The organism is Photobacterium sp. NCIMB 13483 (assembly GCF_003025475.1).
Classification (GTDB): Bacteria; Pseudomonadota; Gammaproteobacteria; order Enterobacterales; family Vibrionaceae; genus Photobacterium; species Photobacterium piscicola.
In genome coordinates this window covers 1-57671 of record NZ_PYLV01000025.1, presented here as the reverse complement: position 1 = coordinate 57671, position 57671 = coordinate 1, and the positions used below count along the sequence as shown (strand labels likewise).

Annotated in this window: 50 protein-coding genes and 1 riboswitch (1 of these 51 running past the window's edge); of the genes, 19 read left to right on the top strand and 31 right to left on the bottom strand. The window is 37.8% G+C overall.

Annotated elements, in window-relative coordinates; all coding sequences use genetic code 11:
* The 6 genes from C9I86_RS16545 to ald form a co-directional block, all read left to right on the top strand.
* Window positions 1–643, top strand: partial view of an ArsJ-associated glyceraldehyde-3-phosphate dehydrogenase gene (locus C9I86_RS16545; RefSeq protein WP_107276960.1) — the 3' portion only. 356 nt of this gene lie to the left of the window's left edge; only the last 643 of its 999 coding nucleotides appear in the window; its start codon lies off the left edge, out of view; it ends in the stop codon at window positions 641–643.
* Window positions 644–683: 40 nt separating this feature from the next.
* Window positions 684–1916 (top strand): organoarsenical effux MFS transporter ArsJ, encoded by a 1233-nt coding sequence (gene arsJ, locus C9I86_RS16540; RefSeq protein ID WP_080157719.1) that lies wholly within the window; start codon window positions 684–686, stop codon window positions 1914–1916.
* Window positions 1917–2100: 184 nt separating this feature from the next.
* A complete protein-coding gene (locus C9I86_RS16535; RefSeq protein ID WP_107276959.1) occupies window positions 2101–5031 on the top strand; it encodes an EAL domain-containing protein in 2931 nt (976 codons plus the stop codon).
* A gap of 97 nt (window positions 5032–5128) precedes the next feature.
* Window positions 5129–5797: an HAD family phosphatase gene (locus C9I86_RS16530; protein ID WP_080157717.1), complete on the top strand. Its 669-nt coding sequence runs from the start codon at window positions 5129–5131 to the stop codon at window positions 5795–5797.
* 75 nt (window positions 5798–5872) lie between these two features.
* Window positions 5873–6139, top strand: coding sequence for a hypothetical protein (locus C9I86_RS16525; RefSeq protein ID WP_080157716.1), 267 nt, complete (start codon window positions 5873–5875; stop codon window positions 6137–6139).
* 196 nt (window positions 6140–6335) lie between these two features.
* Window positions 6336–7445, top strand: coding sequence for an alanine dehydrogenase (gene ald / locus C9I86_RS16520; RefSeq protein ID WP_107276958.1), 1110 nt, complete (start codon window positions 6336–6338; stop codon window positions 7443–7445).
* Here ald and C9I86_RS16515 read toward each other — a convergent pair.
* From C9I86_RS16515 to C9I86_RS16495, 5 genes are all read right to left on the bottom strand, one after another.
* On the bottom strand, window positions 7421–7990 hold the full coding sequence (locus C9I86_RS16515) for a cysteine hydrolase family protein (protein ID WP_080157714.1): 570 nt from the start codon (window positions 7988–7990) through the stop codon (window positions 7421–7423). The genes ald and C9I86_RS16515 overlap by 25 nt on opposite strands.
* A 145-nt stretch (window positions 7991–8135) precedes the next feature.
* Window positions 8136–8774 carry a murein L,D-transpeptidase catalytic domain family protein gene (locus C9I86_RS16510; RefSeq protein WP_080157713.1) on the bottom strand — a complete coding sequence of 213 codons (639 nt, stop codon included), beginning with the start codon at window positions 8772–8774 and terminating at the stop codon, window positions 8136–8138.
* 501 nt (window positions 8775–9275) lie between these two features.
* Window positions 9276–12431: a glycosyl hydrolase family 18 protein gene (locus tag C9I86_RS16505; RefSeq protein WP_107276957.1), complete on the bottom strand. Its 3156-nt coding sequence runs from the start codon at window positions 12429–12431 to the stop codon at window positions 9276–9278.
* A 414-nt stretch (window positions 12432–12845) separates the two neighbouring features.
* Window positions 12846–13475: a DUF2057 domain-containing protein gene (locus tag C9I86_RS16500; protein ID WP_080157711.1), complete on the bottom strand. Its 630-nt coding sequence runs from the start codon at window positions 13473–13475 to the stop codon at window positions 12846–12848.
* Window positions 13476–13654: 179 nt separating this feature from the next.
* Entirely contained in the window at window positions 13655–14845 is a 1191-nt protein-coding gene (locus tag C9I86_RS16495; protein ID WP_080157710.1) for a class I SAM-dependent methyltransferase, read from the bottom strand.
* Window positions 14846–15056: 211 nt separating this feature from the next.
* Between C9I86_RS16495 and yccX the strand changes: the two genes are divergently transcribed.
* Window positions 15057–15329 (top strand): acylphosphatase, encoded by a 273-nt coding sequence (yccX, locus tag C9I86_RS16490; RefSeq protein ID WP_080157709.1) that lies wholly within the window; start codon window positions 15057–15059, stop codon window positions 15327–15329.
* Between the two features lie 85 nt (window positions 15330–15414).
* On the opposite strand, the gene tusE is transcribed toward yccX, so the two are convergent.
* From tusE to ebgR, 14 genes are all read right to left on the bottom strand, one after another.
* Entirely contained in the window at window positions 15415–15744 is a 330-nt protein-coding gene (gene tusE, locus C9I86_RS16485) for a sulfurtransferase TusE (protein WP_080157708.1), read from the bottom strand.
* Between the two features lie 147 nt (window positions 15745–15891).
* A complete protein-coding gene (locus tag C9I86_RS16480; protein ID WP_080157707.1) occupies window positions 15892–16560 on the bottom strand; it encodes a Bax inhibitor-1/YccA family protein in 669 nt (222 codons plus the stop codon).
* Between the two features lie 227 nt (window positions 16561–16787).
* The gene (locus C9I86_RS16475; RefSeq protein WP_107276956.1) at window positions 16788–17561 is read right to left on the bottom strand and encodes an amino acid ABC transporter ATP-binding protein; all 774 of its coding nucleotides are present in this window, start codon (window positions 17559–17561) and stop codon (window positions 16788–16790) included.
* A 13-nt stretch (window positions 17562–17574) separates the two neighbouring features.
* Window positions 17575–18672: an amino acid ABC transporter permease gene (locus tag C9I86_RS16470; protein ID WP_107276955.1), complete on the bottom strand. Its 1098-nt coding sequence runs from the start codon at window positions 18670–18672 to the stop codon at window positions 17575–17577.
* Window positions 18673–18674: 2 nt separating this feature from the next.
* Window positions 18675–19874 carry an amino acid ABC transporter permease gene (locus tag C9I86_RS16465; protein WP_080157704.1) on the bottom strand — a complete coding sequence of 400 codons (1200 nt, stop codon included), beginning with the start codon at window positions 19872–19874 and terminating at the stop codon, window positions 18675–18677.
* 83 nt (window positions 19875–19957) lie between these two features.
* Window positions 19958–20989, bottom strand: a complete 1032-nt coding sequence (locus C9I86_RS16460) for an amino acid ABC transporter substrate-binding protein (protein ID WP_080157703.1) — start codon at window positions 20987–20989, stop codon at window positions 19958–19960.
* Window positions 20990–21192: 203 nt separating this feature from the next.
* A complete protein-coding gene (locus tag C9I86_RS16455) occupies window positions 21193–22416 on the bottom strand; it encodes an OFA family MFS transporter (RefSeq protein WP_107276954.1) in 1224 nt (407 codons plus the stop codon).
* A gap of 275 nt (window positions 22417–22691) precedes the next feature.
* Window positions 22692–23918, bottom strand: a complete 1227-nt coding sequence (gene gltS, locus C9I86_RS16450) for a sodium/glutamate symporter (RefSeq protein ID WP_080157701.1) — start codon at window positions 23916–23918, stop codon at window positions 22692–22694.
* Window positions 23919–24762: 844 nt separating this feature from the next.
* A complete protein-coding gene (locus tag C9I86_RS16445) occupies window positions 24763–25104 on the bottom strand; it encodes a hypothetical protein (protein WP_080157700.1) in 342 nt (113 codons plus the stop codon).
* A gap of 102 nt (window positions 25105–25206) precedes the next feature.
* Window positions 25207–28290, bottom strand: a complete 3084-nt coding sequence (locus C9I86_RS16440; RefSeq protein WP_158258960.1) for an EAL domain-containing protein — start codon at window positions 28288–28290, stop codon at window positions 25207–25209.
* A 195-nt stretch (window positions 28291–28485) separates the two neighbouring features.
* On the bottom strand, window positions 28486–29916 hold the full coding sequence (locus C9I86_RS16435; RefSeq protein WP_080157698.1) for an amino acid permease: 1431 nt from the start codon (window positions 29914–29916) through the stop codon (window positions 28486–28488).
* 149 nt (window positions 29917–30065) lie between these two features.
* Complete coding sequence (locus C9I86_RS16430) at window positions 30066–30518, bottom strand: beta-galactosidase subunit beta (protein ID WP_107276952.1); 453 nt, start codon at window positions 30516–30518, stop codon at window positions 30066–30068.
* Window positions 30518–33595 (bottom strand): beta-galactosidase subunit alpha, encoded by a 3078-nt coding sequence (gene ebgA, locus C9I86_RS16425; protein WP_107276951.1) that lies wholly within the window; start codon window positions 33593–33595, stop codon window positions 30518–30520. Before ebgA ends, C9I86_RS16430 begins: the two co-directional genes overlap by 1 nt.
* A 250-nt stretch (window positions 33596–33845) precedes the next feature.
* A complete protein-coding gene (ebgR, locus tag C9I86_RS16420) occupies window positions 33846–34823 on the bottom strand; it encodes a transcriptional regulator EbgR (RefSeq protein WP_080157695.1) in 978 nt (325 codons plus the stop codon).
* A 345-nt stretch (window positions 34824–35168) separates the two neighbouring features.
* Between ebgR and C9I86_RS16415 the strand changes: the two genes are divergently transcribed.
* The 3 genes from C9I86_RS16415 (at window position 35169) to galM (ending at window position 38589) form a co-directional block, all read left to right on the top strand.
* A complete protein-coding gene (locus C9I86_RS16415) occupies window positions 35169–36230 on the top strand; it encodes a UDP-glucose--hexose-1-phosphate uridylyltransferase (protein WP_107276950.1) in 1062 nt (353 codons plus the stop codon).
* Window positions 36231–36293: 63 nt separating this feature from the next.
* On the top strand, window positions 36294–37484 hold the full coding sequence (gene galK, locus C9I86_RS16410; RefSeq protein WP_107276949.1) for a galactokinase: 1191 nt from the start codon (window positions 36294–36296) through the stop codon (window positions 37482–37484).
* Between the two features lie 16 nt (window positions 37485–37500).
* The gene (gene galM, locus C9I86_RS16405) at window positions 37501–38589 is read left to right on the top strand and encodes a galactose-1-epimerase (RefSeq protein WP_107276948.1); all 1089 of its coding nucleotides are present in this window, start codon (window positions 37501–37503) and stop codon (window positions 38587–38589) included.
* Between the two features lie 76 nt (window positions 38590–38665).
* On the opposite strand, the gene C9I86_RS16400 is transcribed toward galM, so the two are convergent.
* Window positions 38666–39184, bottom strand: a complete 519-nt coding sequence (locus C9I86_RS16400; RefSeq protein WP_080157691.1) for a shikimate kinase — start codon at window positions 39182–39184, stop codon at window positions 38666–38668.
* A 234-nt stretch (window positions 39185–39418) separates the two neighbouring features.
* Here C9I86_RS16400 and C9I86_RS16395 point away from each other — a divergent pair, with 234 nt between their 5' ends.
* Window positions 39419–39775 carry a DsrE/DsrF/TusD sulfur relay family protein gene (locus tag C9I86_RS16395; RefSeq protein WP_107276947.1) on the top strand — a complete coding sequence of 119 codons (357 nt, stop codon included), beginning with the start codon at window positions 39419–39421 and terminating at the stop codon, window positions 39773–39775.
* 88 nt (window positions 39776–39863) lie between these two features.
* Here the strand turns inward: C9I86_RS16395 and C9I86_RS16390 are convergent, their stop codons facing one another.
* Window positions 39864–40892, bottom strand: a complete 1029-nt coding sequence (locus tag C9I86_RS16390) for a substrate-binding domain-containing protein (protein ID WP_107276946.1) — start codon at window positions 40890–40892, stop codon at window positions 39864–39866.
* A 198-nt stretch (window positions 40893–41090) separates the two neighbouring features.
* Between C9I86_RS16390 and C9I86_RS16385 the strand changes: the two genes are divergently transcribed.
* The 7 genes from C9I86_RS16385 to C9I86_RS16355 all read left to right on the top strand — a co-directional run bounded on the left by C9I86_RS16385 (window position 41091) and on the right by C9I86_RS16355 (window position 46188).
* Window positions 41091–41423 (top strand): tRNA-binding protein, encoded by a 333-nt coding sequence (locus tag C9I86_RS16385; RefSeq protein ID WP_080174853.1) that lies wholly within the window; start codon window positions 41091–41093, stop codon window positions 41421–41423.
* A gap of 234 nt (window positions 41424–41657) precedes the next feature.
* Window positions 41658–42227 (top strand): sugar O-acetyltransferase, encoded by a 570-nt coding sequence (locus tag C9I86_RS16380; RefSeq protein WP_107276945.1) that lies wholly within the window; start codon window positions 41658–41660, stop codon window positions 42225–42227.
* Between the two features lie 110 nt (window positions 42228–42337).
* Window positions 42338–43351 (top strand): transposase, encoded by a 1014-nt coding sequence (locus tag C9I86_RS16375; protein WP_107276944.1) that lies wholly within the window; start codon window positions 42338–42340, stop codon window positions 43349–43351.
* 342 nt (window positions 43352–43693) lie between these two features.
* Window positions 43694–44164, top strand: a complete 471-nt coding sequence (locus tag C9I86_RS16370; protein ID WP_080157685.1) for an Sbal_3080 family lipoprotein — start codon at window positions 43694–43696, stop codon at window positions 44162–44164.
* A 228-nt stretch (window positions 44165–44392) separates the two neighbouring features.
* Window positions 44393–44734 carry a 5-carboxymethyl-2-hydroxymuconate Delta-isomerase gene (locus tag C9I86_RS16365; protein ID WP_107276943.1) on the top strand — a complete coding sequence of 114 codons (342 nt, stop codon included), beginning with the start codon at window positions 44393–44395 and terminating at the stop codon, window positions 44732–44734.
* Window positions 44735–44825: 91 nt separating this feature from the next.
* The gene (locus C9I86_RS16360) at window positions 44826–45224 is read left to right on the top strand and encodes a cystatin domain-containing protein (RefSeq protein WP_080157683.1); all 399 of its coding nucleotides are present in this window, start codon (window positions 44826–44828) and stop codon (window positions 45222–45224) included.
* Window positions 45225–45537: 313 nt separating this feature from the next.
* A complete protein-coding gene (locus C9I86_RS16355; RefSeq protein WP_080157682.1) occupies window positions 45538–46188 on the top strand; it encodes a Qnr family pentapeptide repeat protein in 651 nt (216 codons plus the stop codon).
* 66 nt (window positions 46189–46254) lie between these two features.
* Here C9I86_RS16355 and C9I86_RS16350 read toward each other — a convergent pair whose 3' ends face one another.
* From C9I86_RS16350 to C9I86_RS16325, 6 genes are all read right to left on the bottom strand, one after another.
* Complete coding sequence (locus C9I86_RS16350; protein ID WP_107276942.1) at window positions 46255–46695, bottom strand: VOC family protein; 441 nt, start codon at window positions 46693–46695, stop codon at window positions 46255–46257.
* A 98-nt stretch (window positions 46696–46793) separates the two neighbouring features.
* Window positions 46794–48383 carry a Na+/H+ antiporter NhaC family protein gene (locus C9I86_RS16345; protein WP_107276941.1) on the bottom strand — a complete coding sequence of 530 codons (1590 nt, stop codon included), beginning with the start codon at window positions 48381–48383 and terminating at the stop codon, window positions 46794–46796.
* Window positions 48384–48466: 83 nt separating this feature from the next.
* Window positions 48467–48641, bottom strand: a riboswitch (Lysine riboswitch).
* A gap of 151 nt (window positions 48642–48792) precedes the next feature.
* Complete coding sequence (gene ccoP, locus C9I86_RS16340; RefSeq protein ID WP_107276940.1) at window positions 48793–50979, bottom strand: cytochrome-c oxidase, cbb3-type subunit III; 2187 nt, start codon at window positions 50977–50979, stop codon at window positions 48793–48795.
* Window positions 50976–51584 (bottom strand): cytochrome-c oxidase, cbb3-type subunit II, encoded by a 609-nt coding sequence (ccoO, locus tag C9I86_RS16335; protein WP_107276968.1) that lies wholly within the window; start codon window positions 51582–51584, stop codon window positions 50976–50978. The genes ccoP and ccoO overlap by 4 nt, the downstream gene beginning before the upstream one ends.
* Window positions 51577–52995, bottom strand: coding sequence for a cytochrome-c oxidase, cbb3-type subunit I (ccoN, locus tag C9I86_RS16330; protein WP_080157678.1), 1419 nt, complete (start codon window positions 52993–52995; stop codon window positions 51577–51579). The genes ccoO and ccoN overlap by 8 nt, the downstream gene beginning before the upstream one ends.
* Before the next feature lie 81 nt (window positions 52996–53076).
* Complete coding sequence (locus C9I86_RS16325; RefSeq protein WP_369926053.1) at window positions 53077–53340, bottom strand: cytochrome c; 264 nt, start codon at window positions 53338–53340, stop codon at window positions 53077–53079.
* Between the two features lie 558 nt (window positions 53341–53898).
* Between C9I86_RS16325 and C9I86_RS16320 the strand changes: the two genes are divergently transcribed.
* On the top strand, window positions 53899–54138 hold the full coding sequence (locus C9I86_RS16320) for a hypothetical protein (protein WP_080157676.1): 240 nt from the start codon (window positions 53899–53901) through the stop codon (window positions 54136–54138).
* Between the two features lie 102 nt (window positions 54139–54240).
* Here C9I86_RS16320 and artM read toward each other — a convergent pair whose 3' ends face one another.
* The 4 genes from artM to artP all read right to left on the bottom strand — a co-directional run bounded on the left by artM (window position 54241) and on the right by artP (window position 57144).
* Window positions 54241–54912, bottom strand: coding sequence for an arginine ABC transporter permease ArtM (artM, locus tag C9I86_RS16315; RefSeq protein WP_107276939.1), 672 nt, complete (start codon window positions 54910–54912; stop codon window positions 54241–54243).
* A complete protein-coding gene (artQ, locus tag C9I86_RS16310) occupies window positions 54909–55613 on the bottom strand; it encodes an arginine ABC transporter permease ArtQ (protein WP_080157674.1) in 705 nt (234 codons plus the stop codon). The genes artM and artQ overlap by 4 nt, the downstream gene beginning before the upstream one ends.
* 3 nt (window positions 55614–55616) lie before the next feature.
* Window positions 55617–56351 (bottom strand): lysine/arginine/ornithine ABC transporter substrate-binding protein, encoded by a 735-nt coding sequence (locus tag C9I86_RS16305; protein WP_107276938.1) that lies wholly within the window; start codon window positions 56349–56351, stop codon window positions 55617–55619.
* A gap of 64 nt (window positions 56352–56415) precedes the next feature.
* Window positions 56416–57144, bottom strand: a complete 729-nt coding sequence (artP, locus tag C9I86_RS16300) for an arginine ABC transporter ATP-binding protein ArtP (RefSeq protein WP_080157672.1) — start codon at window positions 57142–57144, stop codon at window positions 56416–56418.
* Window positions 57145–57671: the final 527 nt, after the last annotated feature.

Here is a 57671-nt window from a genome sequence, read left to right as displayed (position 1 = left end):
TGCGCCCGTAAAAGAAGAGGGTGTATTAAATATCGTGGTTGGTGTTAACGATCATTTATTTGATCCAGAAAAACATCGTATAGTGACCGCTGCATCTTGCACTACCAACTGTATCGCCCCTGTTGTAAAAGTGATCCACGAACACCTTGGTATAAAGCAAGCATCATTTACCACTATTCACAATTTAACCAATACACAAACTATTTTAGATGCTCCACATAAAGATCTACGTCGAGCTCGAGCATGTGGCATGAGCTTAATTCCAACGACAACGGGTTCAGCTAAAGCGATTGTGGAAATATTTCCAGAGTTAGCCGGAAAAATTGATGGTCATGCAGTGCGTGTACCACTCGCAAATGCATCACTGACTGATATTATTTTTGATGTTGAGCGTGATACCTCTATTGATGAGGTTAATCAATTATTAAAAACAGCATCAGAAACAGATCTAAACGGTATTTTAGGCTTTGAAGCGCGGCCTTTAGTATCGATTGATTATCGCGGCGATCAACGTTCAACCATTATTGATGCATTATCTACAATGGTTGTTAATCAACGAATGGTTAAAATATATGCTTGGTATGACAACGAAATGGGTTATGCAACACGGACTGCAGAATTAATACGTAAAGTCGGATGTTAGTTATTAAGTATTAATTGTATTGAAATGTAGTGAGTATTTTATGTTAGCAAAGCTGAGCCAGTTACCCAATGATGTACGCCAATATATGTTGGTGACATTTAATTATTGGAATTTTACTCTCACTGATGGTGCATTACGAATGTTGGTGGTTTTACACTTCCATCAGCTTGGTTATAGCCCGTTAGAGATAGCCTCATTATTTCTATTTTATGAGTTTTTTGGCGTGGTCACGAATTTAGTTGGTGGCTGGCTTGGCGCGCGATTAGGTTTAAATCGAACCATGAATATTGGTTTGTTTATGCAGGTTGTTGCGTTGTTAATGCTTGCTGTACCTTCAGTAAACCTTACTGTTATATGGGTAATGTTCGCTCAAGCACTGTCAGGTATTGCTAAAGATCTGAATAAAATGAGCGCAAAAAGTGCGATTAAAACGTTGGTGCCTAATGAAAAACAAGGTGCGCTGTATAAATGGATTGCACTACTAACTGGATCAAAAAATGCACTAAAAGGTGTTGGCTTTTTCCTAGGGGGAGCATTACTGGCATTGATTGGTTTTCAAGGCGCGGTCGTTGCTATGGCTGGTGTACTTGCGGTTGTCTTTATATGTAGCCTGTTGTGGCTTGATAAAGATCTTGGTAAAGCAAAGAGCAAGGTGAAATTTAGTCAGATTTTCTCAAAAAGTAGAAGTATAAATATACTCTCAGCTGCGAGAATGTTCCTTTTTGGCGCACGTGATGTTTGGTTTGTTATTGCGTTACCACTATATTTGGGACAAGTTTTTGGTTGGGACCATTTACTGGTAGGTGGCTTTTTGGCTCTGTGGGTCATTGGTTATGGTTTTGTTCAAAGTATCGCGCCAAGAATTACAGGAAAAACAGAGGGTATCGTACCTGATGGGCGAGTTGCATTTGGATGGGCAATGGTACTGGCGGTGGTTACAGGAGTGATAGCCATTGCATTACAATTTAATTGGTACCCACAGTTAATTATTATTATTGGTCTAATGATCTTTGGTGCAGTTTTTGCTGTTAACTCCTCATTACATTCTTATTTAATAGTAAGTTATGCCAAAGGTGATGGTGTAAGTTTGGATGTTGGTTTTTATTATATGGCTAACGCAATGGGACGTTTAATCGGAACATTACTTTCAGGTATGGTATATCAATTATATGGCTTGGCTATGTGTTTATGGATAGCGTTTATTTTTATAATGATAACAACAATTATATCATTATGGTTACCACGTCGTAGTACAACTGCGGTGTCTATTTAGCCTAATTGCGTTATTGTTTTTAGCTATAAAGTGATATTTATCGGAAAGATTTTAAATAAAGTTTATTATCAATACTGACCTTCTTTAATTATGCTATGACATACGGTATATTAGGAGGTCATTATTTATATAGTATTAAAGATAGTTATTTTTCCAGATATATTGCTTAGGCTACTGATTACTTATGGTTACAACATTAAAAGCATTAAAACGAAACAGTTATGGTGGTGAGTTCATACAAGAGGCATTGCATACTGTTTATGAAACGTTAAAGCCTACACATTGTTATATTGCTTATTTTGATAAAAATCATCATAAAGCGACATCCTTAGCTTATTCTATTGACGATCACTTTTCGAATACCGTATTCACTTATTTAATTAATCATTCTCTTTGTGAGCGGATGATATCCTCTGGAAAACCTTACTATTTTTCTAATAATATTCCACAGATATACCCATTCAATCAGATAATCTCTTCTCATTCATTACAACATTATCTTGGTATACCAATATTTTCTAGGCATAGTGAAATTGTGGGTGTTATTGGATGTTTGTTTGAACATCCTTATTTTTTCTCTGAAGAACAGCATGGTGAGTGGTGTCAAGTTCTTGGCGACATACTTGGATCTGATGTCCAATATTTAGCGTTGTTGTCAGAACAGAAAAAACTCCTTTGTGAAATGGAAGAATGCCAGCAAGAAGCTCAACTTGGCAATTTTCATGTAGATATAGCAACAGGTAGCGTTTATTGGAGTAAGGAAATTTACCGAATATTCCAATGCGATACTGAGAGTTTTACGCCTAACGAAACAACGACGAATCAATATATTCACCCGGATGACCGTGAACGTGTTATTGAACTAAGGCGTGATATGCTTGATAGCAATAGCGTGAGTTATAACGTTATCTATCGCATTGTTTTAGCAGAAGGTAAAAATAAATACTTACGTGAGCATTGTCATATACTGCGTGATATTAATGGTATTGCTACATTAATTAAAGGTATTGTACAAGACATTACCGAATTTTATTACCTTTCAAATAAATTAGATCAAGCATCAGATAAATTAAGCGTAACCTATAATGCCGTTACTGAAGGTATATGGGAATATAGTTTAGAAACGCAAGTATTATTAACATCACCTAAGTTTTGGGATATTTTAGATATCAATGAAACTCATGTTAACAATATATATGATTGGGTCATGATGATTCATAAAGATGATCGTTTAGCTGTTGTTAAATGTTTTTCAAGTTTACGTAATGGTGATACAACCTCAATTGATGTTGATTTTAGATTACAATCAGGAAACAATGAAAAAAACTGTCGCTGGTTTAATTGTAAAGGTAATATTATTGAATCAAATAGTATTAACTATTTTAATCGTATTGTCGGTATATTAATTGATATAACAGATGCTGTTGTAGCAGAACAACAAGTAACGCTAGCTAAAACAGTTTTCGATAATACGTCTGAGTGTATTGTTATAACCGATAAAGATAATAATATAATTTCAGTAAATAAAGCCTTTGAAAAAGTAACGGGCTATAGCCATGCTGAAATTATTGGTGAGAACCCACGTGTATTAGCATCGGGTTATCATAATGCCGCTTTTTATAAACAAATGTGGCATAGTCTTGAGACAACAGGAACATGGCAGGGGCAATTAAATAATCGCCGCAGTGATGGTGTTGTTTATCCTGAAGAAATGACGATTAATAAAATTGAAGATGATCATAATGTTATTAATTATGTCGGTGTTTTTCATGATATTAGTTCTCGAAAGCAAACAGAAAAGAAATTAAAGCTATTAGCAAATAATGACACGCTTACGGGGTTAATGAATCGTCGCCGTTTTATTGAAAAAGTAGAAAAACACATCGGTCAAATTAATGACGTAGCAATGGATAATTCACCGTCGTCAGTGTGCTCACTTTTATTTATTGATCTTGATGACTTTAAGATTTTCAACGATCTTTATGGGCATGATTTCGGTGATAAAGTGTTACAAAAAGTAGCTAATATTCTTAGAACGACGGTATGTGAGCATAGTGTGATTTGTCGTTATGGCGGTGATGAATATGCAGTTTTAATTAAAGAGCAAGACGTTAATTATGCTCAACGTATTGCTAATCAATTAGTGAAAATTATTTCACAACCGCTTAAATGTGATGATATTGATATAAATTTAACTGTCAGTATCGGTATATCATCGTATCCTGAAAGTGGTACCACGCACCAAGCTTTACTTAAGAATGCTGATTATGCTATGTATGAGCAGAAGTGGTTAGGGCGTAATGGTGTCTGTGTTTATGATCAACAATTACAACATGAATATATCCGCAAATTAAAATTACGCGATAAATTAAAGCATGCCATCAGTGCTCAAAAAATAATTGTCCATTATCAGCCTATTGTTGATAATAAAACAGGTCACGTATGTAAATTTGAAGCATTAGCGCGTTGGTATGATGATCAAGAGGGCTTCATCTCTCCTGGGGTCTTTATTCCTATTGCTGAACGTTACGGATTAATTGGCATGTTAGGTCAATTAGTTTTTGAAAAAGCGTGTGCTGATTTAGATCGTATTCACCGTAGTGGTTTTACCGATGTTGTTTTTTCAATTAACCACTCAGTAAAAGAATTTTCACAGCATAATCAAGAGTATATTTTTGAAACAATCAATAACTATAACTTACCTTATAGCGCAATAATGATTGAAATTACTGAATCAACAGCCCTTGATGACGGTAAGAACATTATTGATATTCTTGCGGCATTTAGAGCTCGTGGTATTGCGATTTCATTGGATGATTTTGGTACGGGTTATTCGTCGTTAGCTGCCATTATTGATATAAAACCCGATATTATTAAGATTGATCGAAGCTTTATTGTTGATATTGAACACAGTAAAGAGAGTCAAATGTTGGTGTCATTGGTTATCGATCTTAGCCGTAAATTGAAGGTTGAAGTTGTTGCTGAAGGTGTTGAAACGCAAGCGCAATTAGATATTTTATCTGAGATGGCATGTCATTATATTCAAGGCTTTTATTATAGCCCCGCAGTAGCGATTGATGATGCGATTACAATTCTTCAAGTACGTAATAAATAATGAAGTTGTTGTGTAATGAACGGTGTGCTGTTATTTGTAAAATTAGGGTGTTATAAAAGCAGTTCTTTTATTCATAGAAATTATCGTTTGGTAAATAATGCAAACTCTTTTTTTTGATTTTGATGGCACATTAGTTGATTCGGAAACGTTTCACGCTAACAATTGGAGTGCCTATTTAGCGACATACGGTGTTACGTTAACGGCAGAGGATTTTATTGAATATTATGCAGGGGTAACGTGGCCAAAGATAGCGAAGCATTTTATTGATAGTTATCAACTTAATGTAGATATCATTACTATTACGACTGAAATGGAAGCATTGACTGATACTAAAATTCGTCAGCAAGGGATCCCCGCGTTACCTGGCGTTGATGCTGTGCTTCACGCTTTTTCAGGTAAAGTACCTATGGCGGTTGTGACGGGAGCTCCACGAGATTACGTTGAAGGTGTCTTAAAACTACATGGTTGGTTAGATTTATTTGATCAGGTATTTAGCGGCTATGAAGTTGAAAATAATAAACCGTCTCCTGATGTTTACTTACATGCTTGTCAAGCAATGAAGGTTCAACCTTACCAAGTGGTTGCGATAGAAGATAGCCGTACTGGTTTACAATCTGCAAAAAATGCCGATATTTGTTGCCTATTGATTAACGGTCATCCTTCATTAACAACAACTGACGCTGACCATTTATTTGTTTCAATGGTTGAGGCAAAACCATTACTAGATTCATTATTTAGAGATAAATTATCATCAGCAGCTGCGTGAAGTAAGCAATTATCTTGTACTAAGAATACGCTATGTTAAATTATGCACGATTAAAATAACTAAGATAGGTTTATGATGGAAAACGAAGAAATCATGACGGGTGACATGCTGGTTGAAACTGTTGAAAACCAGCTAACTGACGGTAATCCATTAGTTGTAAAAGAAACATTGATGCGTTTAATGATGACAGGTACAGCACGTGATGAAGCGGTGCAGATGATTGCTTGTGCATTATCTATTGAAGTTTTTGATGTAATGAAAAATGATGGTAAGTTTGATTTAAAACGTTACCGTGAAAACTTAACGGCTTTACCTGATATGCCTTGGGAAGATGATATCTAATTTAAGCCTGTTATGATTAAAAAAACCGTGATATTTTATCGCGGTTTTTTTATACCTGTTTTTACGGATTATTATTTTATATATCTATCAATAACTAGTGATAGTCATTGATTTTTAATTAAAAAATAGTGGGAAATATCTATTATTGTTAACTATTGTATATATATGACTAGTAAAAATAGATAAGGATACACTGATGAAAATTGGTATTCCTAAAGAGATCAAAATACATGAGTATCGTGTTGGTATGGTGCCAGCCTCGGTAAAAGAAGCGGTATTACATGGTCATACTGTTTATGTTGAAACGCTTGCTGGGACGGGGATAGGGTGCAGTGATGAAGATTATATTGCGGTAGGTGCACAAATTGTAAATTCAGCACAAGCAGTGTTTGAGTTAGCCGACATGATCGTTAAGGTCAAAGAACCACAGCCATCAGAGCGGATGTTGTTACGTAAAGGGCAAATATTATTTACGTATCTTCATTTGGCACCAGATAAAGAACAGACACAAGACTTAATCAATAGTGGAGCAATATGCATTGCCTATGAAACAGTAACTGATGATAATGGTCAATTACCGTTATTAGCTCCTATGTCAGAAGTGGCAGGCAGAATGTCATTACAAGCAGGTGCCTTTGCGCTTGAAAAATCACGAGGTGGTCGAGGTATTTTATTAGCTGGCGTACCTGGTGTTGCTCCTGCAAATGTAGTGATTCTTGGGGGCGGTGTTGTTGGAATGAATGCCGCACAGATGGCTGTTGGTTGCCGTGCTAATGTGGTTATTATTGATCGAAATATCGAAGTATTACGTCAGCTTGATCGTCTTTTTTCTGGCGCTGTAACTTGTCTTTATTCAACCAATGATACTATTGAAAAACATGTTCTTGCCGCAGATCTTGTGATTGGGTGTGTGCTTGTTGCGGGAGCACAAGCACCAAAATTAGTTACAAAAGATATGATACGCCGCATGAAAGCTGGATCTGCAATTGTTGATGTTGCGATAGATCAAGGCGGATGTATTGAAACATCTTATCCAACCACCCATGATAATCCTACTTATATTGTTGATGATGTTGTGCATTATTGTGTTGCTAATATGCCTGGTGCTGTAGCAAGAACATCAACATTTGCCCTTAATAATGCGACCTTACCTTATATTTTACAATTGGCTGATTTGGGTTATAAAACAGCACTGACAACAAATAAACATTTACTCAATGGCCTAAATATTTATCAGGGGCAAGTCACTAACTATAGTGTAGCTCAAGCGCTAGGTTATCCTTACATATCAAGTGTTTTTGCTTGATGTAAGGTTGCGATTCTTGACAACATAGCCAAAGAGCGTTGATGTTCTTGTTCTGTCGCTGACGTACATGCATCGCTAATAATATGGGCACAATAATCACGATCATGGGCATCTCTGACGGCAGATTGAATTGCCCAACAAGTACTAACACCACAAAAGTAAATATCAGTGATCGCATTAGCACGCAAGACGCTATCAAGAGCCGTGTTATAGAAAGGGTTGACTCTTGATTTTGTGATCACCATATCATGCTCAGTTACCAGAAGATCTGGGTGAAACTCTGTTCCCCATTGCCCCAATTCTAATGCACGGTATTGTTGGGCTTTACCAAACATCGGAGATTGATGGGGTAATTCAAGGTAGCTAGATTGAAATCCGACTTTGACAAAGATACAAGGGAGATTATTTTTTCTTGCCCATTGAATGGCAACATTTGCATTATGAATGACATGATTGGCACTAACTTGTGCAGCACAGCTGGGAATTTTACCATTCTTATCAACGATGTCATTAATGAAGTCAATGATAACTAATGCTTTGTTCATGTTGGTTCCTTTGGCGAAACATTTTATAGGGTCGTGTGAATAAGGATACGATTAAATGCCAAAATTAAATGTGGTGAAATCTTAGATATAAAAAAAGCTTTTAGTCTTGCAACTAAAAGCTTTTTATTTAAATAGAGGCATTAAATTATTTCGCGTATGCAAAAATTACACTACCACCTTTAATGGTATCAATAATTTTCTTGGTTAAATATGTTGGTATAGCAGGGCAGCCCCAACTACGACCAAGATAACCATTACGTTTTATGAATGACTCAGACACATACTTAGCACCGTGAATAACAATAAAGCGTTTTAATGCGTTATCATTTTCACCACGGGTTAAGCCATTCAGTTTTAAGGAGTAGCCATTTCCGCCATGGTAGGTACCTTCTGTTAGAAAGGTTCCTAGCGATGTTTTATGTGAATTAACACGGTTAGAGAAATCATCAGCTATTAAGCGACCACTGTTTTCACCATGTGATACATAAGTACGGTAAAGCAATTTATTCGATTTTAAATCAATCACATAAAACCTTTTTTCTGTAGAAGGCATGCTGTAATCAATAATGGTTAATAGAGATTTCTTTTTTCCACGGGTTTTATTGTAAGCAATAAACGCTTTTTTGAACACGCTGTAATCAATCTTGCCTTTTAAATCAGCTTTTTGGTAGACATAATCAGCGACAATATCTGCATTCTTACGTTCAGTATGACGAACATGCGCAGACGCATTTAATGGTAAAAGACATACCATTAATAGAAATAGGTAAATAAATTTTTTCATTTAATACGTTCTATTCTTAAACAAGTTGCAAAGTTGGTTAGCAATTAAGCGAGGGTGTACTTTATCATAAATAAGAATTAAAAAAGAAGATTTAAATGGAGTCGTAATGGGAATTTTAGCGTTTTAAAATATGATAGTTGCTAAATGAAGGATTAATTTAATTATGGATAACAATAGCTTATTAATATGAACATCATTTAATTAAGTAAAGGAAGTTAGATTAATCTAAAGCTAAAAAAAGCTTGTCTATAGGAAATGGTGTTTTTTTAAATAATTGATTTTATTGATTATTTTTGTTTTGTTTTTTTAAGTATAAATATTTAAAATATATTGTAAATAATAATGTTAGCGACGTATTAATCAACATTGTTTGGTAAATAAATAAAATAGAAACAAATAAACATGAACATAAGATGAAGAAAAATAAATAATGGCTATTCATATTGCCAAATATAAAGAACAGCACCGATATTATTAATAACATCGGTGCTGTTTTATAGATTAAATATTACAAACTTTACTCCAACTACCATCACTTCCAGGTATTGATGAGGTATACCAGTTCGCTTTATAGATCACGTTGTTGTAAATGATTTGATCGCCTGAACCTGCGTGGCTAGGATTGCCTTGCCAGTCAGTTTGCGGCCAATTAGGGTAGGTATTGATACCATTAGTCGAACAATCACCACCTTCTCCACCGCCACCACCCGTATTTAAATCACCAAGAGGTAGGTTAGGTTGCTCAAATTTAAAGGCATATTCTTTGCTATTAATAATGACAGCATAGTTAGCTGGACCTGTAATTGGTAGATAGTACACCATGTCTAGTTCATACTCACCACCAGTAGGAAGTGCTTTCCATGCAGGTAGTGAGAAGGCGACGCGGTGCATAACACCATCTAAACCACCGATATTATCACTACGGCTATGGCCTGATGAAATGACTTTTAAGCCGCCACCGGATTGATCTTTTGCATTGTCAGGTGCAGATACTGGTATATCAAACTGGAATTCAGTGCCTCCGGGAATATCAATGCCAGTATTGTTAGTGAATGTGATTTTCGGATTAATGGGGTAATTTTGATCACCAACCTTAAAACCAGAAATTGCTACGCTGATATCAACGGCTTCTGTTGGAATTGCCGCGACAGCAATAGTATTACCGTAAGGTGTTGCTGATTTAAATTTATCATAAATGGCTTTGGTCATGGTGTTACCCATGTGGTATTCACCGTTACCTGTTTGACAGGACTGTTCTGATACATCGATACCGGCGCGATTACCATTAGCATCAAATTGATAGCAGTTGTAATCTCCTGCTAATTCCCAGAACATGATGCCGCCAATTTCTTTATCTATAATGTAATCGGCTTTAATATTGATAGATTCTTTATCTTCAGTAGATAAGAAGACTTTTTTATCCGCATTCCATAACCAAGGTGAAACTGCAATGTCATCAAAGTGACGCTGATAGCTTCCCACAAATTTATCTTGTGGGTCATTAATCGGATCAAGACCATATGCCGCAGTATATGAGCCATAGATACCATTGGCTAAGTTCATCGCATGCCACATTGGGTTTGAGCCCGCGCCCATCTCTTGACCTAATGCGTTTTTATCATGCCACATGTTATCGATACCGACAGCACCGTTACCACAGTTGTTTTTCTCTCCTTCGCCAGTACCCGCAGCACATTCAGATTGGTTAGGCAGGGCCGCTTTACCCCATAAACCATTTTCACCTCCGGTTACCCCTTGCCAACCACGCGTATAATAAGGCACACCAATATTAATACGTCCTGCTGGCATTGAACCACGGAAGTAATGGTAAGCCCAATCGGTGTTAAGATACCCTATGCCGCCATAGGCTTCTGTACCATATACATTCCATGCTGCAAGTTCTGAATCTTTACCTGTGTCATACAGTGCTGCGTTATGCCCAACATGATCATTCCATGCACCATGTAGGTCATAAGACATTATATTGACATAATCGAGGTATTGAGTAATTGCCATCGTTTCCATACCACGTAATAGATATGCAGATGATGGTGCTGCGATGGTTAACATATAATGCACGCCATCAGCAGCACTTGCCGCATCGACTTTAGCGCGCAATACACGCATCAATTCATGATAAGAACGCATGAGGTATGGGCGACGTGATTCAGAAAAGACTTTATCGTCTGGATTACCGGCACCGGCCATTGAGGTTGGGTATTCATAGTCAATATCAAGTCCATCAAACTTGTATTTCTTCATCATTTCGACAGCTGAATTTGCAAATTTTTCAATTGCTGAATGATTGATACTGCCATCTGCATTGGTGGTCATAGTATAGAAACCACCATCAGCGACACGATTACCTTCAGTATCGAAGTGACCACCCGTTTCAGCCCAACCACCAATGGAAATTAATGTTTTAACATCATATTTTTCTTTAGCTGTTGCAAGTGCACCAAAATGGCCTTTGAAACCTAAGGCTGGATCAACCTCTACATCTGGCCATTGCTGACCTACTGCTGGGTTATTTGGGTCGTTAACATCACCAATATTGACTTTTCCATCAGCACCAATACTGACAAAAGCGTAGTTAATATGCGTTAATTGTTCCCATGGAATATCATTGACGAGATAGCTACTTTGCGGATCATCACCTGCACGCCAACTTGTAAAGTAGCCAATAACACGACGTGGGTGATCGATGCCCATTTTTTCACGGCCATCTTGATCATAAATTGTGCAGTACGGGACAGTAATGCCTTCAGTTTGGTAGAGCCCGTCAGGACGACAGTTTTTCGCCGTATCATCACCGTTAACCGTAATAGCTGTGGCAGTAGAATCTGTTGTTTTACCTAAATCATCAGTTGCACGAGCATAAAGGTGAGTGGTACCAGTTTGGGTTGTGGTATATACCAAACTGTAAGGGGCGGTAGCTGTGGTGCCAACTAATGTACCATTAGCAAAGAAATCTACTTTATCAACTTGACCATCGCTGTCCATGGCATCGGCAGTGATTGTAATAACATCACCAAGCTCAACGATGGTGGCTGATGTTGTGATACTGATTGTCGGAGCTTGGTTTTCAGGAGCACTATCGTTAACGGTGATAATAACCATAGCCTTATTACTAATAGCATCGTCATTATCATAAGCAATGGCGGTTAATACATGCTCGCCTGCGGTAGCTGGCCAAGTTAAACTATAAGGCGCTTGGGTGTCAGTACCAATGATTTTACCATCAACACTGAATTCAACTTTGGTTATTGTGCCGTCATTATCATCGGCATTAACACTGATAGTAATCTCATCACCTGTTGTAATTTCTGTGGCTGCAGTTGGTGAGGTAATGTCAGCGGTTGGGGCAATATTATCGATTGGAGGTGGAGTACCAAGGCAGGTATCAAGCGTTAACCAATTACTGTATTGGCCGCTGTGAGTTGCAGGGCTGTTATTTTGTGTCCAATAATTAGCCTTATAAGCGGTTTTATTTTGCTGTACTTTATCCCCTCCGTTATAAACTTTACTGCTTTCCCATTCCGCTATATTCGTACAATCAATGGCTGCTTGGGCATTAAATGCGAATAAGCAGGACAAGCTAAGGGTACTTAGTGTAAAAAGTCCTTTTCTTGCTATTCCATGTTTCCCACGGTTCATATGTAATCCTTTTGTTTAATTATTGAAATAACACCAGTAATAAATCTGTGTTTATTTACTTTTTACGTGTCATAAAAAAACTATAAGTGCAGTCTGGTTATTTGCATCAATAAATGTCGGTATCTTCATACGAAGTCGCGAAAAAATGTTATCACTATGTAAAAGTTTATTTATTTGTTGAATTAAGCGCACTTTATTGAGCAGTACATTAATGCTAATAAGGCTATGTTGATGTACTGAGCATTAAATGAAAGGGAGTAGAGGTGGAAAATAAAATGAGGGATGTATCTTAATAAGAAACCTTTATATTCACTTCCCTTATTTTTGACCATAGAGATGAAAAAGAAGGGAAGGAAAAGATAAATAATTAATCTTTACTGAGTAAGAAAAGATTAATTATTAAGTAGCAAAATATTACTTATTAATGCTTGTTTTGAAACTTTGTTTAGTTGTGGTGTCTGCTTTATTATACCAGTAATTCAACATCTTAGTGACATATTCTTGATCGATCTTAGCGTCTTTTGTTGCTGGGGCGACAGGTTGCATACGCTGTATTTCAGTTGCGGTAACAACCGATGCTAATGCTGCCGGACCTTTACTTAAATTATATTTTGCAATTTCTTGTGGGAAGTCGCGGCTAATTTGAAAGCCATTTTTAATTAACACATCGTGTTTAAATGGAATGTCGCTTCCATCAGCAGAAAGCAAAGACATTGTTGGTTGATTATTGAATTTCTGTGCTTGGTAAGCACTTGAAATATTGGGTAGTTGCAATGTATATGTTGCGTCATTACCAGAGAATGTCATTACCACGACTTCTGAACGAAATAAGTGGGTATCGCCGTTTTCACGGTAATTTTTATCATAGCGAAAAGCGATTTGATTACTACCATTATTTAATGTTTGAGGTGCATTACCTTCCGCATTAACACCATTAACGAGAACCAGCTGAGCCGATTGAGGTAGGTTAAGTGTAACATCTGCAAATGATGAAAAGCTGATGCTACACGCAGCTAAAGAGAGGAGGGCTGTACGCAGTTTCATGTCGATTCCTTTTGAGTACGAATAATGAATAATATGAATTAGGTAAAGTGCGGTTATTGTATTCTGATCTTTACGATGTTGACAAATAACTGCCGAAATAAATATTTAATAATGATTTTGTTGGTATAAAAAAACCCAGTGTCGACTGGGTTTATGGTATCTCTATGCTAAATTGTGCATTATTTCACGTAACACGCAAAACCTTTAAGGTAGAAACCTTCAGGGTAGGCACTGTCTAGAGGATGATCGGCCGCTTGGCTGAAACGTTCAATAAACTGTACGTCACGATGCGCATCAAGTGCTGCATCTGCAATGATTTTTTGGAATAAACCATTATCCATTAAACCAGAGCAAGAGTAAGTTAATAGCATACCGCCAGGTTTTAGGATTTGCATTGCTAGCATATTGATGTCTTTGTAACCACGGCAAGCACCAACTAGCTGAGATTTAGACTCGGCAAATTTAGGTGGGTCCATAATAACAACATCAAACAGCTCGCCACGTTCACGGTACTCACGTAGTAATTTAAATACATCAGCATTTACAAACTGTGCATTTTCAACGGGGTAACCGTTAACTTCTGCATTAAGTAGCGCAGTATCAAGTGCTGGTTGAGAAACATCAACGTTAACTACTTCACTTGCGCCGCCTTTTAGTGCGTACAAGCCAAAACCGCCAGTATAGCAGAAACAGTTTAATACGCGCTTACCGTTAACGTATTTAACAGATGCTTCGCGACTATCACGTTGATCAAGGTAGAAGCCTGTTTTGTGGCCACCAACGATATCAACGTTAATTTTAACGCCATTTTCTTCGATAGTGACAAATTTAGGTGGCTCTTCACCATGCAGAACGCCAGTGCGTTGCTTTAAGCCTTCTTTTTTACGAACAGAAACATCTGAACGTTCGTAAATATTACAACTTGGGTAACATTGTTTTAATGCTTCAAGAAGTACTTCACGTTGTGCTTCTGCACCTGCACTCAATAGTTGGCACACTAAGTAATCTTGGTAGCGGTCGATAGTGATACCAGGAAGGCCATCAGATTCAGCGGCAATTAAACGGTAGCCTGTAAGGCCATCGCGAGCGGCTAAGACATCACGTAGACTTTGTGCTGCATTTAGGCGGTTAACAAAGAAGTTAACGTCAATGGCTTCATTTTTGTTGAATGTCCATACGCGAACGCGAATTTGTGACTGCGGAGAATACGCACCACGTGCTAGCCATTCGCCTTTATTATCGTAAACATCAACGGTTTCGCCTAATTCTGGTTTTCCTTCAATGCGATCAATACCGCGAGAAAAAACCCAAGGGTGGCGACGGCGTAGTGATTTTTCACGGCCTTTTACCAAATAAATAGAAGCAGTCATGACATGCCCAGTATGGAATTCGAGTGGGGGCATATTATGTTGTGCTGGCTAAGTAAAATCAAATGAAAAAGCCTAAGTTGGTATATAAACCTGCGATTGCATACTAAATAAACCTTGTAACATCATTGTTTTTTGCCTAGCAACTATCAAAATCTTGTAATAATGCCGCTAAAATAGAACCAAGGTCAGCATAAAAAGAAGAGTAAATATTATGGCTCGATGTTGTATAAAAACGCAGGTAATAGGGCATGTACAAGGGGTTGGTTTTCGATTTCATACCGCCCATCAAGGTTTGATGCTTGATTTAACTGGGTATGCGAGGAACTTAGCCGATGGCAGTGTTGAGGTCTTTGCCTGTGGTGAACAAGAGAATATTGATAAGCTTATTGAATGGCTACAGCATGGTCCTAAAACAGCAACGGTTGAGTGGCTTACAACAGAGACTTTAGTGTGGCAGCACTTAGATGGATTTAAGATGAATTAGAGACGGTTATTATAATAACCAAACCAAACCAAACCAAACATATAGGAAAATATCGCCAGTTATGTTTGGTTTGCTGTATTGTTATTTAGATACACTTAACAGGTTTAGGTAACCCTGCTAATTTTGTTGCTTGCTTTGCTGGTCCTTTAGGAAATAAGCGATAGAGGTAACGCGAGCTACCCTTTTCTTCACCATATTGTTTAGACATGGCTTTTACCAGCATACGAACAGCGGGTGAGGTATTAAATTCAAGGTAAAACTCACGAACAAAGCGAATCACTTCCCAATGGGCTTCTGATAATTCAATATCTTCTTCTGCGGCAAGTTGTGCGACAAGATCTTCCGACCAATCATCCACATTTTTTAGATAACCTTGGGCATCGGTATCGATTTGTACACCATTAAATTCAAGCATAGTAGACCTCTCTATTTCTAACGCAGCAAGAATAGTGATTCGCTTGTCTGCCTGCAAGTAAAAAACAAAAAGCCCGCATTAAATGCAGGCTTTTTTTAGTTCGTTATTCGTTACGATAAGTGCATTATCGTAAGTTCATCACTGTGATTAATTATCGCTGCTATTTACTACACCTAGAATCTGAAGCAAGCTTAAGAATAGGTTGTAGATAGAAACGTATAATGTAACCGTTGCTGAGATATAGTTTGTTTCGCCACCACGCACGATTGACTGTGTAGTCAATAGAATTGCCGCTGATGAGAACAATACAAACATACCGCTAATTGCGAGTGATAGCATTGGCATCTTTAAGAAGATGTTTGCTACAACAGCAACGATAATCGCAATGAAACCCGCCATTAGCATACCGTTAAGGAATGATAAATCACGTTTCGTTGTTAATGCGTAAGCTGAACAAGCAAAGAATGTCAGTGCGGTACCACCGAGCGCTGTCATAACAACATGCCCCATGCCTGCACCCACATACATATTTAAAATTGGGCCAAGGGTATAGCCCATAAAACCTGTCAATGCGAATACAAATACTAGACCAAGGCTGCTATCACGGTTACGTTCAGTTAAGAAAATTAAGCCGTAGAAACCAACAAGAAGAATGATCCAATGTACAGGTGGAACATTCATAACCATTGCTATGCCAGCTACAACAGCAGAGAACAATAACGTCAGCGATAGTAAGAAATAAGTGTTACGTAAAACCTTATTGGTTGACAGCACGCCTTCGTAACCATTGTCACGATTGACCATACGTTCGTTCATAAGTGTTCCCCTTAGGGTAGTTATGTTAATTCTATTAAAGCTATATATGAGGCTAAACAATACGAATTGCAAGCGTAAACTCAAGCTTTATATTGATTTGTCTGCCATCAAGCATATTATAAGTGATTGAACATTAAAATACTTTGTTCATTAATTTTCATGTATCGTTAAGTTGTAACTAAGTGTTACCTCAATAAGGCTTACTTTAATGGTGGCAGTTTCAGCCATTAGTGCAATATTTGCTGCAAAAAAAGTTGAGTTCGATCGGATTTTGGATTATCAAAAAAGTCATGAGGATTGTTTTCTTCAATGATTTCACCTTGATCCATAAAGATAACCCGATCAGCGACTTGGCGCGCAAACCCCATTTCATGAGTAACGCATAACATTGTCATGCCTTCATTCGCCAGTTCAACCATAACATCCAATACTTCCCGTACCATTTCTGGATCAAGTGCAGACGTTGGTTCATCAAATAACATGACTTGTGGATTCATACATAATGAACGGGCGATAGCTACGCGTTGTTGTTGTCCTCCTGATAGTTGACCGGGATATTTATGGGCTTGATCTGGAATTTTAACCCGCTCTAAATATTGCATAGCCAATGCATTAGCTTCTTTCTTTGGCATTTTTTTTACCCAAATAGGGGCTAAGGTGCAGTTTTCTAGTACGGTTAGATGAGGGAAAAGATTAAAATGCTGAAAACACATCCCGACTTCTTTACGTACAAGCTCAATGTTTTTCAAATCGCCGGTAATGTCTTGTCCTGCTACAGAAATTTTACCTTGCTGATGCTCTTCTAAATAATTAATGCATCGGATCATGGTTGATTTCCCTGATCCTGAAGGGCCACAAATAACGATCTTTTCTCCTTTATGAACTTTTAAATTAATGTTTTTAAGTACATGAAATTGACCATACCATTTATTTACATCCGTAAGCTCGATAACCCACTGCGTATTATCTGGTGTGATTGAAGTGTTATTGGTCTTTGTCATTATGCAATCCTTGCTAATGTTGATGCCCAGTATGTAATTTATTTTCTAGATAGATACTGTATCTAGACATACTAAAACAAAAAATCCAGAAGACGAAAGCGACAAAAACGTAGCTTTCAGTAGCAAAACCTAACCATTCAGGATCGCTGGTGGCGGCTTGTCCTATCCCTAATACATCAAACATACCAATAATAAGTACCAAACTGGTGTCTTTAAATAAGCCAATAAAGGTATTTACAATTGATGGAATAGTGATTTTTAAAGCTTGGGGTAACACAACAAGATACGTTTTACGCCAGTAACTTAACCCTAAAGCATCAGCGGCTTCATATTGGCCTTTGGGTATTGCTTGTAAACCGCCACGGATCACTTCTGCCATATAAGCCGCACTGAACATGACGACACCTATTAAGGCTCTGATTAATTTATTTGTTTCTAATTCTGAACTTAAAAACAGCGGCAACATTACTGATGCCATAAATAAGACGGTAATTAACGGCACACCTCGCCAAATCTCAATATAGACAGTACAAATACTACGAATGATCGGCATTTCTGAGCGTCGCCCGAGCGCTAATATAATGCCGATGGGTAACGATACCACAATGCCAACAATGGCAATGATCAAGGTAATGAGTAATCCGCCCCATAAGTGCGTTTCAATGATGGGTAGCCCCGCAACTCCACCATATAAAAGAAAACCGACAATAAAGGGATATATATTAACGAAGAAAAGCCAAATCCAACCGCGATAGGGGGTCTTTTCATAGGCTAATAAGGTAATGAAAACAGCCAATGTGACATAAAATAATTTAGGTCGCCATAATTCAGTACTGGGATAGAAACCAAACATGAATTGATCAAATCGTACTTTAATAAAAGTCCAACATGCGCCGGTAAGGGTACAAGCATCACGTGAGTCGCCTTGCCAATTGGCATTAATTAATGCCCAATCAATGATCCCCCATAAACCAATAATGGCAAAATAGCCTAAAAGTAAAGTGATTATTGTATTGAAGGCAGAAGAGAATAGATGTTGCCGTAACCATCCAATAATACCCACTGTATTTGTTGGTGGGGGTAAATTGGGTAGAAATTGATGTTTATTCATACTTACCTCTCAACCAAAGCCATTTTCTTGTTATAGATATTCATTAGCAGTGATGTAATTAAACTCAAGCTTAAATAAACCGCCATTGTCATTGCGATGATTTCAATCGCTTGTCCTGTTTGATTTAAGGTGGTACCAGCAAAGACCGAGACCAGATCGGGATAACCAATTGCCATCGCCAGCGAGGAGTTTTTAGTTAGATTTAAATATTGACTAGTAAGGGGCGGAATAATAATCCGCATCGCTTGTGGAATCACAATTAAACGCAGGGTTCTATTACGGGTTAAACCTAAGGCCTCAGCAGCTTCTGTTTGGCCATGGTTAACCGCATTAATCCCTGATCGTACAATTTCAGCAATGAAAGCAGCGGTATAAATACTCAGTGCCAGTAAAAGTGCGGCAAGTTCGGGTAACACGGTAATTCCGCCACTGAAATTAAATCCTTTGAGAGCGGGATAATCGATACTAATCGGTTTACCACTTATAAAGAACGTTAATAATGGCAATAAAATAATAACCGTGAAATTAACGAGAAGTACGGGGGATTGTTTACCTGTATTTTGTTGTTTTTTCTTAGCGTAATAGTGATAACTCATCGCGATGAGTAGAGCAATAAAGAAAACGATAAAAATAATACCAGAGCCTTGTTCGAAAATAGGGCTAGGGACAGATAACCCACGTACATTAAGGAAAATACTCTCGCCAAATTGTAGACTTTGTCTTGGGGATGGCAGTACTTGTAAAACAGCAAAGTACCAAAAGAAGATTTGTAGTAATAATGGAATATTACGAAAAATTTCGATATAAAAAGCTGCAAAATGACTGACTAACCAATTAGGTGATAAGCGTGCGATGCCTATGATAAATCCTAATATCGTGGCTAATATAATCCCGAGAACCGCAATTAATGCGGTGTTGAGTAGACCGACAAAAAAAGTACGACCATAACTGAAGGTTTCATCATAATCGATAAGAGTCAGCCCAATTCCAAATCCTGCTTCTTGATCAAGAAAATCAAAGCCAGTGGCAATTCCTCGAGTTTCAAGGTTGGTTAAGGCGTTATTGACGACACTATAAAAGAAAAAAATCAGTGCAATGATAGCGATGACTTGAAAGATAATGGCGCGAAAAGTCGGGTTATAAATTAAATTTTTAGTGCGAGATTTCGTTTGCGACTTATTAGTATGCGTTAGAAATGCCATACAACATCCTCATATCCATTGAGATGGACAGAGGGAGCCATAACGACTCCCTTTTTCATATACGAACTTAAAAGAGACGGTTATTAACGGATAGGCGGTGCATATTGGATACCACCATTGCTCCATAATGCATTTAATCCACGTTTAATTTTAAGTGGTGATCCTAAACCGACAGTACGTTGGAAGCTTTCATCATAGTTGCCTACTTGTTTAATGATTTGGAAACCCCAATCATCATTTAACCCCAAACCTTTACCTTTCGGGCCATCAAGACCAATTAGACGACGAATGTTCGGATCTTTTGAGTCTTTTTTCAGTTGGTCAACATTGGCAGAAGTAACATCAAATTCTTCAGCATTAATCATAGTAAATAATGTCCAACGCACAATATTGAACCATTGGTCATCACCTTGACGAACAACTGGGCCAAGGGGCTCTTTTGAAATTATTTCAGGTAGAATGATGGCTGATGTTGGATCTTTAAGGTTTAAGCGTAGGGCATATAAGCCAGATTGGTCGGTGGTAAGTACATCACAACGTCCAGAGTCAAAACCTTTTGATGTTTGAGGGGCGGTATCAAAGACGACGGGTTTATATTTCATACCATTAACACGAAAATAATCAGCTAAATTAAGTTCGGTTGTCGTGCCTGATTGTACACAAACAGCTGCACCATCAAGCTCTTTTGCACTTTTTATACCCATGTCTTTTTTGACCATGAAACCTTGGCCATCGTAGTAGTTGACGCCAGTAAAGTTAAGCCCAAGAGAGGTATCACGGTGCAGTGTCCAGGTTGTATTACGCGATAAAATATCAATTTCACCAGATTGAAGGGCGGTGAAGCGTTCTTTTGCTGTGAGAGGGATATATTTAACTTTGGTTTTATCGCCTAATGTTGCTGCGGCAACAGCTTGACAGAACTCAACATCAAGACCTTCCCATTGACCTTTAGCATTTGGGTTTGAAAATCCGGGTAAGCCAGCACTAACACCACATTGGACATAACCTTGTTTTTTTACTTTATCGAGTGTGTTGTCAGCTGCATTGACGTTTATTGTAAATAGCGTAGCTGATGCAGCAAGTGCCGCCAATACGCCGGTTATTTTATTAGCCATGAGTAAGTACCTTCCTTGTCTGATCAATAGTTAAAGCAACATGTTGTAAGTAACTTAATTATCGATAAGTTATTAACAAAACACTAACAATTACAAGTATAGGAAAATATGTACAAAGGGCTAGTTTTGCGGGTAATTGGTTGGAAATAAAAACGACAAAGCCCAGCATAAGGCTGGGCTTTATTGCTAATTCATGTGGTTGATTATGCAGAGGCCAGTTTTTTCTCTAGCGCTTCGGCATCGACTTTTTTAGTAATAACTGACAATACAATGGCGACAGCAATCATGGCTGAACACACAGTGTAAGCCAATGTATAAGTCCCTGTGGTATCGACAGCAAATGCTGCAACAACAGGACCGATAAAGCCACTCACACCCCATGCAGTGTAAAGTACACCATAGTTAGCACCGTAGTTTTTCAGGCCATAGAAATCAGCAATAATAGATGGGAATACAGCCAGTAATGTGCCGTAGCCAACACCAGCGATTGCTGCACCAATGATCAGTGTAAACTCAGAGTTAAATGTAGCGAACATCACCATATTGATACCCTGCATAACAAAAGCGATCATCAGTGTTTTTACACCACCAATTTTGTCTGACAGTATGCCTGCCACAACACGTCCGCCTGAGTTAAAGATAGCAAGGATCACAACTAGGTAAGCGGCATCCGTGATGTTTGCTTGTGTAGCTGCAATAGATGTAATGTTACCAATAATCATTAAACCCGCCGCAGAAGCAAAAGCATACATTACCCATAGTGAGTAAAATTGTGGTGTTTTCAACATGCCTCGCCAATTAATATCAACAGGCTTCGCTGATTTCGCTTTATAACCTGCAGGCACTTCTGGTACATAATTGGCTGGTGGATTATTGATGGTAAACGCGAGTGGTACTGCGATAACTAATACCGCGATACCTAAGACAAGGAAGCTAGTGTTGATACCATACTTTGCAATAAGTGTAGATGTTAGTGGGGCTAGATAAACTGCAGCCAGACCAAAACCTGCTGCAATAAGGCCATTAACTAAGCCCTTTTTCGATGGATGGAACCATTTCATTGCTGATGGGCTTAAGCAAGCATAACCAAATCCGATACCACTACCTGTCATTACACCAAATGTAAGTACTAGCATCATTGGGGTCGTTGCAAAACTTGAGATGATCATGCCTAAGCCGACCATTATTGTACCTAGAATCAACACTCGGCGAGGGCCCATGCGATCTTGAAGGATACCAGCAACTAACAACGATAAAGCAAAAGTAATAATAGCAATGGTGTAAGGGAGTGATGCATCTGCATTCGACCAACCTAAATTAACTACGAGTGCTTTTTTAAAAACACTCCAAGCATAAAGGATACCCATACATAAGTTGATACAAAAACCTGCTACCAAGATTTGTATAGCACGATCAAATTTTTTCATAGAGAACTCAATTAATTTACGCTTAACATTGGTGTTAAATCGGAATCATACACAATGATAAACGGGTGATTTAATATGGTGACTAAAGTCAAACTTTAGAAAGAGTGCGGAGTGTAACAACATAAAGAAAATATGATATTGCTCAGACATTCCTTGTTACAAAACAGCAATGTGACCATGACAAAATTGATGGGGTAAGCAGGGACGTAGATTTAAAACAAAAAAAGAGAAGATATGCTATATCTTCTCTTTTTTTTAACAATGGGTAATGCTATTTAGTGGCCAAGGAAACTGATGTAACCTTGAAGAACAATAAGGTTAGTGATATCGATAAAGAAAGCACCAACAATCGGCACAACCATAAAGGCTTGTGGCGATGGCCCATTACGAGATACTAACGAACCCATATTCATTACAGCAGTAGGGGTTGCACCCATACCGAAGCCACAGTGACCGCCTGCAATAACCGCAGCATCATAGTTACTGCCCATTACACGGAAAGTAACAAAATAGGTAAATAAGCCGAGTACTACCGTTTGGACTGCCAGAATAATCAACATTGGCATTGCCAGATCCATCAGCTCCCACAAGTGCAAGCTCATCAGTGCCATTGCTAAGAACAGTGACAATGATATGGTACCAAGAGCATCCACTGTTTCTTTATTGATTTTATAGCATTTAGTCCCTTCACAGATATTGGTAATAAAAACACCAATAAATAGAGCATAAACAAATTCAGGAATACGTAATGCGCTGATTCCGAAACTATCTACAAAATCTTTAAAGTGTGAAGCACCAGCAACACAAACCAATAAAATGAATAGCACTTCAATGGTATTTTTTGAGGTAATACGGTCTTCTTCACGATCGCTATACGTGATCAGATCTGGGTGTTCAATGTGATGGTTACCACTTTCACCGAAATCGGATTTTAGCTTATGCTTATTGATCAAGCGTTGCGCAATTGGACCACCAATAATACCCCCCATGATCAAACCAAACGTTGCTGCCGCCATCGATAATTCTAGCGTGTTTAAACCATAATCAGTTGCAAAAGTCTGAGACCAAGCAGCACCAGTACCATGACCACCTGAAAGAGTGATAGAACCAACGATAAGACCAAGTAATGGATCTAAACCTAAAGCTTTACTCATACCTACGCCAACAGCATCTTGAATGATGATAAATACTGTTGCGATACCTAAGAATAGGAATACGCGTGAGCCACCCTTCATTAGCAGTTTATAGCTAGCAGCAAGGCCTACGGTTGCAAAGAACATTTGCATTAATGTGTCTTGCATACTTAATTTGAAACTAATGTCATAACCTTGAAAGTGGAAAAAGGTAATAATAAAGGCAATGACAAGTCCACCGACGATAGGCTCTGGAATATTATATTGTCTTAAAATCTTGACTTTCGTATTGATAAAGTAGCCAAGAAAAAGCACGATTATTGCAATAAGCAAAGATTCGAGCTCATTAACATGAATTGATGTTGTCATTTAAAATCTTCTTTTTTACTTCTTTGATGCTAATTTTAACTCCAAAAAGACATTCTTACCATATTGCTATTGTTGTTGCTCTATGCTAGATGGTGCCTATTTTGAGTGCTTGGGTATTTATATATTATTGAGTAGTCGTTTTTTTATATGGTTTATTGTTAAAATTTTGCACTTTGTTGTTAATTGTTAGTTTGCATTGTGTTTTGTTATTTATTGTCTATTTAAATACGCTTTAGTCGGCGTTTTTTTGCTTTATTAATATGGTTAATTTTTCAGAATCAACGCGTTATATTTTAGTGGGGTGACTTTTAAACTATAGGGTATAGCGTTCTTTTTATTTAATGGCTGTAATACAAAGGTTAAATTGAAAATTTAGTTGTTGGTAATGTGATTAAAAAAAAAGGGTTAATTCTCATAACCTGAGAAATACACCTAGTTAGCTAAAACAGTATTATTTGGTCTTTGAAAAAAAGTATAAAAACTAGAAAAAAACTTATGAAACATCGTTCAAAATACTAAAAAGAGGCTATTTTTGCCTTTATGGGCTATTAAATGCGACTAATTACATTTTTATTAATGACTATTTCCCTTATTTATAGATAACGAATGAAATAAATTATGCGTTAGCTAACCTATTGCTTATAAAGTCTTATCTCATAGTGTGAGAATAATATTAATACCTTATTTTTATGCGTAATCTTGCGGCAGGAAGAAGAAAAACAAAGCAGCTTATGATAATGAAGGAAATAGGGTATTAATGGTAACGATGAGAATGTATCGCTACCACTAAGTTACAATGATGAGAGATGAAAAATATACATTTGGGTTGGCTTCTAGCAAAAAGCTACTCAGCGCTGTATTTTTTTAACTTTAGATCTTTTTTCAGTTGTTGAATGTACGCAATGCGATCAGGGTCTGCTGGGCGAGCATCGTTTTGACGCTCTTGTTGAGCTTGAGCTTCACTTGGGAGCACACAACGTCCACGAATACGTTGGTGATATTGTTTCGTTTCTTGTTCTGCACGTAATGTGGCTTGTTCTTGCTCTTTTGCCATCGCTTCACGTGCTTTACTCTGATCGGTAGCATCAACCACAATATAAGCATTGCGCTTTTGCATTCTATTTGGCTGCTGACCAAATTGTTCCCGTTGCTTAATAAAGTTATCTAAGTGATCACTAAAACTCATTGTGACGTCCTACGAAGTAATCAAAAAAGAATCCACTTATGATTAACAATAAAATGGCGTATATCTATAATGATAAGCTACAACGTTGAATAAGAGAACCTCTTATATAATGTTCTCTGATATTTGCCGTTGTTGATGTAAATATTGGCGATTAAAATTATCACGAGTAAGGGGTTTGTTGAAATAGAATCCTTGAAATTCTTCAACACCAAGCGCTTCAAGTGCAATGACTTGTTCTCTATTTTCTACTCCTTCTGCGACAATGGTTAGGTCAAGGTTGTGAGCAAGATTGATAATTGCTTCAATGATAGTAATGCTGTCTTTGTTATAAGGTAAGGCTTTAACAAACTCTCGGTCTATTTTTAGTATATTAATGGGAAATCGACTCAGATAGGCGAGAGAAGAATACCCCGTACCAAAATCATCAATAGCAATTTTAACGCCAAGTGTTTTGAGCGCGATCAGTTTTTGATAGGCTAATTCAATATCTGTCATTAAAACACTCTCTGTGATCTCAAGCTCGAGGTAGGCAGGATCACAATCGGCTTTTTTTATCGCTTGTTTTAAAATGGCGGTTAAATTGGATTCAAGTAATTGCTGGGCTGAGATATTAATTGCCATACTGATATTGAGTCCTTGCTGTTGCCATTGTTTAAGCTGATAGCAGGCTTTTTCAATAAGGAATATACCTGCTTCTAGAATTAAACCGGATGACTCAAGTAATGGAATAATATCGACAGGAGCTTGATAATCTCCATGTCGATCACGCCATCGTAGTAGGGCTTCTACGCCAGTTAATGAGTGTGAGTGGGCTAATACTTTTGGTTGGTAGTAGAACTCATAACGATCTGTGTTGATAGATTTTCGTAATTCAGATTCGAGTTCTAACTTGTGTGTCGTTTCTGTTTCCATTGTAGGATTAAAATAGCAATATTGATTTTTAGATTTATCTTTAGAGTAACTGAGAGCTATATTTGCATTTTTAATTATTTTTTCAGCTGTTATCAAAGTGTTTTTTTGCAATGAAATACCAATACTGGCTGAAATTGAAATCAATTTACCATCATAGCTGATGGGGGCATGAATATTGTTGAGTAATCGGTTTGCTAAATGATCAATATTTTTACGATGCTGAACAGATTGGATAACGACACCAAATTGGTTGTTATTCAATCGCGATAAAAGATTAACAGCTCTGAGATTTGATCGAATACGTTTTGATATAATAACGATTATTTTTTCTTTCTTCTCATTATCTAAAGAATCATGTAATTGTTTGAATAGATCAATCTCAATAACTAAAACAGATATTTTAGAATTATTGATTTTTGAATATACTAATGATTCATTTATTTTCTTAATAAACATATTTCGATTAGGAAGTGATGTTAACTGATCATAATGTGCTAGATGATCTAACTGATGTTCATAGTTTATACGTTCTGTAATATCTTTACTGGTTGATATGTAATTACTGATTCGCCCATTATCGTCACGAATAGGGGAAATAGTATTATCAAGATATTGAATACTATTATCTTTGTTTTTTTGAGAAATAATACGCTGAATCGTTTTCCCTTGATTAAGTTTTGATTGAATATCGTCTATTTTATCTTTGTCATTAGTATAGCGTTTGAAGATAGTCTTACTATCTAATCCAATGATATTCGTATAATTATCCCCTACGCTTTTCTTATATGAGCTATTCACATATTGAATAAATCCGAATTTATCAGTAATGATCACCGCTTCTTCGCTTTGTTCTACAGCTCTAGATAGTCCTTTAAGTTTTTGTTCTCGTTTAATCCATGATGTTACGTCAATAATATGCAACATTATGTTATCGTGACCATTGTTATTAACTTTAGTAGCAATAATTTCGATGTGTTTTTTATGGATTTTTAGTTGTGTTTTTTGCTGTATATTGTATTGCATATTATTGATTTTTTTTAATAATGCAACCATGTCACTTTTTGTATCAATTGATGGTATATACGAAATTAAGTTTTTATTAGTAATATCATTTTTTAAATCTAAAATAGAAAGTGCAGCTGCATTAATGGCTGTTATTTTTTTATACTCATCTATTATCACTATACCTGAATCTGTGTTTTCAATTAGTGAGTGATAACGACGGCTATCTGTTTTTCTGCTCTTATTTATTTTCTGTATTTCATTTTTTTGGTTGTTAATATAATAAATAACAAAAATGCCACCAATGAAGGTTAATATAATAATTACATAGTTAATATAAATATTATAAGATGGTTTTTTACTGAGAAATTGATAGCTATCCGTTAATGTAACTTTTGATATTAATATCCAAGGTGATAAGTTTCCATATTTAAAATCAAGCATCGATTTTAATGATACAGGGGTGAAAATAGGGGAGTAGGTATAGATAGTATTATCTTTTAATATTTGTTGATGATTATAATTTTTTATTTCTTCCCATAATACATAATTTGATTTTTTGAAGTTTTTTGTTTTATTAACAAATGACTGTCTATTTTCGGTAATATGATTTTGTTCAATATTAACTAATGTTTGGCCTTGGTTATTAACAATCCAGGATTGCAGAGGTAATGAGTGATTTGTTTTTGATGTGATAAGAAGATCGGATAGATTTTGTTGTTCTATTTTTACAACCCATGAAATATTTTGCACCGTCATATGTTGATAATACGCGATAGTGTTGATTGGCTCAGAGGCGGTATTAATATAAGTTTTATTGAATGGTAGTGCAAAAGCATGATCAATATTGCTCAATTCAGTAGCATCGGTGATAGGTTGATTATTTGTGACTATTATTTTTCCTTCTTCAGTAGTAAATATTTGTAAATAAGCGCTATTTTTATAATCAATAAGACTAATACTCTGTAATGTAGTATTGCTTGCGAGTACTTTATTGCTGAAAGTAATAAAATCATCACGCTGTGAGTGTGTTAGTGCCTGTTGCCAGGATTGTTGTTTTAAATAATCGCTGAGTTGCTCAAAGTGAGAGACAGTATGTGTAATCTGTTGTGTGATAAGTTGTTGTTGGTGGTATTGTTGCTGACGTTGTATTGTTTTTATACTATTGATTGTCTCATCATTATTTTGATTGTTGTCAGTGGCTACGTTTATTACTGTTAAAGTGAGTAATAAAAGAGAGAAAACTAAACTGACTCCTAGTGCTTGTCGCATAATATCCTTATAACATACCGTTAGATTTAACATCTAATGCACCAACTATATGCTATTGAACACATAAAGTTAAGATTATAAATATAATTTTGTGATGTATATGTAATCGTATGGTTGCTATTTGTGATTATTTAAACGTAAAAAGCCTTGAGAGGAAACTCAAGGCTAGAAAGTTATAGCGGTTAAATTTAATTACTAATTTGTCGTGGTTGTAGTTTCTAATGTGATTTTTTGCTCTGCTGCCAATTGGCTTTCATAGCGGTTATATTTCCACCATGCATAGCCAAGGAAGATAACAATACCACCGACGTTATAGAAGATAATCGTCATGATGTCGGCACCTGTTGGGAAAGTAGAAGCCAAGAAACCGATACTGAAGATACCAATTAGAATCGATACCATCACGATGCCTGTTGTACGTGAACCCATCTTAAAGTCACGTGGTAAGTGATCCAATTTTAGACGTAAGTTTAAGTAAGCAATCATAATAAACAATGGTGGTAGCATAGAAGCTGCCGCAGTCATGTTAATTACAGTGCTCATTAGTTCTTGTACTGAATCAGAACCTAACATTGGTACGATAAGTAGAGGTATTACAATGAAAAATTGCGCCCATGCTGCACGTGCCGGAACACCATTTTTGTTTAATTTAACGGTTTTCTCACCAAAAATACCTGCAGGGATCTCAGAGAAGAAAATTTTAACTGGTGTGGCTGTCCACATCAGTAATGAACCTAACATTGCCGTGAATGAAACAACACCAACGAAACGATTCATTACAATTTCAGGTAATCCATAATGGCGCGCTAAACCTTCAAATACTTGTACTGAACCACCAGTGAATTTCAGTGCTTCACGCTCAACAAATACGTTGATTAGTACAGATGAAACACAGTACAGACCACCGATAAAGATACCTGCAAAAATAATTACTTTTACAAACGCTTTGTGACCACCTTTAATATCATTAACATAAACCGACACAGACTCTGCTCCGCCAGCCGCCATAAAGATCCATGCTGTTACGCCAAAGAAGGCCCAGTTAATTTGCGGTGTTAATGCTTCTACTGTAATCGGATCTGCCGGTTGAATACCGCCCATTACCGCCGCACCTGCCAATATAATGTATGACAATGTTAGCACTAGCATAAATGACGAGGTAACAGAAGTGATTGGCCCCAACATCTTTGCGCCATTGGTTGATACATACGTAGCAAGGGCAAATAGCGCAATACTTAATAGTGTGGTCGTGGTTGGGGTAAATATATATTCATAGCCAAGGAACGCATAGGATGCATAAGCAATAACGCGCGGCAGTAATGAGGTAAAAAAGAATAGATTAACAAACCAATAGGTATAAGCGGCGAGGAATGCCCAACGTCCACCAAGAGAACTTTTAACCCACGCATAAACACCGGCTTCTGAGTCTTTATTCAGTGAAACAAATTCAGCAATGATTAAACAAAATGGGATGAAATAAAGTAAGGTAGCAATAAAGAACATAGGGGTAGAGGATAAGCCAATTTCGATATTGTTATTAATGACATTATTGAAACTGTATACCGCAGCAAAGGTCATCGATAGTAGACCAAATTTCCCTATGGTATTACGTTTTGATTCAGACATGAGAATCTCCGATGGATCACGTTTAGTATTGTAGGATGTCTATGTATTTAGCGACTAAACCAAATCATAGGTTATTGTTTTTATGCTTTATATTTGTTTCTTTTTTATTGCATAACCGCCAGCGATGATTAGCTGGCGGTTATGTTTAGTTATTTATTAAGGAAGTAACCGTCCTCAATGGTGACACGTAAAACGACTTTCTCAAGGTTGTCAGCGGCACTGAAACGGTGAGCTTGATTGTTTTCAAAAATTACCATTTGGCCTGCTTCTATGCGGTGGGTTTGGCCGGTACCAGCTAAGTATTCACGATCGGTTTCATCGCTGTATGGATGAACTTGCGTTAGTGTGTCTTTATCTGCACATTCAATGGTTTCACTGCCTGCAAGGTAGTAATGCACATCAAAATAACGACGATGACCGACAAAGTGCTCATTTGCGGTTGAAGGGCCATGTTGAAGTCGATAAGCCAGTGAATCACCCACAGAGTGGAAGACATTTGGCTGAATATTCGGGATATTTTCAATAGCCTCTACACAACGATTCCATTTACGACCATCGCGATATAGACTTTTGAACTGATCCAGTGATGCTAAAGTAATCATTATTTATCTCCACCGATACGTGTTGTGGTAAATGTTTGACTTGCTAAGTAGCGGCTATCGCAATCTGCTTTACTAAATGGCACTAAGCTTAGTTGGTAACTAAAGTCATTAAAGTAAACACGATATGAGTCAAGTACTTCTGAACCCCATGAGTTAGAGCCTAAGCCCATAACTTGATGATCAAGATTGACCGTAATGTAACCACTTGGCTCAAGCTCATTAATGTGTTGTGCTTGATGGATATGTTGATTAGTGTAATGCCACGCACTGAAATTAATTTCTTGCTCAGGTTTAACCAATAAACCTACACCATGACGATTAGTTAAACTTGCCCAACGGACATGTTGACGGTTGCCATTATTTTGTGGGAACGGGTAGTTCTCAAACATATTGCTAACGGTAGTACTGTAGATATCAATAATGTTACTTTGACGGCTATCTTGGTAACTTTCTTCAGGGCCTCGTCCGTAGTATTCAACCTGATCAAATTGATTATTAATCCCTAAATCTAAACCGATAACAGGAATGACATGTGGGTAATCACCGTACTTATTGCCACTTAACGTCATGTTAACTTGACCTTGAGGACAAATTTCAAAACGGTATTGGCAACGCATACCAAAATCTAATACTGGTGGTGCAACAATACTGTTAGTGGTAACAATCACCTTACCTGCAACGTGTTCTACATTAATGCTGCGGAAATGCTCTTGCATAATTTGCAGATGAGCAGGGTGCCATAAACCTTCATATTCTTGCTTATGGTTATCAATCATCGGCTTGAAGAAGCTCATTGCAGGTGATGATGCAATCAGTTCATTATTTTGGCGTAGCCATGATGTAAGCTTGCCGTCGACTTTAGAAAAGCGCAGGGTAAAGTCATAACCACTAATTTCCCAATCAAGACGGTTTTCAATGACTGACAGTGGTATAGCATTGTTATTTTCAAATATTTCAGGATATGCAGTATTGGGTTTGGCTTGGTATTGGAAAATACCAAGTTCATGGTTAGCTTCGCTATATGCGGTGCGAGATTTTTTACGTATCGACACGTTTACAAACGTTTCACGTTGATCCATCACTGGCAGTGCTAATTCAATATCGCGTGATTCACCTGCCGCCAAACCTGTAACGGTAATTTGATTAAAGGTTAGCGTGTCGCCTTCAGCACGTACTGCGATATCAAATACCACGTCATCTAAGGTAGAGAACCAATATTTGTTAGTAACCGTAATGATACCTTTAGTGTGATCTTTAACGTTGATTTTTACCGGACAAATAACTTGTTTGTATTCACGTAAACCAGGGCCTGGAGTTTGATCTGGGTAGACTAAGCCATCCATGCAGAAGTTATAGTTATTTGGATAATCGCTGTAATCACCGCCATATTTGTATACATCACGGCCATTTTCATCTTGTTCGTAAATGCCGTGATCACACCATTCCCATACAAAGTGACCTTGAATATGATCATGTTTATAGAACACATTTTGATATTCAGTCAGTCCACCAGGACCATTACCCATAGCATGAGCATACTCACAAATAATTCGTGGCTTAGCATGTGGGAATTCACCAAACTCATTCATCATTTGGGCGCGAGAGTACATAGTACTAATAATATCAACCACTTCAGCATCACGATCTTCTTCGTAATGGACTAGACGGGTATCATCAATCGCTTTGGTTGCTGCATACATTGAACGAATATTACAGCCGTAACCTGATTCGTTACCCAGTGACCACATAATGATTGAAGGGTGATTTTTTTGGGCGTGAATATGACGCTCAATACGCTCAACGAATACTTGTTCCCATGCAGGATCATCTGTGATCATGTTTAAGTTGCCAACATTCGCAAAGCCGTGAGTTTCAACGTCGGTTTCAGCCATCACAAATAAACCGTACTGATCACACAGTTCGTAAAAACGCGGATCATTAGGGTAGTGTGCTGTGCGTACTGCGTTAATGTTGTGTTGTTTCATCAATACGATGTCTTTCTCGACACGATCCATTCCAACAGCGCGGCTGTTAAGGTGGTCGTTATCGTGACGGTTAACCCCGTGGAGCATTACGTATTGACCGTTTATTTCAAACAGACCATTACGCACTTTAATATCGCGGAAGCCAACTCGTTGTGGAATCACTTCAATTATGATGCCATCAGCATCTCTTAGTGTTAGAAATAAGTGGTATAAATGCGGGTTTTCAGCCGTCCAGTGGATTGGATTTACCATTTTGATTGCAAAATCGGTATGTGTCATACTGGCAATTGTTAGATTGGAAACGTTTCCATTGGCAACCTGATGTTGACCATCGTAAAGGGCATAATCAAGGCTATAGCCATTAACAATATCACCGCTGAGGTTTTCTAAATCAATTTTACAGCCCAAGGTTGCTGCTTGGTAATTATCATCAAAATCAGTACGTACAGTGAAATCACGTACGTGAACAGGCTCTTTACCGACTAAGTAAACATCACGGAAAATGCCCGCCATCCACCACATATCTTGATCTTCGATATAGGTTGAATCAGCCCATTGCATCACGCGTACAGAAAGTAAGTTCTTGCCTGTATTAACAAAAGCAGAAATATCAAATTCAGCAGTTAAACGGCTGCCTTTACTAAAGCCAACATATTGGCCATTAACATAAACTTCAAAATAGGTTTCAACGCCGTCAAACTTAATAATCGTTTGTTTTTCATTCCAATTATCACCCAGGAAGAAGGTGCGCTGATATGCGCCAGTTGGGTTATTTGAGGGTACAAAAGGTACATCAATCGGGAAGGGGAAGCCTTCGTCTGTGTATTGTAAGTTACCGTGGCCTTCCATTTGCCACATGTTTGGCACTTGAATGCTTGTCCAGTCACTCATTTCTTGATGATAGAATTCTTCAGGAACAAGCAATGGGTTAGTGAAGAAATTGAATGTCCACTGGCCACTTAGCAACATGAAATGCTGACTTAAATCACGCTGAAAGCGTTGTGCTTTATTTAATGCGTTGTAAGAGAAAAAGTATGCACGAGGTGCCAGTCTATTTTCGCTAAGTAAGTTAATGTTTTCCCAGTTATTCACGATGCCTCCAAGACATGTTTTAATTATCTGGAGTTATTATTAAGTAAAATTTTACTAAAAAATATAGGTAAAACTTTGTTGTATTAACTCGATCACATTCTGTTTTGAGCTTTGTGAGGTCGACAACAAAAAAACAATTACAGATGATTATTTGAGTGATCTTGCTCTTGTTTTAAACAGTCTATGAATTAAAAGATAAAAAAAAACGGCAAGTAAATTGTCGTTTTTTATTTATTATCAATTGGTTATATTATTTTTTGGTTGTCTCGCGCAAAATGAGTTGGCTTGGAACAAAGACTCGTAATGGAATGGTCCGACCGTCACGACTGCGCTCTAATAATAGATTAACGCCTTGAGAGCCCATCAGTTCTGAGTGAATTCTAAAGGTTGATAACGGTGGATAAGTAAACTTCGCGGTTGGAATGTCATTGACACTGATTACGCTAATATCATTAGGAATATTGAGTCCGCTTTCATGTATCGCACGTAATACACCAATAGCGATTGAGTCTGATGCGACAAACAAAGCACTTGGGTGATTATTGGCAAGCATCTGTTTAGCTAATGAATACCCAGATTGACTACTAAAATCACCGCGATAAATATCATTATCAGATACAACGCCTTTAAATTTGCCATATTCAGTAAAAATTAATTCACGAATATCATATTTATCAGGGTTATCTTGACCACCAATAAATCCAATTCGCTGATAACCTTGCTGAGTAAAGTGGTTAATGACTTCTTTACTGATCCGCTCTAAATCAATATCAATACAATCAATATCAAGTTGGTGATCGGTGTAATCAATATAAACCGTGTTACTCGAAAGGGTACGAGCTGCGGCAAGGTTATCTTCGCTTACTTGTCCTATTAGCAATATGCCATCCACGGTTTTAGGCGCAGCGGCAATATTACATTCATAAATATTAGTTAGTTTAATACCGAGTTTATCGCATTGGGTATCAATGCCATGTCGAATAGCGAGGTAGTAGGGATCATCAACTTCAATATCTTGTTTGTAGTTATACAAGGCAAGGAAATGTAAGGTGTTTTTTTTGGCTGTTTTTCGAGATTGACTGGTAGTGTATTCAAGCTGTTCAGCAATTTCAAAGATTTTGCGCTTAGTCTCATCTTTTACGCTTAGGGTTGGATCATCATTTAATACTCGAGAGACCGTCGCTAACGAGACACCAGCTTTGGTTGCTATTTGTTTTAATGTTGCCATTTGTCCTCCGGCAATCCCTGCAACCTAAATCATGTTTGCTGTGCGTTTAAGGGACATGTGATTATATTTTATAGAATTATACTATTTATTTTTAGTAAAAAACGCGAATAATTTAGTATCTATTATTGAATATTTTATCACCGAGATCGGAATTGGTGGATAGAGAAGTTTAAAGTATTGAGTGATTTGATGCAGATAAGCAATAACGATAATCTTATCCTGTGATGATTAGCACGTATTATTCTTTTAATGGAAACGTTTACACAATGTGTCATTGATCACGGAAGTTAGCCTGAAATCACTTTAGACTTTTTAGCATTAAATAATCACAAGAGCTGAATTATTATGTCTGAATGTTTTGATCCGATTGACCATCCTCATCGTCGTTATAATCCGTTAACAGGGCTGTGGGTGCTAGTTTCACCACACCGCGCTAAGCGTCCGTGGCAAGGTGCTGATGAGCAGCCACAACCGGAATCGAATCTTGCTTATGACGGTTCTTGTTTTTTATGTCCAACCAATACCCGTGTGTCAGGTGATAAAAACCCCGATTACACTGGCACTTATGTTTTTAGTAATGATCATGCTGCATTAACTGCCGATACGCCAAGTGCTCCTGAAAACAGTAATCCATTATTTCGTTGCCAAAGTGCCCGTGGTTTAAGCCGTGTTATTTGTTTTTCACCTAATCACAGTAAAACGCTGCCGCAATTATCAGTTGGTGCAATTCGTAAAGTGGTTGATACGTGGAATGAGCAAATTGAAGAGCTAGGTAAAGATTACGTTTGGGTACAAGCGTTTGAAAATAAAGGCTCAGTAATGGGATGTTCACAACCACATCCCCATGGTCAAATTTGGGCAAATAGCTTTTTACCGAATGAAATTAGCCGTAAAGATACTTTATTACGTGAATATTATGCACAACATGGCACTAACTTATTAGTTGATTACGTTAATAGTGAGCTAGAAGACGGTTCTCGTACTGTGGTTGAAACTGAGCATTGGTTAGCAGTGGTGCCTTATTGGGCGGCATGGCCATTTGAAACCATGTTATTACCTAAAACCCATATTCGTCGAATGGATGAGTTAACTCAAGCCCAGCGTGATGATTTGGCGCTAGCGATTAAAAAATTAACCAGCCGTTACGATAATCTTTTTAAATGTTCATTCCCTTATTCAATGGGATGGCATTACGCTCCTTTCTTTGAATCTGATGTTAATTTTAGTGATACCTCAACCGATCATTGGCAGCTACATGCGTTGTTTTATCCACCATTATTGCGTTCTGCAACAGTGAAAAAATTTATGGTGGGTTATGAAATGTTGGCTGAAAGTCAACGTGATTTAACCGCAGAACAAGCGGCTGAAAAATTACGCGCCGTAAGTGATGTGCACTATTTAGATTAAGTGCTGAATAGCACGAATAAAAATATGTTTCTTGATAATCTTTGGTAATAGTAGGTAAAAATAATGACAACGAATCGTACTCAACACCTTATTGATAATGTATCAGCTGTTTTCTCATCAGTATTAGGCTATGTCGCCAGCCATATTATTCAAGCGCCTGGGCGTGTAAATCTTATTGGTGAGCATACCGATTATAACGATGGTTTTGTGCTTCCTTGTGCGATTGATTATCAAGCCATCGTGGCTGCTGCACGTCGTGACGATAATATCGTGCGTGTGGTGGCGGTTGATTACAATAATGAAATGAACGAGTTTGATATTAGTCAACCGTTAGAATTTGACCAGCAATGCATGTGGGTAAACTATGTTCGTGGTGTGATTAAATGTCTGCTTGAGCGAGGCTATGTTCTTGGTGGCGCCGATATTGTTATCAGTGGTAATGTTCCACAAGGTGCAGGTTTAAGTTCATCAGCAGCGCTTGAAGTCGTCATTGGTCAAACATTTAAAGCATTATTTGGTCTTACTATTAGTCAGCAAGAAATTGCACTCAATGGCCAGCAAGCAGAAAATCAGTTTGTTGGTTGTAATTGCGGCATTATGGATCAATTAATTTCAGCTGAAGGTGAGCAAAACCACGCACTATTAATTGATTGTCGTTCGCTAGAGACAACTGCTGTTGCGATGCCTGAAGATATGGCGGTGGTAATCATTAACTCAAATAAGAAACGTGGTTTAGTCGATAGTGAATACAACACGCGTCGTGCACAGTGTGAACAAGCTGCTGCCTTCTTTGGTGTACCAGCCTTGCGTGATGTGACATTAGCGACGTTTATCGCGCGTGAAACAGAGCTTGATCCTATGGTTGCTAAACGTGCTCGTCATGTGATCACTGAAAACATGCGAACGGAACAAGCCGCTATTGCGTTAAGTAATGGCAATATGGTGTTATTGGCTGAGCTAATGGCAGAGTCACATGCATCAATGCGGGATGATTTTGAGATTACTGTGTCTGAGATTGATACGCTGGTTGATATGGTGAAAGGTGTTATTGGCGATCAAGGTGGCGTACGTATGACCGGCGGTGGTTTTGGCGGTTGTATTGTGGCACTGGTACCGCCAACATTTGTTGATGCTATTACCGTTGAAGTGAATGCGAAATATCAGGCTGCAACAGGCTTACAAGCAACTATTTATGTGTGTAAAGCTATGGCGGGCGCTGGTGTTATCAGTGAACAAAACTTAGCAATAGCGTAATTTAAGGCGATTGAATATGTTAACTCATTTACCTCAACACGCTATTACCTTACATCAATCCATGACTGTTGATATGGCAACGGATGGGTTACCTGCAAAACTGGTCACCCTTGTTAATCAACGCGGTATGTCAGTTACGTTAATGGATATTGGTGCTACATGGCTTAGTTGTTGTGTACCTGTCATCGTGGATCACCAAACCCAATACCGAGAAGTGTTGTTAGGGGTAAGTACCTTGAATGACTTTTATCAGCAGCAAGCCTATTTAGGCGCAACCGTTGGGCGTTATGCTAACCGTATTGCTGCAGGTAAATTTAACTTAGACGGTGAAGATTACCAACTATCAATTAATCAAAATGGCAATTGTTTGCATGGCGGCAAAAGTGGTTTTAGTCATCGTCGCTGGCAGATGCAGCAAGTGAATGCCACCGAAGTGCAATTTAGTTTGTTATCTGCGGATGGTGATATGGGTTTCCCGGGGAATTTACAGGTCATTGTTACTTATACTCTGACTGAAAATAACGAATTAAATATTCGATACAGTGCTGAAACGGATAAGCCCACCGTGGTTAACCTTACCAATCATGGCTATTTTAATTTGCTCGGGGCTGATAATGGCAAAGATTGCTTATCACATCAGTTAATGATCAATGCCGATCATTATTTACCGACGGATTCAAGCGGGATCCCGCAGGATGAATTTAAGAGGGTTGAAGCAACAAGTTTTGATTTTCGCGAGCCAAAATTGATAAATCAAGATTGGTTAGTGGATAATGATCAACGGCAAGCCAAAGGGTATGATCATGCGTTTATATTACGCTCTGATGTGCATCGTGCCATCACTGCTTGTGCAACGGTCATTGCTGCTGATCATTCATTAACGATGGGTGTATTAACCACTAAACCGGCAATGCAATTATACACAGGCAATTTTTTAGCTGGGTGCCCTAATCGAGTTGGGGGAGAGTATGCTGATTACAGTGGTTTTGCGTTAGAAACCCAATTTTTGCCAGATTCACCAAATCACCCACAATGGCCGAATAATAATTCGATACTACGCCCAAATGCGCAGTATCGTCATCTAACTTGTTATCGGTTTCGATAGTCATTAAGTCATTATCAATAACGCTCACAGTGTGAAAACTATATTTAGTTAATACTGTGGGCGTTTTTATTGGTGGTTACTTATTATAAAACGCATTAAGTTGCTGAATAATTTCATCTTTACCATCGATATTGTGTAATTTCTTAACACTATCATCGGGAATTTCAAAAATATGTTTAATCGCCTCAGCACTAGCATTAGAAATACCATTAGTTCGGTATTCTAAGCGTTGGTGAATTAACTTATCTGATGTGGTTACATAAATCAGATCAATATTATCAACATACTGGCGAATGTAATCGCGGTGTTTTTTCTTATATGCCCCTTGAGTGATCACCAGACGTGGATAAATAGCACGATAGTAGTGAATTTTATCAACAATACGGCTAAAAAATTGGTCACGCATTTCTTCTGTAAACGGCTGCTTCTCGGCAATAACCTGACGCATTTCATCAGTAAGATCATCATCTGCATGGTAAACAAACCATTCATGATGAGCGCCAATAACGTCACCGACAAATGATTTTCCTGCACCTGATAAGCCAAACAAAAACAACACTGATGGGGCAGAAGTTAGTTGGAGGCGATGGCTCATTAAATGCTCACTGTAGATGACAATTAGGTTATGGCAATTGCATTTAACATACAATTACACGTTAAGGGCGTTAATGTGCCAAATTATTGCTGCAGTTAAAAGTTTAAAATTACAAAAAATACTGCTAGAGAATAAAAAATAGACATTAGGTGCGGTTTACATTCATAAATGACTACTGACGATGGATTTCATGGTAAAACAGAAGTCGAAAAATTAGATAGGGATAGGAAAACAATGCAAACCATATTGATAATAATTAATGATGCTCCTTATGGATCTGAGCGTCCGTTTAATGCACTGCGATTGGCCATAAAACTAAATGAACAAGACGCTGAGCCTGTTGCTGTGAAAGTTTTTTTAATGTCTGATGCTGTCACCTGTGCACTAGCAAAACAAGCCCCAACAGAAGGGTATGATATTCAACAAATGGTTGAGATTGTTCTAGCCCAAGGTGGTGAAGTTAAATTGTGTAAAACATGCTGCGCCGCACGCGGATTAACAGCATTACCATTAATTGAAGATGTTGTAATTGCAACATTAGATGATTTAGCAGAGTGGACACTTGCAGCGGATAAAGTGTTTACGTTCTAAAGTAGTGCTGCTAGATAATAACCGCATCAGTGACAGTGTCACTGATGCGGTTATATAGTGGGCATATAGAAATTCAGTCAAACGAAAATTATTGAGGCCTCATTACTGATAAACGTTTGACTAAGGTTGGCACAAACATATGCGTAATACTTGAATCAGATTTTGTGGTATTCGATGTTGATTGTTTTGCCGCCGCCGCTAATTGAAAAGCCAATTGCGTTGCTTGTTCTGCCATGATCTGAATGGGATAGCGGACAGTTGTTAGTTTAGGATGCAGATACTTTGCAATTAAGCCATCGTCAAAGCCAATTAAAGACATCTGATTTGGTACCGTTAAACCATTACCTTCAAGTACAGATAAGCATCCCGCTGCCATATAATCGTTATAAGCCGCAATCGCCGTTATTGGTTGATTTTTGGCGAGTAGGTTAGTCATTGCGATCTCACCACCATCTTCATCTGGTGTGCCATATTCAATATAGCTTTGTGGTGCAGCCAGCTGATGTGCTTGTAACGCATCTAGATAGCCTTGCTTGCGCTGCTCAGTATCTTCAATATCATGATTGGAACAAATATAACCAATATGCTGGTGGCCATGTTTAATTAATAGCTCTGTCGCTAGATATGATCCTCGGTGGTTATCAAGCGCAATACAGCGATCAGCTATCTCAGGAATGAAGCGGTTAATAAGCACCATTCCCGGTACTTCTTGCGCGTAAGCGATTAATTCATCATTAGATAAACTTTTACTGTGAATAATTAACGTATCACAGCGGCTATTGATCAATAGTTCAATAACATCACGCTCACTGTCAGCATTATGGTAGCCATTACCTATCAATAAATGTTTATTGTGTTGGCGAGCAATATTGTCGATCGATTTGATCATCGCGCCAAAGAAAGGATCAGAAACATCACCCACTAACACGCCAATAGTATTGGTTGATTGGCTGACTAACGCACGAGCATTAGCATTGAGACGATAACCCAGCGCCTGCATTGCTTGTGTTACTGCGGTAATAGCAGCTTGACTTGCTTTTGGTGATTTATTGATCACCCTAGATACGGTTGCGACAGATACTTCGGCGAGTTTCGCCACATCTTTGATTGTTGCCATGATCACCTCTTTACTGTTGAAGCTATTAAACTACGCTTGTGTAAATAACGCAATTTAACTGTGTGATATAGCTAACTAATTTGAAATGATATTCTTTGTAAATCAATATTTAATTGGTAGTGTAAACGTTAACATAATGGGTATATATACCACGATTAATAATGAACTTAATTGAGTATTAAATACAAAGGAGATTCCATGGACACTATTTCGTACGCAGATTTCGCTAAATTAGATATTCGTGTGGGTAAAATTATTGATGTTGTTCGTCATGACAATGCCGATAAATTGTATATTGTTCAAATTGAAGTGGGTGAAACTAAGCTTCAAACCGTCACTAGTTTAGTGCCTTACTACACCGAAGAGCAATTATTGGGTAAGCAAGTGGTAGTACTATGTAATCTAGCCAAAGCCAAGATGCGCGGTGAAACATCAGAGTGCATGTTGTTATGTGCTGAAACGGATGATGAATCTGAAAGCGTGTTATTAACTCCAGAACGTTTAATGGCTACGGGCGTTAAGATTGTTTAATTACTGTTTGTAAATATGTATAGCAACTGTAGTTAGTAAAAATTGAAACTAAACGATAGGAGCCCGATTTTTTGATTACAATCGGGCTTTCAAAGTAAAACATCATCTGATTTATAGTGCTTGTTAGATTATGACGAAGGGGTATGGGCGCGTGCTTAAAAATAAATTTGAGTAAGTTAGCCGTATAATAAGTTGTTAGTTTTTTGGACTGCCTTTAGTAATTTAGGTATATAAATGAAAGTATTGAGTAACAGAGCGAAGAGTCATATTAGTGGAGAACTGTATAATCCAGACTCAGAAGGGTTACCTGAAGATAGACTTAAGGCCGCTAAATTATGCCATCAAATAAGCACATGCTTTGAAGTCGATGAAAAAAATCTTTTGATTCAAAGACTGTTTGGTTGTTCAGATGAGACGACTCAGTTAAACGGTCATTTTTTTTGCGATTATGGCTATAACATAAAAGTCGGTAAAAACTTCTATATGAATACCAACGGTGTCATTTTAGACTGTGGCAAGGTCATTATTGGTGATTATGTAATGATAGGCCCAAATGTTACATTATGCACAGCTGGACACCCACTTGATGCTGCAACTCGCTATACCTATGAAGAGTTTGCTAAACCAATTAATATAGGTAATAAAGTTTGGATTGGCGCTAATGTGGTTGTTTTACCAGGTGTAAGTATTGGCGATGGTGCTATTGTCGGTGCTGGGAGTGTTGTGACAAAAGACGTACCTGACAATACGGTTGTTGTAGGTAATCCAGCAAGAGTAGTGAAAAAAGGGATCAATGTAGCTTAGGTAAAGATTCGCAGTTAAGTGAAAGAATAAAAGAATAATGGACAGCCATAACCTTGCACATCAACCATGAGCTACTATAGTTAAGCTTCAAGTTGCTTATGGTGGAACGAATGACAATCTCAAGACGGAAATTGATAGAGCCTCAAATTACACCTTTTTATCATGTGATTAATCGCTGTGTACGTCGTGCCTATTTGTGTGGGGATGACCCGTATAACGGTAAAAACTATCAACACCGTCGAGGTTGGATAGTAAATAAAATCAAACAATTAGCTTCTGTGTTTTGTATTGATGTTTGTGCTTATGCTGTAATGAGTAACCATTATCATTTAGTGCTTAAAATAGATACAGAGCAGCAGCAAAAGTTAACTCCAGAAGCGGTAATATCTCGCTGGTTACAGTTATTTAATGGTCATCCTATTGCGGTCGAATTTTTAAAAGAGGGTCAAATTGACTCTGATAAACAACAAGCATTATCAAATTTAGTGGCTGAATGGCAGCAACGATTGGGTAGTATTAGCTGGTTTATGCGCTGTCTTAATGAAGAAATTGCGCGAAAAGCCAATAAAGAAGATCAATGTAAAGGTGCATTTTGGGAAGGGCGGTTTAAGTCTCAAGCATTACTCGACGAACAAGCGTTATTATCATGCATGATGTACGTTGATTTAAACCCGATAAGGGCGGGCGTTACACCGTCACTAGAGCAATCAGATTTTACCTCAATTCAGCAGCGTATTCGTGAATATAATCAAACGAAAACTCCCTTTAAACCATCCTTATCAAACAAAAGTCATTTCCAATTATTACCCTTTGTTGGCGCAGAACATCAAGCTAAAACCGCAGGGGTAAACTTTGCTTTTGCTGATTACCTTGAACTAATTGACTGGACTGGTCGCTGTATTCGAAATGATAAAAAAGGCTTTATTGCACCTAATCAACCCAAGATTTTACAGCAAATGGGAATAACAGCAGATGCTTGGCTTGAGCACAGTGAACAATTTATGGAACATTATGCCAATGTAAGCGGTAGATGGTCCCGAATGTGTACTTTTAAACAACGTATTGGTGGACATTGGTGTAAAGGAAAGTTAGCGAGTCATCAGTTACACCCTAATCAGACATAGTTTTTATAATCGAATGCAAATACCGCAATAACCGTTAGGATTGTGGGCTTTGTTGATCCTGAAATATAGAAAGAGAATTGATTTAATGGATAATTCAAATAATAAGTCGTAAATCTTAGATTCGAGAGTTTATTGCTAGTGGAATAAATTATTTTTTAAGATCGTTTTTTAAGAACTAAAATATATGGCTGTCCAAGGTTATTTATGGCTGTCCAAGGTTAAAGAGATACATTATTTATTTTAATTAAAACAAGTTGCGTATGAGGATAATCTTGTCTAGATCTTTACGGGCTTTAATTGCGGCCTATTTTTAATAATGTATTAATTAATAAGACTTATTAGATGAAAAAAATATTATTACTTTCCACTATTTCTTTAACATTAATTGGTTGTGGTTCACCTCGTTATACTGGTAGTTCTGTGCCAATAACAAATATTAAACCAGAGGTTGTTATTGTTCAGGATAATGATACTCGTGCTGGATTTCTCGATACAATAAAAGTTTGGCTTCAAGATAATAATTATTCGTACATTATTTCCCCTGATAATTCAAAGCATGATTTGAATAAATTAACGATTGAATATGAAGGGCATTGGGGCTGGGATCTTGCTTTGTATTTAAAAGATGCGGAGATAAAAGCATACCAAGGTGGTCAAAGAGTTGGTGATATTAAGTTTAAGGTACCTTACACCGCTAACCCTAATAAATTTGGTAATGCGAGCAAACGAATTGGTTTTATGATGGATACGTTATTTGGTCAAATGACGCCAGCTCAAGCAACAAAGGCTGCGAATTCATCTACTGTAAATTAATACTATAGTTTGTTCGTATATTACAGTCGAAATAAAGATAATTTTTAGCTGTTATTCTTGATTTCGTTTGTAATCTCACAAGGTGATAATTTGGCATTGCTCACAGATTGATACATTAGTGACTAAAATCTAATTTGGTAAACTAATATTAGCGATATTAAGTGGTTATGATATTTATTCAGCGCTAGTGTTACAAAATATTAGCTGTACTAAAGAGGGAGTAACAATATGCCACATTGTATCGTGGAATATGCCAAGGATTTAGAAAACGACATTGATTTAAATGAATTAATGACTACCGCGCATTTTTCTATTTTTAGTTCAGGTATTTTTGAAGAAGAAGACATAAAAACTCGCCTTGTTCCTTATGAAATTTATCGAACGGGAACAACAGCCAAGCCATTTGTGCATATTACATTACGTATTTTACCCGACCGTTCTGAACAGCAGAAAGATATGTTATCTGAATTGATATTGCATAATGTCGCTTCTATGTTTCATTCTGATATTGCCATTAGTGTGGAGATTGAAGATATTAATCAGCAATCTTATCGGAAATATGTAGTATAAAGTTGCAAATTAATCTTTTTTTTCAATTTTATTTGCAATGAACACTGTTTTTATGTTGTTATAGAGATGTCTACTATAAATAGGAAAAGTCATGAATAAGAAACTTCTGGTTGTTGCTTTGGGTTCATTAGCGTTAGTGGCGTGTAGTGCACAAGATGTTAAAACGACTAACGAGGCAAATATGCAAACGGGCTGTGACTATACTCACGCAATTCCTGGTGGCTGGCAACAAGGTGAAATCACACCTGAAGTAACGGCTGCAGCACAAGCCGCAGTAAAAGACATTGCTGGTGATCATCAGTTAAAAAATGTTATTCATGTTACTCAACAAGTTGTTGCTGGTATGAATTACAACGTTACATTTTCAATCGAAAATCATGACGTTTATACCGCTAAAGTTTTCCGTAGTTTAAAAAACACTTACACTGTTGAATCAGTAAACAAGAAAGTTGGCGCTGCTTCAAATTGTGATGTGCCTAATCATTTATAGCGTGTGGTTATTATTTAACCGCAACCTCTAATGAAAAAACAGCTGCTGCTATTGATTATTGATCAATACCAGCGGCTGTTTTTTTATGTCTATTTATAACACCCTAATAGCGCCTTTGTTAGGCGTTAATAAAAACAATAAACGTTCATGCATTTTATTTTAAATAACATGACTAGCACCCCTTAAAAACGCGAGATTTAGCTATTTAAGCTAATGTAAAAAAATATTTATTAGTTCACTGTTTTTACTGGTAATTAATGGTTTTTTGTTATTAATATAGGGCTGTTTTTAGACATTAATAGAGTAATAATTGATGCATGTTGCAAAAAAACAATTCGATGGCGAAGTCTTTTCCCATCAAGATTTAAGTGAAGCAACCTTTGAACAATGTCAGTTTTTTCGCTGTGATTTTTCACGTGCAAATTTAACCGATGCTTGTTTTATTGATTGTAGCTTTATTGAAGCAGGAGAGACTGACGGTTGCAGTTTTGCTTATACGAAATTAAAAGATGCCAGTTTTAAAGGTTGTAATTTAGCGATGGCAAATTTTCGTAACGCACAATGCTTTGGTATTGAATTGCACCAATGTAATCTTAAAGGTGCTGATTTCCATTATGCGTCTTTTGCTAATTACATTACGCATAATTCTTTCTTTTGTTCGGCATTTATTTCTGGATGTGATTTGAGCTATGCCAACTTAGAAAGTGTGATGCTTGAAAAATGTGAGCTATTTGAAAACCGTTGGCGTGGCGCTAATTTAATCGGCGTGTCATTTAAAGGTTCTGATTTAAGCCGTGGTGAATTTTCAAGTGAGCAATGGCAACAAGCGATATTTAATGAAGCTAACCTATGCCATGTTGATCTTGATAATGTTGATGTTCGCCGAGTGTCTTTGGAAGGGGCTCAAATTTGTGATTGGCAACAAGAGCAACTATTAGGTAATTTAGGTATCGTTGTTTTATAAATAGTTATGCTAATCAATGATCGCCACAGGAATACGGGATATGCCTGTGGCAGCATTGATTAATGGTTACCATTCACCAATGTTAGCTTGTGAAACCCACGGTTCAGCAGGGGATAACGGCTCACCTTTTTGCAGTAATTCAATTGAAATACCATCAGGCGAACGGACAAAAGCCATATGACCATCACGGGGTGGGCGATTAATCGTCACGCCGCTGTCTTGTAAGTGTTGGCATAATTGATAAATATCATCAACACGAAATGCAAGATGACCAAAATTACGGCCGCCAGTATAGGCTTCAGCATCCCAATTGTAGGTTAATTCTAATAATGGCGATTGTGTTTGAGCCGCCGTTTGTACTTGAGTGGGTGCGGCTAAAAATACTAATGTAAAACGCCCACGTTCACTTTCTTTTCTATTTGTTTCAACTAACCCTAATTTATTGCAGTAAAAGTCCAGTGAGGCATCTAAATCACTGACACGTACCATAGTGTGTAAATATTCCATTACTTCTCCTGATCAAAAAAATCCCCGCGGTTTAGTGCTATAGAATAAATCAAATAAGCACGAAAACGAACGGGGATTATCGTTAATAGCGGTTGTTGTTAATGAGTTTGCGTCGCTACAACGAGTTGTTGTTTCTTATCTTGGCGCACATGGTAGACACAACAACCGATGAACCAGACTGAACTTACTGCAATACCGATAATGGTTGAGCCTGTTATACCCATTGCAAGGTAGCCAAGGAAAGCACCGAAAGCGACAGTTAATGCGTAAGGTAACTGCGTCATAACGTGATCCATGTGATGACTGCCTGCACCTGTTGCTGACAAAATACTGGTGCTTGAAATCGGTGAACTGTGATCACCAAAGACAGAACCTGCTAATACTGCTGATAGCATAGGCATTAATAAGTTAACATCACTTGCAATCGCCATATCACCTGCCAATGGCAGCATGATACCAAATGTACCCCAACTAGTGCCGGTCGCAAAAGACATACCACATGAAAGTAAGAACACTAATGCAGGCAGTAACTCAACAGGTAGGCCATATTTTGTTAATGATGCTAAGTATTGGCCAGTTTCCATATCGCTGACAACAGTACCAATTGTCCATGCAAATAACAGAATGATAATTGCTGGCATCATCGCTTGAACACCTTGAGGTGCAGCTGTTAACCATGTCTTTAGTGGCAACTTTAAGCGCAGTGCTAACACAATGGATACTACAAGACTACATAATGCGGCATACACTAATGATGAACCTACATCTGTATGCTCGATTGAGCCAATTAAGCTAAATGCCAGACCTTTAGCGGCTAAAACTTCTGCGCCACTGATGATCATAAACACAACGCTAGAAACAGTCAGAGTAAGAATTGGTAAGACCATATCAATCATGGTGCCATTACCTTCACCTTCTGTGGTGATTTCTAGCCCTTTTGGGTGACCTTTTGATTCATCCCAAAGTTGGCCGTCACGTGCGCGCTCTTCGTGCTTACGCATTGGACCAATATCAAGTTGGAACGTGATAACCACAAGCACCATTAATAAGGTAAACACAGCATATAGATTCATTGGAATCATCTGTACGAATAATGAAATCGGACTCGTTTCAGTAATATCGTTGGTCACCAAAATACCACCAAGGATCGCAATGATATAGGCACCCCATGATGAAATAGGGGTAATAACACATACCGGTGCTGCGGTTGAATCTAACAGGTAAGCTAATTTTGCTCGTGAAATTTGAAAACGGTCAGTTACGGGGCGACAAATAGGTCCAACAGATAAGCTGTGGAAGAAGTCATCAATAAAGAAGGCAAATACCATCATACCCGTTAAGATATTGGCACTGCGACGATCTTTACAGCGACGAACACCCCATTCAGCAAATGCCTTGGTTGCGCCTGTTGCGGTCATTAAGCTAATCAAACCACCGAGTAATAACATAAATAATAACATGTTAACGTTACTGGTGTTGATCGCACCATCAGCCCAAACTAAGCCAAGAATTTGATGTAAAAGATATTGTAGTGCTGCGAGTGGGTTGAAATTATTTAGAAGGATTGATCCTGCAATAATGCCCACGCCTAAAGATAACAATACGCGGCGGGTAGTAATTGCAAGAATAACTGCCAGTAGTGCGGGAACTACTGATAATAATGAATCAGAATATTGAACTAAATTCATGGATCTCTTAAACACCTATAATAAGGTGGAGATCTACCGAAAGGATAGAGAAACAGATTTCTTTAGAAATAATACTTCTTATCCCTTAGGGTAGCGCTCCATAGACAACATAACTATGGCAGTTCTGTACTTATTAAATACAGAACCAGCGATTATTGATGACTCAATAATTACTTCGGCGCTGACTCCTTTCTTCGGCTCTCATTGGGGATCTCCCTCCAACCGAATACTTTTAGGCAGCGCGCCTCTACTCAAAGGATTAGTCTTGACTATACCTAGATATTTCTCACAAGCAATAAAAAATAATGCTAAATTGTGTAATAGGTTTAAAATACAGCAGCTCAGCTAACTGATTATAGTTTCAATCAGTTAGCACATGCTTATTTCGTTATTGTTGCATATTGTTTCGTTATTCAGGATTGTCGTTCATCGGTTGGGTCATATTATGAATATTGCCTGCAAATCCTGCTTTGATAAGATCTTGACGAATTTTAGTTACCTCTTTTTCTGCCACAGGGATATTTCTTCCCCCTAATTTTTGACGTACAAATGTAATTAATTGAGCCAAATCAGCATCATTTAAAACGGTGTTAAAACTACTCATTGGCATAAAATCTATTTCTTGTTCTAAGAAGTTTGGCATTAAGCCTCGAATAGTAACGGCAATGGTGTCATACGGATCTTTATGCATGATGATGCCATTATTAAGCAGTGCTGGTGCAATACCTTCGCGACCTTTACCATCTGGGCCATGACAAGCACCACAGGTTTGAATATACAGCCCATATAATTGTTGATCTTTAGTTTGTTGATCGGCAGGACCTTCAGCTAAATTAGGATTCTGAATATTTATTTGTGCTGGTGTTAAATCACCAAAGCCTGGTGGTGTAATTTGACCAACCGATTTATCTACTACGTTATATTTGTCGCCTGTAATAAGGTATTCCGCAATAGCACTGACATCTTCACGGGTTAAATAGCGGGTACTGTTTTTTACCACTTCCGCCATACCACCAAATGCGGTGCCTTTTTCGGAATGGCCTGTTTTAAGAAAATCAGTCAGTGAATTTACATCCCAGCGATCTTGATAAAGCTCGGTTGCGGTAATATCAGGTGCCATCCAACCATCAATTAAATTACCTTGAAAGAGCTTATCGGCAATTAACGCTTGAGCAATATTTCGTGGTGTGTGGCACTCAGAACAGTGACCTAAGCTCATGGTTAAATATTTACCTCGACGCCAAGTTTCAGTGCTGTTGGCTGGATATTGTAATGGGTCGGTATCAAGAAATGCGATATTCCAACCTAATAAGCCTAAGCGAATATTACTTGGAAACATCATTTGGTTATCTAAATTACGAGTATTCACATAATCGAGTGATTGCATGTATACCCACAATGCTTTGGTATCAGCATCAGTGATGTATTGATAAGAAGAGTAGGGCATTGCAGGATAAAGATAGCCGTGCTTGCCTTTACCTTTATGCAGAGCATCATAAAACTCAGTATATGTGTAATCACCAATTCCAAATTCAGGGTGCGATGAAATATTAGTGGAATACAATGTACCAAATGGAGTAACAAAACCTAATCCGCCACCAAATAATTCGCCACCTTCACCAGTATGACAAGCAACGCAGTCTCCAGCGTAAGCGAGATATTGTCCTTGAGTAATTTGCTCTTTGTTTAATTGGGCAATTTCGGTTTTACGAACAGTATTTTGATGACGTAGATAGGCGCCTAATGCTTGAATTTCAGCATCAGAAAGTTGCTGGGCAAAGGCTGGCATAACATTATTAAGACCATTGTTTATGGTATGCGTAATGCCCTCAATACTGCCATTATGTAACCAGATATTATCGGTTAAATTGGGTGCACCTAGTAATTGATTGCCTTTTGCATCACTACCGTGACAACTGGTACAGTTTTTATTAAAGACAGTTTTACCTTGCTGTAATGCAAAACTTGATGCTGAAAGAATACGATCAGCTTGTAACGAGGCAATATAAGTGGCGACATGATTGATATCTTCAGCAGATAGAAGAGTTTTCCAACCCGCCATAACACCATTACGGCCTTGAGTAATGGAGTGATAAATATCTTTATCTGTACCGCCATAAAGCCACACATCATCAGTTAAGTTAGGAAAGTGGGTTTGACCTTCCGCTTCACTCAAATGACAAGCGGCACAATGGGTTTGAAACAGGGCTTTACCCGTGGTTACTATGGTATCGTCTTGGCTCAATTGCAGATATGAACTGTCGCTGAGTTTTGCTTGTATGATTTGTGCTTCTAAATCAGTCGCATGAGGCTGAGTAGCTTCACTGGTTGATTTCCATGCCATTAAGCCTTGCCAGTTACCAAGTCCAGGGTAAAGCACTAAAAATATAGCAGCGAATAGAAATGCAATGCCATAAGAGAACAATAATAACTTAGGAACAGCAGCATCGTTTTCTTGAATGTTATCAAAACTATCAACTGTTTTATCTTTATCTGCAGTATGATTTTTTCGCCAATAATACACCACGACGATGAGCATAAAAATTAAAAACAGTAAGGTCAATAATGTAACCCAATTGCTCCAGAAAGTGTTCATTGCTGTACTCCCTGCTCGTGTCCTAGACTTTGTAAATAAGCAATCAGTGCCTCAGCTTTGGTATGACCTTTAACGGCAAGGCGTGCTTGTTGTATTTCTTTATCATTATAAGGCACACCTAATATGCGTAATGCTTTGAGTTTTGCTTCTGCATCTTCTCCATCTAGCACCTGTTCAAATAACCAAGGATAGGCGGGCATGATAGAGGTGGGTACAACATCACGTGGATTATTTAGGTGTATAGCATGCCATTGATCAGAGTATTTGCGTCCAAGATTGGTGAGATCAGGGCCGGTACGTTTAGATCCCCATAAATTAGGAAATTCATAAATGTCATCGCTTTCTCGGCTATAGCGGCCATAACGTTTTATTTCTGCATCTAAGGGGCGCACCATCATAGTATGGCAAGTATGACAGCCCTCACTGATGTAGACATCTCGGCCTTCGACTTCTAATGCTGTCAGTGGTTTAGCACTGGATTCTGCAATTAGTTTGTCTTGATAAAAGAATGCGGGTAGCACCCAAACAAGAAAAGAAATACTGGCAACAATGACGGTGGAAATAATTAAGATAAACACCGATTGTGTGAAATCTTTATTAAGCATGTTCATTGATCTCCTCAGTTGAGGATGGGGTTGTTAATGGCTGTTTTAGGGTGCGATAAAGGTTATATATCATTAGTACTAACCCAAATACAAAGCTGACACCACCGATGAAACGCGCCAACATCCATGGTGAGGAAAAGTTCATTGCATCTACAAAACTATAAGTTAAGCTGCCATTTGGCTCTTGTTGTAACCACATATAACCTTGACCAATGCCAGCGATCCACAATGCTACTGCGTAAATAAGAATTCCTATATGTGCAAACCAAAAATGCCATTTAACTAAGCGATTCGACCATAATTGCTGGTGGCCCCAAAGGCGGGGAATAAAATAATAAAAAACCGCAATGGCAGACATGCCCACCCAACCTAGAGCCGCAGAATGCACATGACCGATGATCCAGTCAGTGTTGTGCGCAATCATATTAAACCAACGAATAGCCAGTAATGGGCCTTCAAATGTGGCAAGGGCATAATAGATAATGGCGGAGAAAAAGAACCACATAATGTAATCATGCTTGAGCTTAGGTTTGTTACTGAGTAAGGTCATAATGCTATTAAATGCACCACCCCAAGAGGGGAGCCATAAAATAAGTGACATTACGATCCCAAGATTTTGTAGCCAATCAGGAACAGAAGAATAAATAAGATGGTGTGTACCGGCCCATGTATAAAATCCAACTAGGCCCCAAAAGTGAATAATAGACAAACGGTAAGAGTAGATTGGGCGGTCGGATATTTTAGGAATGAAGTAGTAGTTCATTCCAATAATACCAGCGGTCAGAAGGAAGCCAACGGCATTATGCCCCCACCACCATTGTACGATTGCATCTTCAGCGCCAGAATAAATTGAATATGATTTCCAGAAGGTTACGGGCAATTCAAGATTATTGACGATAAAAATCATCGCAATAACTAAAATAAAAGCGCCATAAAACCAGTTGGCGACAAATATATGTGCCACGGTTCTTTTGGCGATGGTGCCAAAAAATAAAATGGCATACAGAACCCAAACAACTGCAATTAAAATATCAATTGGCCATTCAAGTTCGGCATATTCTTTTGAGGTAGTAAAACCAAGTGGTAGCGTAATAACAGCAAGGATTAATATAAGTTGCCAACCATAGTAAACAAACCAAGACAGGCAGTGGTTAAATAATGGCACTTTACAGGTTCGTTGAACGATATAAAGCGAAGTACCCATTAAAATATTCACCACAAAACCAAAAATAACCCCGTTGGTATGTAATGGTCGTAGGCGACCGAATTGAAAATACTCTGAGTTTAAATTGAGCGCGGGCCAATAAAGTTGTCCTGCAAGAATAACGCCTATCGTCATGGCTATTAGTCCCCAGATAACACTAGTAACCATGAAGTATTTAACAACTTTATAATTGTATTGAATATCCATTCTTAAAACCTTTGACTGTGTTATTTGTCAAAAAACAATTTGTTAAATTAATCGCGCTATGTTGCTATTGATATATGGTTACTAATTATTATCGTTTGTAGATTTTGATTTAACGTGATTAAAATAATACGCAATATCTAGCATATCTTGTTCACTTAATACGTCAGCCTGTGCATGCATAAGAATGGCTAACCCGTCATTACGTTGACGTAATTTATAGGCTTTCAATGCTGCGACAAAATACGCTTGTTTTTGGCCTTGAAGATTAGGGTAGGTATCAATGGTAGAAATGCCATCAACACCATGACACGTCATACATACCACTGATTTTTCTTTGCCTTGCAAGTACTGTGTTTCCGTATTGGATTCTGTGGCTGTAACGGCTATCGAGCAAAGGAAGGTGCAAGTTGTGAATATGAATCTAACGAATGAATGTTGTGTCATAGTCGATACTCTATTTTATCATTATGATCGTGTATTAACGGTGGCGTAATTAAATCTTGTTATTTAAAGATAGAGTAAAAGGTGCTTTTTTGAGGAGGAGATCGTGTGATTTTTCGAGCAGTATTTCTTAAAGATAGGAATAATGACGTTCTATTTTAGTTATGGTTGTTTTAATTATAAATTATAATTTCAGGCGGTCTTCTTAATAAACAGTTGTTTAGTTGTATATCAATCAAGAGAATGGAGTTTGAAATAAGTGGTGGATATTAACTATGAGCTACAATGTAAATAAGCGATGATTATGATTATTTATATATTAGATGGTTATTGGTTATATGGTTATTAGTTATATAATGCAGCTATTATTATAACGAGTTAACAAATATGAAACTATTTAATGGTATTTAGTATCATAATCTAATATTTTATAGGTGTTTATAAAAAATAAGGATGTTTACTATGAACTTCTTCTTCCGTTCAAAAAAGAAGGCTGCAAAAGTAACAACAGCATTACAAGCAAAGGAAAGGCTTGTAAGTGAAATTACCCGCCACAGAACATCACGACATTTACAATTGATGAAAGAAGAGTTAAGTGCGTTGTTAGCGCAATTCTCTCATATTAAAGAGAATAAAATTGACGTAGTTGAGAACACAAAATCCCAATTAGTTTTAAAAATCAATGCCAAACTAAGTCATTAAATTATGATAAATATTATTGTATTTAGTAATTAAAAAGCCGACATTATATCGGCTTTTTAATCGAGGTAATATGCCGCTATTATTGAGCTACTATACTCAATCTTAACGTGCAGCTTCAAACGCAAGCGCTTTTTTCTCAAACACTCGAAACAGTAATGTCAGTAAACCATTAACCGCAAGATAGAATGCTCCCGCCACAGCAAAGACCGTCAAAGTATCATAAGTTTGTGCGTTAATACGTTGTGCATAACCCATAATATCCATAATCGTAATCGTGCTGGCAAGTGATGTGCCTTTAAATACTAAGATCACTTCGTTTGAATAAGCAGGCACTGCACGACGAATAGCAAAAGGCAGTAATACCCCCAATGTTGCTTTAGTATTCATACCAAGAGCGTGACAAGCATGCCATTGACCTTGAGGTATGGCATCAAAAGCCCCTTTAAATAGCTGGGTACTATAAGCTGCCGTATTTAAAGCCAATGCCAGCATGGCACAAAACCAAGGTTGGCTTAACCAATCCCATACGAAGCTTTGACGAATAACTTCAAATTGTCCTGGGCCATAATAGACTAAAAATATTTGTACTAATAATGGCGTTCCCGTAAAGAGGGTGATGATACCGCGGCTGATCCAGTGAAGAATTGGGGTACGTAATATCAAACTTGCCGTCATTAATAACGCCAAACTACAACCGACCAATAAAGAGGCTGCGGTTAACTCAAGGCTGGTAATTAACCCTTGTACCATTAGCCAAAAATTTTGTTCATTCATGCGGTTGCTCCTTGGCTTTTATGGGTTTGAGTACTAGAGCCATCTTGCTCGCTGAATTTCTTTTCAATTATTTTAATCAGACGTTGCGTGATTAAGGTAATAATTAAATACACCGCTGCAGCCGTGGCATACCACGTAAAGCTTTCATGCGTTGCTGCTGATGCTAATTGGGCTTGCTTTAATAAATCAGTAACACCAATTAACGAAACAAGTGCGGTGTCTTTTAATAATACCAACCATTGATTAGTCAAACCGGGCAACGCATGACGCACTGTTTGCGGCAAAATAATGCTGAAAAAAGTACGTTGTTTACTTATTCCAAGTGCCGTTGCTGCTTCGCGTTGACCTTTGGGAACAGCTTTAAGTGCTCCTCGTATCGTTTGAGCGGCATAAGAAGCAAAGATAAGTGATAATGCAATGACACCAGATAAAAAGGGGCTGATCTCAATGAATTCGCCAGTGACATAAAAAATAATTTCGCCCGAACCAAAAAAGATAAAAAGTACAACTAATAGTTCAGGCAGACCACGGAGGATAGTCACGATAAATGTTGTTGGCCACGCGATAGCACGATATCGTGACATTTCGCCGCCTGCAAATAACATCGCTAAAACTAACCCTACCGCTAAACTGACAAAAGCAAGCTGGATTGTCATCCAGCTAGCCTCTAGCAGGGATTGTGAATATCCCGTTAATATCATAACTTACTTACCAAAATACTGTTCAAAGATTGCTTGGTACTGGCCATTTGCTTTAATGGCTGCCAGCGCTTTATTTAATTGTTCTACTAATGCTTGGTTGTTTTTATTTACTGCAATGCCAAAACCATTACCGAAATATTTCGCATTGGTAACCGGCTTACCGACATAAGACAGTTTGTCGCCGTTGTCTTTCTTAAACCATTCAGCCACAACAGCAGTATCACCAAATACAGAATCAATACGGCCATTTTGCATATCAATAAATGCATCTTGGTAACTGGTATAAGGTACCGCTGTTACGGCAGGCATTTGATCGGTGATATAGCTCTGGTGTGTTGAACCATTTTGTACACCGACACGCTTACCTGTTAGGGCTGCTTGATCAGCAACATGGTCTTTTAATGATACAAACGCAGCGGCATTGTCATAATAGGTATTACTAAAACTGACTTGTTGTTGACGTGCCTCGGTAATATCCATTGCTGAAATTGCAGCATCATAACGTTTGAATTTTAGCGCAGGAATTAGACTATCAAACGCTTGATTATGGAACGTACAGGTTGCTTTCATTTCTGAACACAAGGCTTTAGCAATATCAATATCAAAACCTTGAATTTGATTGTTCGCATCCATGTATTCAAATGGTGCATAAGTCGCTTCTGTTGCAAATTTAAGATCTTGTGCCATGACATGACCAGATGCTAAGCCAATTATTGCCGCTAATAACATTTTTTTCATCGCTATACTCCATGCGGATTGATCACGTAGTTTTCTATCTACGCAGTTTTAAAAAAGAGACCTATTAATGGTTAAGGTATTCTGCAAATTGGGTGGTTTTTGGTGTTGTAAAAGAGTCATGGTTACCATGTTCAATCACACGTCCGTCTTCCATATATAAAATGTGACTTGCAATTTTTTTTGCAAAATCAACTTCATGAGTAACGACAACTTGGGTTATCCCTGTGCCGCTGAGATCTTTTATGATCTTAACGATTTGACTAGTGATCTCTGGATCCAAGGCTGCGGTTGGCTCATCAAATAGCAACACGTCAGGTTTCATCATCAATGCACGCGCAATCGCGACTCGTTGTTGTTGGCCACCAGAAAGTTGTAACGGCCATGCATTTGCTTTATCTGCAAGGTGTAATTGCGTCAAAATATCCAATGCTTGTTGTTTAGCAATCGCTTTATCGAGACCTAATACTTTGGTTGGTGCTTCGATTAAATTTTCAATCACTGTTTTATGGGGCCAGAGATTGTACTGTTGAAAAACCATTCCCACTTTTTTTCTCAACGCTAAGCCTTTTTGTTCTGAAATAGGCTTTGAAAAATCAAATATATTATTAGCTATCGTTAAATTGCCATCTGTTGCGTTCTCTAGCAGGTTTAATACACGCAATAATGAGCTCTTTCCTGCGCCGCTTGGGCCTAATAAAACGAGGGTTTCGCCAGTGTTACAAGTAAAGCTGACATCATGCAGTACTTGGTTTTGACCGTAAAATTTATTGATATTACTTACTTGAATACTCATGCTCTAATACTGCATTAATCATCACTTAATTTATATACTACTCATCACGATATCTTATGCAAGGAAAATGTATAAAAAAATAATATGTTGCGTATTTGTTTAATTACTAATGATTTAACCTGCTAAATTACTTAGTTACAATGTTTATTTTTAACAATTAATAAACCTTATCTAAATGTTAGAGTTTGAGTGCATAATAGTGATTAGAAAGAGATGTTTCATTGTTTTAATGGAATGATTAATTAGTCATTGTTGTGTGAGTCATTATGTAAGTGGATTTATAGTTGGATAGGGGCGATATTATTGTTTTTATTTATGCTTAAATAGCACATATTGATAGGAAGATAGGAAGATAGGAAGATAGGAAGATAGGAAGATAGGAAGATAGGAAGATAGGAAGTGTAGTGGTCAACAAATACTGGCCACAGTTTTAGAGGTTAACCAATATAATCGTTCAGATTCATTAGGGGTTAATCCGCCATTATATTGGTGAGGCCTTAGTTGGCTGTAATAGCCAATAATATATC

Coding starts and splice junctions, on each gene's coding strand:
- arsJ (WP_080157719.1), top strand. CDS start 684: ATGTTAGCAAAGCTGAGCCAGTTACCCAATGATGTACGCCAATATATG.
- C9I86_RS16535 (WP_107276959.1), top strand. CDS start 2,101: ATGGTTACAACATTAAAAGCATTAAAACGAAACAGTTATGGTGGTGAG.
- C9I86_RS16530 (WP_080157717.1), top strand. CDS start 5,129: ATGCAAACTCTTTTTTTTGATTTTGATGGCACATTAGTTGATTCGGAA.
- C9I86_RS16525 (WP_080157716.1), top strand. CDS start 5,873: ATGGAAAACGAAGAAATCATGACGGGTGACATGCTGGTTGAAACTGTT.
- ald (WP_107276958.1), top strand. CDS start 6,336: ATGAAAATTGGTATTCCTAAAGAGATCAAAATACATGAGTATCGTGTT.
- C9I86_RS16515 (WP_080157714.1), bottom strand. CDS start 7,990: ATGAACAAAGCATTAGTTATCATTGACTTCATTAATGACATCGTTGAT.
- C9I86_RS16510 (WP_080157713.1), bottom strand. CDS start 8,774: ATGAAAAAATTTATTTACCTATTTCTATTAATGGTATGTCTTTTACCA.
- C9I86_RS16505 (WP_107276957.1), bottom strand. CDS start 12,431: ATGAACCGTGGGAAACATGGAATAGCAAGAAAAGGACTTTTTACACTA.
- C9I86_RS16500 (WP_080157711.1), bottom strand. CDS start 13,475: ATGAAACTGCGTACAGCCCTCCTCTCTTTAGCTGCGTGTAGCATCAGC.
- C9I86_RS16495 (WP_080157710.1), bottom strand. CDS start 14,845: ATGACTGCTTCTATTTATTTGGTAAAAGGCCGTGAAAAATCACTACGC.
- yccX (WP_080157709.1), top strand. CDS start 15,057: ATGGCTCGATGTTGTATAAAAACGCAGGTAATAGGGCATGTACAAGGG.
- tusE (WP_080157708.1), bottom strand. CDS start 15,744: ATGCTTGAATTTAATGGTGTACAAATCGATACCGATGCCCAAGGTTAT.
- C9I86_RS16480 (WP_080157707.1), bottom strand. CDS start 16,560: ATGAACGAACGTATGGTCAATCGTGACAATGGTTACGAAGGCGTGCTG.
- C9I86_RS16475 (WP_107276956.1), bottom strand. CDS start 17,561: ATGACAAAGACCAATAACACTTCAATCACACCAGATAATACGCAGTGG.
- C9I86_RS16470 (WP_107276955.1), bottom strand. CDS start 18,672: ATGAATAAACATCAATTTCTACCCAATTTACCCCCACCAACAAATACA.
- C9I86_RS16465 (WP_080157704.1), bottom strand. CDS start 19,874: ATGGCATTTCTAACGCATACTAATAAGTCGCAAACGAAATCTCGCACT.
- C9I86_RS16460 (WP_080157703.1), bottom strand. CDS start 20,989: ATGGCTAATAAAATAACCGGCGTATTGGCGGCACTTGCTGCATCAGCT.
- C9I86_RS16455 (WP_107276954.1), bottom strand. CDS start 22,416: ATGAAAAAATTTGATCGTGCTATACAAATCTTGGTAGCAGGTTTTTGT.
- gltS (WP_080157701.1), bottom strand. CDS start 23,918: ATGACAACATCAATTCATGTTAATGAGCTCGAATCTTTGCTTATTGCA.
- C9I86_RS16445 (WP_080157700.1), bottom strand. CDS start 25,104: ATGAGTTTTAGTGATCACTTAGATAACTTTATTAAGCAACGGGAACAA.
- C9I86_RS16440 (WP_158258960.1), bottom strand. CDS start 28,290: ATGCGACAAGCACTAGGAGTCAGTTTAGTTTTCTCTCTTTTATTACTC.
- C9I86_RS16435 (WP_080157698.1), bottom strand. CDS start 29,916: ATGTCTGAATCAAAACGTAATACCATAGGGAAATTTGGTCTACTATCG.
- C9I86_RS16430 (WP_107276952.1), bottom strand. CDS start 30,518: ATGATTACTTTAGCATCACTGGATCAGTTCAAAAGTCTATATCGCGAT.
- ebgR (WP_080157695.1), bottom strand. CDS start 34,823: ATGGCAACATTAAAACAAATAGCAACCAAAGCTGGTGTCTCGTTAGCG.
- C9I86_RS16415 (WP_107276950.1), top strand. CDS start 35,169: ATGTCTGAATGTTTTGATCCGATTGACCATCCTCATCGTCGTTATAAT.
- galK (WP_107276949.1), top strand. CDS start 36,294: ATGACAACGAATCGTACTCAACACCTTATTGATAATGTATCAGCTGTT.
- galM (WP_107276948.1), top strand. CDS start 37,501: ATGTTAACTCATTTACCTCAACACGCTATTACCTTACATCAATCCATG.
- C9I86_RS16400 (WP_080157691.1), bottom strand. CDS start 39,184: ATGAGCCATCGCCTCCAACTAACTTCTGCCCCATCAGTGTTGTTTTTG.
- C9I86_RS16395 (WP_107276947.1), top strand. CDS start 39,419: ATGCAAACCATATTGATAATAATTAATGATGCTCCTTATGGATCTGAG.
- C9I86_RS16390 (WP_107276946.1), bottom strand. CDS start 40,892: ATGGCAACAATCAAAGATGTGGCGAAACTCGCCGAAGTATCTGTCGCA.
- C9I86_RS16385 (WP_080174853.1), top strand. CDS start 41,091: ATGGACACTATTTCGTACGCAGATTTCGCTAAATTAGATATTCGTGTG.
- C9I86_RS16380 (WP_107276945.1), top strand. CDS start 41,658: ATGAAAGTATTGAGTAACAGAGCGAAGAGTCATATTAGTGGAGAACTG.
- C9I86_RS16375 (WP_107276944.1), top strand. CDS start 42,338: ATGACAATCTCAAGACGGAAATTGATAGAGCCTCAAATTACACCTTTT.
- C9I86_RS16370 (WP_080157685.1), top strand. CDS start 43,694: ATGAAAAAAATATTATTACTTTCCACTATTTCTTTAACATTAATTGGT.
- C9I86_RS16365 (WP_107276943.1), top strand. CDS start 44,393: ATGCCACATTGTATCGTGGAATATGCCAAGGATTTAGAAAACGACATT.
- C9I86_RS16360 (WP_080157683.1), top strand. CDS start 44,826: ATGAATAAGAAACTTCTGGTTGTTGCTTTGGGTTCATTAGCGTTAGTG.
- C9I86_RS16355 (WP_080157682.1), top strand. CDS start 45,538: ATGCATGTTGCAAAAAAACAATTCGATGGCGAAGTCTTTTCCCATCAA.
- C9I86_RS16350 (WP_107276942.1), bottom strand. CDS start 46,695: ATGGAATATTTACACACTATGGTACGTGTCAGTGATTTAGATGCCTCA.
- C9I86_RS16345 (WP_107276941.1), bottom strand. CDS start 48,383: ATGAATTTAGTTCAATATTCTGATTCATTATTATCAGTAGTTCCCGCA.
- ccoP (WP_107276940.1), bottom strand. CDS start 50,979: ATGAACACTTTCTGGAGCAATTGGGTTACATTATTGACCTTACTGTTT.
- ccoO (WP_107276968.1), bottom strand. CDS start 51,584: ATGCTTAATAAAGATTTCACACAATCGGTGTTTATCTTAATTATTTCC.
- ccoN (WP_080157678.1), bottom strand. CDS start 52,995: ATGGATATTCAATACAATTATAAAGTTGTTAAATACTTCATGGTTACT.
- C9I86_RS16320 (WP_080157676.1), top strand. CDS start 53,899: ATGAACTTCTTCTTCCGTTCAAAAAAGAAGGCTGCAAAAGTAACAACA.
- artM (WP_107276939.1), bottom strand. CDS start 54,912: ATGAATGAACAAAATTTTTGGCTAATGGTACAAGGGTTAATTACCAGC.
- artQ (WP_080157674.1), bottom strand. CDS start 55,613: ATGATATTAACGGGATATTCACAATCCCTGCTAGAGGCTAGCTGGATG.
- C9I86_RS16305 (WP_107276938.1), bottom strand. CDS start 56,351: ATGAAAAAAATGTTATTAGCGGCAATAATTGGCTTAGCATCTGGTCAT.
- artP (WP_080157672.1), bottom strand. CDS start 57,144: ATGAGTATTCAAGTAAGTAATATCAATAAATTTTACGGTCAAAACCAA.